The sequence below is a fragment of the Mycolicibacterium iranicum genome (assembly GCF_002101705.1).
Classification (GTDB): domain Bacteria; phylum Actinomycetota; class Actinomycetes; order Mycobacteriales; family Mycobacteriaceae; genus Mycobacterium; species Mycobacterium iranicum.
This window is the reverse complement of sequence record NZ_LQPC01000022.1, coordinates 1-55,982: the sequence shown is the minus strand read 5'-3', so window position 1 is coordinate 55,982 and position 55,982 is coordinate 1. Positions and strand designations below refer to the sequence as shown.

The following is a 55,982-nucleotide window of genomic DNA, read 5'->3' as shown; positions in this document are numbered from 1 at the left end:
GCCACCAATCGTCGGTGCCAGAGCAAGTGGAACAGCACAGGCAGCACCACCAGCGGATCGCCCAGGGCCTTCGCGCCCTCCAGAAGCGGCCGCTCGTGGGCGAAACAGCTCAACAGTTCGGCCGCCACGCCCGGTCGGAACACGCGCGGATGCCGGGACCCCGACAACCACCGCAGGTTCGCTGCCAACACAGGGTCCAAAACGCCGACGCGCTTGTACTGCCAGCCGGCCGCAGTGCACACGGCCTCCGAGCGGGCGAACAACTCCGCATCAGACTCCGGAATCCGGTCATCGGGACGGACGTCGACGATCACGACCGTGCCGTCGGATCTGCGAGCGTAGTAGTCGGGAACATGATGACGGCCATCAGACCATCGCAGCCGAAAAGGTTGGGAGGCAACGCCAACGGTGTCAGGATCAGCATCCAATGCCATCAGCTGATCCCGCTCAACCCACGATTCATAACCGATGTGCCTGCGCATCGTCGCGAACCACCACAATCCAGGAAAATTCCGTTGCCCACGAAACGACGGAAACGACCGCACCGGCTCGCAATCGACATCGAACCGGATCCCATGAGCCAACTCCAGCGGAAGACGTGAAGTCCCGTCGGCATCGGCTACCTCAAACACCGCATCGCACCGGCCCGCGGCAACAGCACCAGTGGCCAGCATCGACATGCCCAGAACGGTACCGGCTGTATCAGATCAAATGAGAAAGGCGCGCCGATGTGTCACATCAAATGAGAATGCTTCTGATCGGATGAGAACTGACATCAAGCCGACCCATGAACGGTGGAGCTAGTGCCAAAAGTCCCCCTGCACCCGAAGGTGATTTGTCACAGTGACGTATTGCTGCAGTGTGGCCGATGGTGGGGAGGGATGATGGATCGCCGGCTACGTGGGCGTGCCATGGGAGTTCGCACGCGGTTTCACCTGACGCGCGAATCGGCCATGAAGTGACTGAGCCAAGCGACAACTTCGGTCGACGTACAACGGATTCGGGGCGAACGGAATGGCGTCGAGTCGGCGGGTCTCAGCGGCGCAGAATCACTGAGGGGGTCAAGGGTGTCAGCTGCGCCGATGTTGTCATCACGCACAGGTGCGAGTCCTTGCACCTAATGCACCACGTATTTGGCTTTGTACCGATAAGCCACATTATGTCAACTTGCGGGTGCGTCGTATTGCCCTGCTTCTCAACGGTTCTCGCCTGACATGCGAGGCCGAGGAACGCCATCATCGCTCCTTCGACTTCGATGACTTGCTTTGCATTCAGTCGACCGATCTCCTGACAGTTGTGAGCTATCCGTCATCACGTCACTGTGGTGATCGAGTCCAGATAGCCCGACCGTCTCTACCGGGTATTCGAATGCGCATCTGCGGAGCGTCCAGTAATGCGCTGGTGATCGGCGCAACCGTGACCGACATGGTGGCACCGAACAGATCGTCCTGGACAATCACGACGGGACGCGGTTTTGCGGCGTAGAAGCCCCCGGTACGGTCCAGATCTTTGCTTGTCCCATGGCGTCGAGACAGCTGCGATGAAGTCCTGCTCGTCGGTGCTTTCATCCGCCCGCCGCGACCAGCGAGGATTGGCGATGAGCCTCGGCGCCAAAGCTCTCGGTGCGCATGTCAGGCACCCAGACCTGCAGCGGCTGCAGGCCCCGCTCCCGCATCCGCCGTCGATACTCGCCGACCCTTTCCCTCACGGCAATGGCTTCAAGTTACATAACGAGCAAACCGGACAGTTAGGTAGTCAGACTGGCCGAGACCACAAGCAGAACATCCAGCTACGGCCGATCTCGACGGTTCGCCTGAACTGCTTGAAGGTGATCCTCAGGCGGGACCAGTGAACCACCTCATTTTCATCTGTAGCCCAGGGGTTTTGAAGCCCGCTCGCCTGTCTGTCGCCGGTCGAGAATGAGGCGCAGCTCTCGGTCAATGGTCTGCATCGCGTCTGGCCATGCGTCAGTATCGTTTCATCGGATCCCGGCCATTCCAGGCGACGAGGCGGTCGATGGCGGGCGCGTCGTCAGAGATCGGCACCGCCTCGGCGAACCGGACGGCGACCTCGTCGAAGCCCCTCGCGGCCGAGATCTGCTCGTAAAGAGCTCTGCGATTGTCGGCCGGGAGGATTCGTCGTGCCCCGTCGAATGCTGCGGCGACGACGGCGTCGTCCCAGTCGGGTCGTTGACCCGTCGCCGTCGCAAGGTCCCATGTGTGGACGGTCAACTCGGAGAAGTAGGACGTGAGCACCACGGCGCCGCTTCCCTGGATCCACGGCAGTGCCATTGGTCGTTTCAGCACGGCGTCGCTGCTCCAGGCTTCAGCGGCTCGTCTCCCCGACTCCTGCCATGCTTGGAGCCAGCAATCCTCGGCAACACCAGTCTCGATGACGGCTAAGGGATCTCCCCCGTTGCCGTGCGCGGCGACTCGTTCAAGCACAGCGATGAGATGGGCAAGCAGGGCTCGCACGTCCATGTCTGCGCACGGCGTAGGGGCGGCGAGTTGCTCGGGCCGGACGCCCTTAATGACGGACCCTCCGGTGGCGATGGCACCGTCGAGAATCAGTCGAGGATCCCCGAGGTGGTCGGTGGTCGATGCGATCATGGCGCCATTGTGCCGATGTAAACCGGTCACCTAGTGGCCGCTTTGAGGTGGAAGTGGGTTCCCATGCGAGCCGACCGGCTGGTGGCCATCCTGCTCTTACTGCAACAGCGCAAGCAGGTCACCGCATCGGAGGTCGCGCTGGAGTTGGAGGTGTCCGAGCGCACCGCCCGCCGCGACCTCGACGCATTGAGTGGCGCCGGAGTGCCGGTGTACGCCGTACCGGGTAGAGGCGGCGGGTGGCGTCTCGTGGGCGGCGCTCGCACAGACCTCTCCGGGCTGACCGCGAGCGAGGCTCGTGCACTGTTCCTTGTCGCCGGACCCGCCTCGGCGGCAACCCCGAGCGTGAAGGCCGCTCTGCGTAAACTCGTTCGCGCGCTACCCGAACCTTTCCGGGAGCAGGCCCAGACAGCCGCGACGTCAGTCGTCGTCGACCCCCGGCACTGGGGATCTAGCCATGACGAGCCCCGTACGCCGCGGTTCCTTGACGAGCTTCAGGAGGCGGTGATCCGCGGTGTCCAGATACGGATCGGCTACGTCGACCGCGACGGCTCGGAGACCAAGCGAGCCGTGCACCCGTTGGGCATCGTCGCCAAAAGGCCGACGTGGTATCTGATCTCCGATACGACGGCCGGCCGACGGACATTCCGGGTTGACCGGGTCACCGCGGTTGAGTTGACCAACGATCCTGTTCAACGGCCCGAGGGATTCGACCTGGCCGAGAGTTGGCGCGAGATCGCCGACGAGGTCGATCGAAAACGCACTCCTATTGAAGCCCAGGGCTTCTGCGCTGCCGACGGGCTCGGCCTGCTCCGGAGGGCGTTCGGGGGTCGCGTCGAAGTCGGCGCTTCCGCGCCCGACGGGCGAATCGAGATCGTGATTCGCGGCCGCGACGAGTGCACCCTCGCAGGCGAACTTGCCTGGCTCACCAATTGTCTCGAAGTCACCGGCCCGCAGGGTGTGCGCGACCACCTCGCTTCGATCGGCACCGCGCTTGTAGCGCGATACAGCTGAGTTCACGGATATGCAGCAACCAAATATGCAAGATACTTAGCAGCAATCGGTCAATCGGACGGCGCGGGTTCGCGAGCTAGCGGAGGTTATCCAGACTGAGTCGGGAGGTTATCCCCCGTGACACTCGGATTTTCGCGCAGCATGCTGGTCACGAACTCGTTCACCGGACACTTCAAGGTCTCACCAAAGTTGTTCGCGAGCGAGAAGGCTGCACCAAAAGCCGGCCGACGCGAAATCGGAGCAGATCGATATGAAGAAGAGCGCAATACCCCTTGAGACACTGAGGATGGGACGCCGCAGCTTTCTCAGCGGCGCCACTGCTCTAGGTGTCGGTGCCGGATTATCCGCGTGTGGGAGTAATTCCGATGAGCCAGGGGCAGAAATTTCGGACATCTCGGTGCGAGATCAAGACCTCCGGTTTATCGCGACGGAAGAGACGTACAGCACCGATGAGCTTATTGCGCTCAACGCGATCAACGATGATCACGCGGACTACCTCAAGGAGACCGGACTCGCCGACCTCGGGCCCGGCCGCATCGCCGCAATGGATAAGGCGGGCATCAACGTTCAAATCCTCTCCGCACATACGCCGGGCGTGCAGGATCTCCTCGGTCAAGAGGGCAACGATTTTGCGTATCGTCTCAACAAGATGATCGCCGAGGGCCCGATGGCCACCTATCCGGGGCGTTACCGGGCCTACGCGACCCTGCCCCTGCGCGACCCCGTGGCATCTGCGGACGAACTGGAACGCGCTGTCCGCGAGGATGGTTTCGTCGGTGCCATGACCAATGGTTTCGTTGGCAGCAAGTTCCTCGACCATCCGGATTTCGAGCCCGTGCTGGCGCGTGCCGACGCGCTTGGCGTTCCGATATATCTACACCCGGGCTTCCCACCCAAGGAAGTCTTCAACACTTACTACAGCATTCAGCGTCCAGGCTATAACGATGATTATCAGGATTACATCCTCAGTGGTTCGGGATATGGCTGGCACCAGGAGGTCCTTACCCAATGCCTTCGACTGATCATGACAGGGGCGTTCGATAGATTTCCAAGGCTGCAAATGATCGTCGGACACATGGGAGAGGGCCTTCCGTTCTATTACGAGCGCATCGTGAACGACTTACAGGATCCGACGGAACGGTCGTTGACCAAGCCTATTGGTCAATACTTCAAGGACAACTTCTGGTTCACAACTAGCGCATTCTTCCAAGATGAGCTGCTCGAACTTCTACTGAGGCACATCAGCGTCGATCGAGTGATGTTTGCAATCGACTACCCATTTGCAGACATGAACGAGGGAACCGATTGGTTCCGGGCGATAGACCTGCCGCGCGAGACCAAGGAAAAGGTTGCCTTCCGAAATGCAGAGAAGTTACTCGGCATAAGCGTTTAACGCATCCGTCGGCGCGACGGGCACTCGAACGGCCGCTGTCCTACCGAATGTAATTGCGGTGCAGCCGTTCCGCGGCCCCCGCGTCGAACCTCCCCGGGAGGGTTCTACCGGCCGACCGAAAAGGATGCTACCCGCCCGTCAGCGAAGCGTCTGCTTGACCTAACGCGTCGTTGCTCGGTAGCCGGCGACGAAACGCCGAAGTGACGAGGTGTCGCCGCAATGGACCACTGGATTGCCGAAAGAGGCAGTTCATCGCGCTCATGATGCCGCGGATGTCGTCGCGAGCGGTCAGGTAGGTCCACCGGTGGGCGTCGGGTAAGGCAAAGAACTCTTCGAAAAATCCTGGTACGTCGTCCGGCGACATCCTCAGCAAGGCTTCCAGACCGATGCGCCGGAAGCGGTGCACCACCTGTGCCGACCGTGGCCAGACGACCTTCCTCGCTGCGGCCAGCGCCGCGTCGGGTCCGCTGGGCAGGTGGGCGGCGAGCGTCGCGGCGACTACCGGCGCGAGATGCAGCGACGCGGCCAGGCTGTACCCCGTCGCCGGATGGATCAGTGGGGCGGCCGCCCCGAAGCCGACCGTGCCGTCATCGAGGTGCCGAGCCTGATCGACCGGGAACCAAACCCTCTCGGTCGCAGCACTTTCCGGCGGTCGAATGCCGTGGTGGGCGAGCCGGGCGTAAAGCCGTCGACGCAACACCGACATCGGCAACCCCGGCCGGCGGGCCAGCGACGTTTCTTCCAACAGCACCTGCCCGCCGCCCAGCGGAATCGCATAGAGAAAGGTCGGCCAGCCAGCCTCGCCGTGATCGGCGCGCCAGTCCATGAACAACGCATCGCCGGTCGTCAACAGCGGTGCTGCGGCATCGGCATCGAGAATCAATCCGTATGCCGTCTGCTCGGCGGGTGTCTGCGGCGATGGGCGCGAATCGAGGGGACGCCAGCGCCCGCCGGCGTCAACGACGATCGCGGACCGCAGCTGGGTTCCGTCGGTCAACTCGACCACGCCGCGCGCCGGCGACCCGACCGCGCGTCCCGTCAAGACGCGCACACCGGTGAGCCTGTCGGCGAGGTGCGACTGTAGAGCAGGCACATCGAGGACGGCATAGTCCCAGCCCAGGTGGCGTTCGGTCAGCGCGATGACCCGGCCCGCGGCGCGGGCTGCGATCACGGACGGCGGCAGGTCGGCGGGAAGCTCGCGGCTCCACATCCCGTAGGTCGCTTTCCACGGCCGGTCCGGCGCAGGGTCCAACAGCGCGGTGTCTAGGCCGCGCCGACTACACGCTGCTGCAAGAGCCGACCCTGCGGGCCCGCCTCCGACGACGAGAACGTCCACATCTCTCATCGTGCCTTGTCCCCCATCAGCGCTTCACCGCACGGCTCCCGACGCGATCGTGGTCCGGGTCTGAACTGCCCGGTTCGTCACTGGGCCTGGCGACCCTGACCTGGGCAGCCGTGCCGCCGCCTCGGTACCGGCGTACTGGCCGGGTCCGCCGTTCAAGAGTTTAGGCAGGGCTAGCGGTTCAGGGCCGGCAGGGCGAACACATCTTGTCCGTCCCACAGCGATGCCTACTCTCTCTCGGCCACGAGCGTGGTCGCGATCGTCGCCAAGGCCTTCACGGCGGCCGCGGCGCCCTGGCTGTACTGAGCGTGCACCACAGCGCCATCGACGGCGATGCCGAGAGCCTGCGCGGTACGGGCACGACGAGGGCCCGGTGGCAGTGAGTCCTTGATGGCGGCGACCATGTCGGCTTTGTGCCGCGCCGCAATGTCGTGAACCTGAGGCAGCTCAGGCCCAAGTTCGTTGATGCTGTTGATAAATGCGCATCCACGGAACGAGGGCGCCGACACCCACTCTTCGACTGCGGAAACGACCGCCGGTCGGGCGCGCCTACCCGATGCCGCGTGCCGGCGGAGAGCATCGCGGAACCACTGCATCCAGCGGTCATGGCGCAGTTCCAGAAAGGCGACAACAAGCGCATCCTTGCTCGAGAAATGACGATAGAACGTCACCTTGGTGACACGTGCCTCGGCGATGACCTTGTCGATCCCGGTCGCGCGAATCCCGTCCCGATAGAAAAGCCGGTAGGCGGTGCCCAGAATCCGCTCGCGGGCAGCCAGGGTGTCCAGCTCGACCCGCGGGTCGAGGATGTCGGAAACGCTCACGGCCCCAATTGTAGACAAGTCTGTCTACATCGGCTAGATTTCTCCTTGTGTAGACAGACCTGTCTACACAAGCACACACGGCGGCTTTTCCATGAAATGAGATGAGAATGACGACCTCTACGCCCGCCGAAACAAGACCGCCCGTTCCGCCTTTCACCGATGAGTCCGCTGCCCTCAAGGCGCGGCGCGCAGAAGATGCGTGGAACACCTGCGATCCCCTCGTTGTGTCCCTGGGCTACTCCGTTGACAGCCAGTGGCGTAACCGCTCGGAGTTCGTCTCCGGCCGCGAAGGCATCGTGGAATTCCTTTCCGAGAAGTGGAACCGCGAGCACGAGTACAGGCTGATCAAAGAGCTGTGGGCGCACAGCGAAAACCGCATCGCGGTGCGCTTCGCCTACGAGTTCCACACCGCATCCGGCGAATGGTTCCGGGCGTACGGAAACGAGAACTGGTTGTTCGACAGTTCCGGATTGATGACCCACCGCCACGCCAGCATCAACGACGTGCCGATTCGAGAAAGCGACCGCAAGTTCTTCTGGGACCGCGGTGGTCCACGCCCAGGCGATCACCCCGGACTGTCAGACCTCGGCTTGTAAGAGCTGCCGCGAACCGCCCTCGCGGCTGGGCTGGCCTACGAATCCTGAAGGAATGCAACGGGATTACCACGTAGTCCACCTTCGCCGCAGGGCCAGACGCCCTCATTCAACGATCCCAGCCCAGGTTCGCGATGGACGACCAACTGGCTGTTCAACGTGAACGCCACGTGGCCGTCGCCGAGTAGCAGCACCCTGCCCGGGATCGCATTCGCGCCACGCCCCCACACCGAGAGCTCACGCATCTGCATGTCCGCGTCGACGGCACACAGAGCACCATCCCGCCAGAACACCGCCGTCCCGTTGTCGTCCAAGGCCGGATACGCGGTGTGGTAGCCGCTCAGCGCCGGGCCGCGCCGTAGAGCGCTGTCGGAACCGAATCGAACGAAATGCGATCGCGACGGCGATATGTTCTCCGATTCCGGACCCGATATCGTGCCGTGCGCATCGATGAGCATCTGAGCGTGAGTGGGCCATTCGCGCGTCACCGCACCGGTCGCATCGTGGTGCGCAGTACGGAAGTCCCCGTAGCCCTGGTAGCCGAGTAGAAACTCGCCGGGCCGGGCGATCGCCTTCAGGTATGACGGCCCCGGCGCAGTAGTGCCAAGTAATCGACCGGTCGCGAGCGCGACGAAGAACGTGACCGCCAGGCCGCTGTCGGAGCACGCGACCGTGGCAGCGACTCGCGAAGCGGATATCAGAAGCGGATCTCTGCCGCTCTCCACCTTCGTAGGGGTCAACGGCCTGGGTTCGACATGCCCTTTGTTCTTGCCGACGAGCGTCTCGGATTTGAAGAATGTCAGGTCGGTCAGCGGCAGCGATGTCGACCAACGGGTTGCTCCGTCCTTGTCGTGGCGGGCAAGACGAGCATGACGACCTCGCCGATCGGTACGCCCTCGTTCAGTCGATAACCACCGCGCCAGACGATCCCGCCGATTCGGCGAGGGGACACGACCAGGTGCAGCGGGCAGCCACAGGGCCACGATGCCATCGGGGAGTACTACGTAGGCCCCCAACGCCTCTATCGGATCGCTCTCGAGTCTGATCGAATCGACTTTGTCACCTGCGGAGTTCAGCTCCATCATCACCACGCCCCTGGGGCTGCAGTTCGCGATCCACAGCGTCCCCGCGGCAGTGAGTCGTGGCGGATACGGGCGCCCGAGCACCCGTCGCTGCCACACGACGTCCCTGCGCCTCCAGTCGACGGCGTGAACGAGCGTCACACCGGCTTCGCGGTTGTCGAATGAGGTCATCACGATCGGGCTGTCGGCGTCCCATGCCGCCAGACCGCAGTTGGGCGTAGGAACGCATATGAAGGCAACCTGACCCATTGTCACGTGCCTAGTCTCAGGGGCGCTGCGCCCCGGCGAGGGGGCAATTCGTGCAAGACGACCGCCGACCAGGACTGCCGTCGCCGTCGTGTCGTTGGGTACCGGCGCGGATGCCGCGCCAAGGAGGACAATTGTCGTATGTCGACAGCGCTCTGGATTCTGATCGTGATCGTTGCCGTTGGTATCACCGCCGGCGGCTTGTTGCGGATACGGGCCTGGCTACAAAGGCCCGCCCCGCCCGAGATCGTCGAGGCCGCGCGACGTCGAAACGAGGAGGATGAGCGCTCGCCGGATTGACAGATCCGGGCCGAGGCGGCGAGTTGCGCGCAGGTGGGCGCCAATATGACAGGCCCTCAACCCATTTCGCGTTTGCGCAGTGTCGGCTCGGGTGCGCCGAAGTTTAAAGGAGTTCTTGCTCGCACGGTGGCGCGACCTCGAGCATGGGAATTCGGAGCGGTCAGGCACACTGGGAAATTCCACCCACGTCATGGAGGAAGATTGACCCCTGCGGCCGAATTCGATTTCATCATCGTGGGGGCAGGTAGTGCGGGCTGCCTGCTCGCCAATCGCCTCAGCGCCAATCCTGATCACCGTGTGCTGTTGATCGAGGCAGGCGGTAACGACAACTGGTTCTGGATCAAGGTGCCAGTGGGCTACCTCTACACGATTGCCAACCCCCGCACCGACTGGTGCTTCACGACCGAACCGGACCCCGGTCTGGCCGGGCGCAGCATTCACTACGCGCGGGGGCGTGTGATCGGTGGCTGTTCATCGATCAACGCCATGATCCACATGCGCGGACAAGCCTCCGATTACGAGCTCTGGGCGCAGGCCACCGGCGACCAGCGATGGCTCTGGGGTGGTTCGGATGGTCCCGGCGAGACGTTGTCGATCTACAGGCAGCTCGAGGATTACTTCGGCGGAGCCGACGAATGGCACGGCGCCGGGGGCGAGATCCCGGTCCAGCGGCCGCGGGTGCGCTGGAAAATTCTGGATGCCTGGCAGGCCGCCGCGGCCGAGTTGGGCATCTCCCCTATTGACGAATTCAACCGAGGAGACAACGCCGGCAGCGCATACTTCCACGTCAATCAGCGGCGCGGCCGGCGCTGGTCGATGGCCGACGCCTTCCTGCACCCCGTCGCCCATCGGCCCAATCTCACCGTCTGGACCCACACGCATGCGGTGAAGCTGCTGATGGATGACCAGGTACACGATGTTCACCGTCGTGGCGCCTGGACGTCGGCGCAGCACCGCGCGACCGGTGTGCGACTGCTCAAGGACGGCCAGATGATCGACGTCCGGGCTCACCGGGAGGTGATCCTCAGCGCCGGGGCGATCGGGTCACCGCATCTCATGCAGGCCTCGGGTCTCGGCCCGGCAGCGCTACTGACCCAGCATCAGGTGCCGGTGGCCGTGGATCTGCCGGGCGTGGGCGAGAATCTCCAGGATCATCTGCAGCTGCGGACGGTCTATCGGATTCAGGGCGCCCGGACCGTCAACACGCTGTACCGCAACTGGATAACGCGCGCCGGCATGGGAATTCAGTATCTGTTGATGAGGTCGGGCCCGATGACCATGCCGCCCTCCACCCTGGGTGCTTTCGCCAAGAGCGACCCCGCGTCGGCCAGCGCCGATCTGGAGTGGCACGTGCAGCCGTTGTCTCTGAAGAAGTTCGGCGAGCCTCTGCACCGGTTCGGGGCGATCACACCCTCGGTGTGCAATCTGCGACCCACCTCGCGCGGGCATGTGCGCTTGGCCAGCGCAGACCCGTTTACCCATCCGAAAATCGACTGCAACTACCTGTCGACCGACAGCGATCGCGAGATCGCGGTCCGCGGCTTGCGGATGACACGGCAGATCATGGCAGCGTCCGCTCTGGCGCGCTACCACCCCGAGGAGGTGCTCCCCGGCCCGGCGGTGGTGAGCGACGACGACCTGCAAGCGGCAGCGAGTGAGCTCGGTACCACCATCTTCCATCCGGTCGGCACCTGCGCGATGGGAGCTTTCGACACACACGGTCTGCCGCGTTCGCGTGCGACGGTTCTCGACACGGACTGTCGTGTGTACCAGGTCGCCGGCCTCCGAGTGGTGGACGCGTCAGCGATGCCGACCATCACCTCCGGCAACACCAACGCCCCGGTGATGCTCATCGCCGAGCGCGCGGCGCGGGCAATCCTGAGCTGACTTCAGCAGCGCTACATAGGGTTTCGCGTCAGCTCGACGGGGGCAGAGTACCGCTGCGTCACCACGGAAGCGGACCGTGTCGATCGGAGAGGGTTCCGGTGGGCCCGTCCGGGCCGATCGTCGCGAGTCGGACAATCGCATCGGTGCCCTCGGTGACGGTCTGGTGGCCGCTGTTGCCGTTGATATCGGTCGCGGTGTAACCGGGATCGACCACGTTGATGCGAAAATCAGGCAGCGCCTTGGCGTACTGCACCGTGAGCATGCCGACCGCTGCCTTGGACGAGCCGTAAACCACGGTAGCGAAACCGGATTCGAAGCGGTCGGGGTTTGTCACCACGCCGAAGGAACCCAACCCGCTACTGACGTTCACAATGACGGGAGACGGTGCGGCGCGCAGCATCGGCAGGAAGGCGTGCGTCACGCGGACGATGCCGAAGACGTTGACATCGTAGACAGCGTGCATGGCGGACGCGGTGACGTCCTCCGGAGGCAGCATCGGATCCGTGATGCCGGCATTGTTGATCAAAACGTCGACGTGGCCTTCACGGCTTCCGACCTCGGCCGCCGCGGCCGCCACCGACGCGTCGTCGGTGACGTCCAGTTGCACGAACTGCGCGCCCAGCGCGTGCGCGGCGTTCCTCCCGCGCTGTTCATCCCGTGCCCCGAAATAGACGGTGTGGCCCAGCTCGATGAGGCGGCGCCCCGCTTCGTAGCCGAGGCCCTTGTTGCCGCCCGTGATAACCGTGATGGTCATCCGACCACCGTAGCCGGGCTTGTCGCACCAAGGACGCCCGCGCGCGTCAGCGTTGCTCGTTGGCGTCTCCGGGGTGGGGAACATTTTCCTCGTCGACGTAGGCGGAATGCTCTGTGTCGACACCCTGGTGGTCGCGGGGCCCTTCGTTGGATCCTTCTGATTCGATTGCGTCCGCAGCGTCACTGGGCATCGTCATAACAAGGTCCTCCGATTTGATGAGTAAGTCCGATCCGGTGCAGGGTGCCCGGTCTGCGGGTCGCTGAATCGGCGCGGAGGGGGCCCTATCCGGAATAAAGCGGGCGCCAAACGAACTTGGCTCAAACGTCGCCTCTTCGCAGACTCGGGAGCATCCATGACTCGTCCCCTTCGCGTCGCCGTTCAGATCCAGCCCGGCGGCGCGCCGGATTACGCCACGTGGCGCGATGCCGTCCTCGCCGCCGACGACCTCGGCGTCGACGTCATCTTCGGTTATGACCACTTCCATCGGCCCGCGATGGAGGCCATTGTCGACGGCAAGCCCATCCTGACCGCGGAGCAACCCGACGTCACAAATTTCGAAGGCTGGACCGCCCTCGCGTCGTGGGGTGAGATCACCTCGCACGCCGAGATCGGACTTCTGGTCACCGGCGTCGGCTACCGCAACCCCGACCTCCTCGCCGATATGGCGCGCACTGTGGACCACATCAGCGGCGGCCGCCTCATCCTTGGCCTCGGCGCTGGATGGTACGAAAAGGACTACACCACCTACGGATACGAGTTCGGAACCTTCAAGTCCCGCTTTGATCTCTTCGACCAGAGGCTGGTTCGGATCGAGAGTCGACTCGCTGCCCTGAACCCGCCGCCCATGCGGAAACTACCAATCCTCATCGGCGGCACGGGGCCCAAACGATCGTTGCCCGCCATCGCCCGGCATGCCGACATCTGGCATGCGTTCCAAGGGCTCGACGCTTTCCGCAAGTCCAGCGACCTTGTCGATGAATTGGCATCGACCTTTGGCCGCAAAGGCACCGACATCGAGCGTTCGACGCTGTGGGAGAACGCCGACAGCGCAGATGCTTTCCGTGAGGTGGGTGTGACTCTCTTCCAGACGGAGCTGACCGCCGACAACGGTTACGACCTGACGTCGCTCAAGGAGATACTGGCCTGGCGCGACAACGGGTGACCTAAGGATTTCGGAAACTCAGGTCGACGCTTCCTCGGCGAGCCTCGCCAGCGTGTCGGCGAGCTGGTCCTCGGTCACCAGCGGGAACTTCACCTTTTCGAGCAACTTTTTGTCGGTCACCTTCGACCAGTCGTAAGTGTGACGAACGAGGGTGCTGTCAGGACCCTGAGCCTCTAACTCCCACAACCATTCCCACCCGGGCGGCTCCGTGCCCGCGGGTGCCGTTTTCCAGGCGAGCAGCTTGTCCTTCGCATAGCCGGACACCTGGTTGTCAGTCTTATATTCGCCGCCCATGTGGTCGCCCTGCATGTTCATCGTGAAAACTTGGCCGACCTCGGTGATCCGATCGGCATGATCGACGCTGCGGATGAACCCTGACCCGTCGAGGGCTTGGTGGCGGTGCGGATTCGACAGCACATCGAATACCGCATCGACAGGTGCTGCGATGGTTCGTTCGACTGTGACCTTCTCGTCTTCGCTCATGTGTGCCCTGTACCCAGCCGAGGCCGATTTGGCACCTCACCCGCTGCGCGATGACTTTGGGCCACCGGTGCAGTCTGATGTGCATGGGCACACTCATCTATGGCTTCAACGTGTCGGTGGACGGATACATCGCCGATGCTCAGGGCGACATCGACTGGAGCGACCCGAGTGAGGAACTGCACCAGTACTGGAACGACTTCGAGCGCAATACCGCCTTGTCGTTCTACGGGCGGCGACTCTACGAGCTGATGGCGGCGTTCTGGCCGACTGCCGACCAGCAACCGGAGACCAACCCCATGATCGCCGACTATGCCCGTGTCTGGCGCGCCATGCCCAAGGTCGTCTTCTCACACACACTGGAGTCCGTCGACTGGAACGCCCGACTCGAACGCGGCGACCCCGTCGACGTGGTCACGAAGCTCAAGGCCGAGACCGAGGGACAGCTGGAAATCGCAGGCGCGACTCTTGCCGCGCCGGTCGTGCGGGCGGGTCTGGTGGACGAGTACCGAATCGTGCTGGTGCCCACCGCCGTGGGTGGAGGCATACCGTACTTCCCTCCCCTGCCGTCGCGGATCCCCCTACGGCTCGTGGAGAACCGCACGTTCCCGTGCGGGACGATCCTGCTGCGCTATGAAGTCAAACGCGACTGACAGGTCCGGGATGGGCCTTGTTGCGATGTTTCTTCGGCGAGACCCCCGACGGATTTAGAAGGCGTGGACGTCGTCGATGCTGACGAACATCCCGTGTCCGGTGCGGTCGTTGGTGAACGTGGTCCCTGTGATGTCCGGATAGATGGTCCAGTTCCCCCGGTGGTAGGTGGTGCCGTACACCATCGTGGTGGTGGGGTTGTCGACGGCGAGGTTCGCATCCTGCCATGCGATGTTTCCGTCGCCGGTGGTCACGGCCTGAAATTTTGCACCCGGTTGGGTGAATGCACCCTGGCAGACGACCACATCCTCCCCCAGCTCGGCGATCGTGGAATCCGGCGTCACCGCACACAGCACCCGACCGGACTGCGTCACATAGTTGTCGGCCGCCGCGACCGGAGCGCCGACCAGCGCGACTGCAGCAAGGGCGGGTACCAGCAAGTACTTCACGGTGTCTCCTCAATTCGGCTACGGGCTGTGATGTAGCGACTCTCCAGGTCGGGTCTTGTCGATTTCTTGCCGGATTGTTGATGAACGTCAGAACGCACTCGTTGCTCGGACCCACGCGCAGGCGTTGACCGGACCGTGCGACCCCTTTCCTGAAGCGCCGGCGGGCGGCCGGTAGCGTGGCGGCGGTGAAAACATCCCGCCCGCATCCCGTCGTTGCGCTCGCCGCGTTCGCGTGGGCGTTGACCGCCTGCGGTTCCGGGGTTGTTCCCTCTTCGGGCGCACAAGCGCCGGTCCCCGCCGCGGGGTGCCCGACCGCAGCGCCGGCAAGCGATACCGCTGCGGAGTGGACGCTACCGGGAGCCACCGGCAGCGTTGCGGTGACCGGCTCCTCGGACACCACGGCGCCGCTCGTGACCGTGACCCCGCCGTTCAGCGTCGCCGAGACTCAGGTACGCACGCTGCAGGCGGGAAGCGGTCCGATCGTCTCCCCCACGGCGACCGTCTCGGTCTGCTACCTGGGAGTCAACGGACGCGATGGATCTGTGTTCGACAGCAGCTACCAGCGCGACGCGCCCGTGGACTTCCCGCTCGATGGCGTCGTGCCGGGGTTCCAGAAGGCCATCGCCGGACAGACCGTCGGATCGACCGTCGCAGTCGCCATGACGTCTGCCGACGGTTACCCCCAGGGCCAGCCTGGCGCCGGGATCCTGCCTGGCGACTCATTGATCTTCGCGATAAAGATCCTCGGCGCGTCGGACTAAGTTCCCACGCGCAGCCGGGACATCGGCAGCGCTTCGAATGTCGGATTCGTGCAACAAGTTTCAGCATCTTCGGGTATCGCACCGCGCTGGGCGTGTCCGCTTTCGTGCCCAGCTCTGGGGATCGAGACTGACGACTGCCGACATCGACGTGGTCGACATCAGCAACAGCTGCCACGCCCGTGTCTCAAGCCCTCCATGGTTCTTCGCAGCTGGAACCATCGCTATAAGTGCCTCATTCGGAGCTAGCAACAGCTAGTGTTCGGCGCATACTCCTGCCAGGAGCAAACGAGGGGAATCGCATGCAGTTGTCGGGGACAGGTCCAATTCGCCGCACCTGGGACGTCGAATACCAATACTGCTGACCAACTCTTCAGCCCTACCGAGAACACGAATGAATCCGGCGGAGACCCGCTCCGGGGTCTTGATGGCCATTGCCGCCCAGATCTGCATCCAGCTGGGTTTGGTGGTTGCCGTCGGGCTGATCGACGTCATCGGCTCGGACGGGACCGCTTGGCTGCGACTGTCGTTGGCAGGAATCCTGCTCCTGGTGGCGGTACGACCGCGGCCATCGGCGTTCACCTGGCGCACGTTCGGCATGTGCGTGATCCTCGGCGCCGTTTCCGCGGCCATCTCGTTGTTCTTCATGGCCTCACTGGACCGGCTTGCCCTGGGCACAGCGACCGCACTTGAATTTCTAGGGCCGCTTGCGATCGCCGTGATCCACGGGAAAGGTCGACATCGACTGCTGTGGCCCGGCCTGGCCGCGATCGGCGTCGTGCTGCTGAGCCAACCCTTCAGTGGTGGCATCGATCCCAAGGGGACGATTCTCGCCGTGTCGGCCGGCGTGTGCTGGGCGATCTACATCCTTCTCACCCAACGCGTCGGAGACCAGGTTGCGGGGGTCAATGGGCTCGCTGTGTCGATGCCCATCGCCGGCGTGGTGGCCACGTTCTTCGTTGACAGCAAAGCCTTCTCGCTGCTCACGCCTCAGATCATCCTTATCGGCCTAGCCATGGCCATGCTGCTGCCCGTGATTCCCTACGTTCTCGAGCTGCTTGCGCTGCGCCGTCTGACGACCGCGACCTTCGGCATCTTGATGAGCTTGGAACCCGCGTTCGCGGTGATCGTCGGCTTTCTCCTTCTCGACCAGAACCCTGGGTGGCCGGGCCTTTTCGGCATCGCCGCGGTCGTGGCCGCCGGCATCGGGGTATCGCGTGCCGGCGGCCGGGAGATGGCCGTGCCTCTGGAAGTCGGCTGACGTCAGCGCAGCGAACCTGGGGGCCAATCGATACCGATTTCATCGCAGATCGGCGGAATGATGATCAGCGACCCGCGCGGACTGCAGAACGGCATCGGCGGCGGTGGAGTCGCCGGCGGGGCGGGAGCCAACGGCGGCGGTGGAGTCGCCGGCCTGGGCGCACCCGACCACGGATACATGGTGTTGGTGGTGACGTCGGTGATGCCGAACGAGTCCCAATACCAGTCGTGGCAGACGTTCCAGTCCCACGAAAGCACCTGTCCGCCAGGAGGGGCCGGGTCGCCGGGGCACCAGTGGGTACACGTCATGCCCGCAGGGCAGTTGCCGCCCTGGTAGCTCGGTCCTTGCGCCGAGGCCGTCGGGAGCGCCGCGCCTGTGAGCGCGACACCGCCGGCGAAGGCCACCGACGCGGCGAACCGCAAAGTCCGGTTCATGATGGATCCTCTCCGAAAGTCGATGTTCGAACATTCATCACATCTGCTGACACCGCTTACCGATCCCAACAACGCGGTCCGTGATCTCAAGGCCGCCATCTGAGGGGTGAAGCGATTACGACGTCGCGCGGTCGCGCGCCTTCTCAAGTTCGGCGATGAGGGCGTCGACTTCGGCTCGGCGTTCCGCTGGCACCTTCAGTGAGTAGAAAGTTCCGACGCTGACGATGACCTGGAGCAAATGCTCCTTCTCGCCCCCGAAGATCTTCTTGCGCCGGGTGAACTCCTCGACCTTCGTGCCGGAATACTGGTCGGCCGGATTGCGCCCGCGCGACGACCCGGCCCGGAGCTTCTCCACCCAGTTGCCGTCGACCACAATGCTCTCACCGTCGATGCCATCGATCCGGAACACGCGGCGATCGTAACGGGCGGGGACCGGTTGTACCGGGTCATCGGTGAATTGGCGGCCGGGGTAGGCCCCCCCACGGATCGCGGCGGCGATAGGACTGCACCTCAGAAGTGGGCCCGCATCCACGGGTCGAGCAGCCTAGGATCCGGTCGGTGTGGAGAAGTGGACGATGACGGCTGCGCCGCCCCGGCGGGCGTTTCTCAAAACAGGCCTCGGTGTCCTCGCCGGGCTGGCGGGCGGCGCAGCGTGCTCGACGCCCGACCTCACGGCGCGTCCGTCTGAGCGCGAGCCACACCTCACCGAGAATTATCTTGTCCACACCAACCTCGGCTACGCGGCCCCTGCCGAGCGCAGTCACCTCCTCGATCTGTATCTCCCGCTGGCCGCCGATGATCCGGTGCCCGTGGTCATCTTCCAGATGGGTTCCGCGTTCAGAGGGGGCGACACCAAAGGCAAGGCGCTCGCCGAAGGCGACGATGCAAAGGTCGGCGCTCTGCCGGCCCCGGGCAGCATGCTGTCCGCACCTGAGTTGGCGGCGCTCTGGGTGCCGCACGGGTACGCGGTCGTCGGGCTGAACGTGCGGAGCAGCAGCCAAGCCAAGTTTCCTGCTCAGATTCACGACGTCAAGGCAGCCATCCGCTTTTTGCGGGCGCACGCGCCGACCTATGGTCTCGATCCCGACCGTTTCGCCACCATGGGCAACAGCAGCGGTGGCTGGATCGCCACGATGGCGGCCCTGACCTCCGGAAGAGCCGACCTGGAGGGAGATCTCGGGAATCCGGCGCATTCCAGCTCGGTCCGCGCCGCGATCGACCTCTTCGGCCCGACCGATTTTCTCGCGATGGATGCCCACCGGCTGCCCGACGGTCAGGTGCACGATGCACCCGACTCCCCGGAATCCGAGCTCATGGGATTCCCTATCCAGGCCGACCCGTCTACCGTCAAAAAGGCCAGTCCGGCAACATATGTGACAGCAGACAGTCCACCTGTGTTCATCGCTCACGGAACCGCGGATCCGCTGGTGCCGGCCAACCAGTCGGAGATCCTGTTCGACGCCTATGTCGACGCAGGCGCTACGGCGACACTCGCCCTGCTGCCTGATGTCGGCCACACCGACGCCTACCTGTATGCGCCGAACTATTCACCGGGGCGGGTCGTGAAGCACACCGAAGGCGGCACCACAACCACGGGTTCGGACCCTGCGCCCACATTCGATGCGCTGTTGGCCTTTCTCGACGCCCACCTCAATGGTGAGGGCGCGGGCAGGTGATGATGGGACGCATGGAGTCCACCCGCGTCGATCGATGGCTCTGGGCGGTCCGCCTGACGAAAACCCGTCCCGACGCCGCCTCGGCATGTCGTGGCGGACAGGTAAAGGTCAACGGGCGCCAAGCCAAGCCGTCGACCATGGTGTCCCCCGGCGACGAGGTGCGGGCCCGCGTCGGTGATACCACCAGGATCGTCCAGGTGTCGCGGATCATCCAAAAGAGGGTCGGCGCAGCCGATGCCGTCACCTGCTATCTCGACCGGACACCGCCGCCACCGCCCACCGTGTCGATGCCCGTCGCGATCCGTGACCGCGGCGCAGGGCGCCCGACCAAACGAGACCGGCGGATGCTCGACAAGTGGCGCGCACGCCAGAACTGACCGCGACACCGTGATTCGCACCGCCCATGTGCTGGCCGTGCTGGCCATCACCGCCATTCCGTTGCTCGGCTGGTTCGTCGAAGGCTGGTCGGGCGCGACGACGCTGGTGGTGTACTGGTTCGAGACGCTGGCGGGATCGCTGATCACCGCGGCCCGGATCATGGTCCACCGTCGATGGTCGCCCAGACGCGGGCATTATCGGTACGAGGCCGCGACGACGAATCGCCACAGCCCGTCGAGTTCATCCTTCGTTGCGGGCTTTCTCATGACAAGTCTGATCTTCACCGCTGCGCACGGACTGTTTCTCGCCGTCATGATCTTTCTAATCGGCCGCAACGCCGATCCCGAACTAGCCGAAATCAATTGGCGCAGAGTGGGATATGCATGCCTCGCCGTGCTCATCTTTCTGTGCGCCGATTTCGCCGTCGACCTGGTGACACTGCGTCGGTGGTCCTTCTGGCAGATCGAGCAGACGGCGCAGCGCGGACTCAGTCGCATCGTGGTCGTCCACCTGACGTTGATCTTCGGACTGCTCGGCGTCGCGATCACGGGCGCGTCGGATGCGCTGTTCGGGATCTTCGTCGTGTTGAAAAGCATGGCGTCACTGAGTTTTGTTCTGCCGCAATGGGAACCGTCGCAACCTCCGCCGTGGCTCAGTCGTGTCATGAATCGCGTGCCGAACGTGCATGCGGGTGAACGGTTCGAGGATTTCTGGACCAAAGACCGCGCCGACGAGCGCGCGCGGCGCGAACGCAACGAGCAGCCCTGGGTGCCGCGGCGCTGACGGTTTCAGCCCGGCGGCGGCTCGTCACAGTCGGCCCACGTGTAGCGCTGCTCGGCCGGAGTCGAACCACCCAGCATGAAGGCCCGGTGGTAACGGCTCGCGCGGGCGATGGTCACCAGCCACGTGGTCACCGTGCTGATCCGATTGCTCACTCCGGTCAGGAACGCGATGTGCAGCAGCCCCCACGCGACCCAGCCGAACAATCCCGACAGCTTCACCGGCCCAACCTGGAGCAGCGCGTGACCGCGGCTGATGTAGGCCGCCGAGCCCAGGTCACGGTAGCGGTAATTGCGACGCCCCTTGCCGCCGAGCTCGCGCCGGATGCACGACGCGACGTGAAGACCGCCCTGCATGGCATTCTCGGCAACGCCTGGCAGCTTGTCGCGGCCGACCAGATCTCCGATGACGAACACCTCCGGATGGCCCGGAACGGACAGGTCGGGTGCCACGGCGATGCGTCCCGCCCGATCGGTCTGGGCGCCCAGCACCTCCGCGAGATGCCGCGCGAACGGCACCGCCTCGACCCCGGCAGTCCACATCACGGTGCGCGCGGCATAGTGCTGCTGCGGTCCGCCGGACTTCGGCGTCACCGTGACGCCCTCGCGGCCGACATCGGTGACGTGCACCCCGAGCTGGATGTCGACACCGAGCTTCTCCAGCGTCCTGGTCGCCCTGGTGGTCAGAGCGGGGGCAAAGCTCTTCAACAGGCGATCGCCACCGTCGAACAGCAACACACGAGCCTCCTCCGGCTCGATGCTGTGGAATTCGTTGGCCAGTGTCCGCGTTGCCACCTCACGGATCTGGCCTGCGAGCTCGACGCCCGTCGGACCGCCACCTGCGACGGCAAAGGTGAGCCAGGAGTCGCGCTCGGGCCCCGGCGGCAGGGTCTCGGCGATCTCGAAGGCGGTGAACAGCCGCTGCCGGATGCACAGCGCGTCGTCGAGGGTCTTCATGCCGGGCGCCCACTCCGCGAAATGCGAGTTGCCGAAGTAGGACTGCTGCATCCCCGCCGCGACGACCAGTACGTCGTAATCGACCGTGAAGTGGGTGTCGTCGGGGCGTAGCGCGGTGACTGTGCGAGCTTCGGGATTCAGTGCCACCGCCTCCCCCAGGAGCGTCGTCACATTGCGGTGTCGGGCGAACTCCTCGCGCAACGACCGGCTGATGTGCGCCATGCTCAGTGTCCCGGTCGCGCACTGATACAACAGCGGCTGGAACAGGTGGCCGGCCGCACGATCCATCAGCGTCACATCGACATCGGCACCGGCCAGCCTGCGTGCGCAGAACAGCCCCCCGAACCCACCACCGATGATCAGGACCCTGAGTCGACCTTGGCTCATCACGCCGAGGCTAGTCCCCGGAAGAAGTGCGACGAAGCCCTGTGGACGTAACGGCGAATCGTCACATGACGAAGTAACCGATGCGGCACAGCGGCTGCGGGGGGTTGATGTGCAGCAACCAGGCACGCGCGTCTTCGGGCGCGCTCTAGAGGACAGGCTGTTCACATGAATCTGATGCGAGGCGTGTTTCGACGACTCTCTGTTGGCGCTCTGGTGGCGCTCTTGCTGTCAGGGCTCATCGCGGTCGCGGGCGGATCGGCCACCGCGGGCGCATACTCCCGACCGGGACTGCCGGTCGAGACCCTGATGGTGCCCTCGGCGGCGATGGGCCGCGACATTCCGGTCAAGTTCCAGGGCGGTGGTCCGCGAGCGGTCTATCTGCTGGACGGTCTGCGGGCTCGTGACGACAACAGCGGTTGGGATATCGAGACGGCCGCATTCGAGACCTTCTTCGAATCAGGCGTTTCGGTGGTGATGCCGGTCGGCGGAATGTCGAGCTTCTACACCAACTGGCAGGGCCCGGCGGTCGGCAACGGCACCACGTACAACTACCAGTGGGAGACCTTCCTGACCTCGGAACTGCCGGCCTACCTGGCAGCCAACAAGGGCATCTCGCCGAGTGGCAACGCCGTGGTGGGCCTCTCGATGTCCGGGAGTGCGGCGCTCATCCTGGCCGCCTACCACCCCGGCCAGTTCAGCTATGCGGGGTCGCTCTCGGGTTACCTCAACCTCTCCGACGGCGTGTGGCCACTGCTGGTCAGCATCGCGATGCGAGACGCGGGTGGATTCAACTCCGTCGCCATGTGGGGTCTCGGCGGAAGCCCGGCGTGGCGACGCAACGACCCGACCGTCAACGTCGGCCGACTGGTCGCCAACGGCACCCGCATCTGGGTCTACTGCGGTACCGGGCGTCCCGGTGAACTGGGTGGTGGCGGGGACGTGCCCGGACAGGTGCTCGAGGCGATCACGCTGGACAGCAATAAAAACTTCCAGCGGGCCTACCAGTCCGCCGGAGGTGGCAACGGCGTGTTCAACTTCCCGTCCAACGGCACTCACGGCTGGGGATACTGGGGCGGCCAACTCGGCGCCATGAAACCCGACATTCAGCGGGTACTCGGCGCCTGACAGACCGAAGGCCACCGCAGACCCGGGTCTGCGGTGGCCTTCGCCGTTTCAGCCTCAGTACGTCGGGATGAACACGCCGTTCAGCCAAACGCCCCAGTGCTGCCAGCCCTCGTCCCACACCTGCGGCTGGCCGTTGGCCCACACCGGGTCGACGGGCTTCGGCGGCGCACCGGCCGGTGCCGTTCCGACGTTCGGGCCCGCGGGGGGAACCGGCGGCGGCGTCCAGCCGGGCTGCGCGGCAGCGGTGGACGCGACGCCCATCGCGCCTGCGGCGAGCCCGCCGAAGACGGCTGCACTGGCAAGAACTTTGCTCAACATCATCTTGAGTACTCCATTCCGGGTGATGACCCGCAGTTGACGAGAACGATTGAGGAACTATCCACAACCAGGTGGTGGTAAACCCGCCGCTTGCGGATTCCCAGGTCGACACCAGCTTGTGTGGGCTATTGCACACTGGGGGTATGGCTGGGCAGCTGCACACCGAGCTGACGCGCATCGCCGAAGGCGACGGACCCGGGGCTGCTGCGGCGCGCAGAGCACTGTGCAGCGGGCCGATGCGCCGCCGGTTGAAGGCGGCGATCTGCGCGCTCGCCGAACATCGCGGACCAGACAGCAGCACATGCCCTTCCGATGCCGCGCGTGCCGTCGGTGGCGCGGACTGGCGTGGATTGATGGAAGACGCTCGTGACCTCGCGCGTGAGCTCGCCGCGGCGGGCACCGTCGAGATCACTCAAGGCGGGAAAGTTGTTGACCCCGACAGTCAATGGCGAGGCCCCATCCGAATCCGCAAGCGCGCCTAAGCTTCACCTCATGGCCGACGCGGACAGGACGCGGTGGGACCGGCGCTACCGCGAACAAGGATCGACGCCGCCCGGAGATGTCGCTCTGCCCAGCGTGTTCCAGCCCTACGCCAGCCAGTTCCCCAGAGCGGGAAACGCTGTCGATCTGGCGTGTGGGGTCGGCGCGGCGGCGGTGTGGCTCGCGCGTCGGGGCCTTCACGTGTGGGGATGCGATGTGTCGCCGGTGGCGATCGCCCGGGCAGCCGAACTCGCCGCTCGGTGCGGGCAGGCCGAGCGCTGCACCTTCGTCGTCGCCGATCTCGATGACGGCCTTCCGCCGGGAGAGCCGGCAGACGTGCTGCTGTGCAACAAGTTCCGTGACCGCAAGCTCGACGATGCGATGATCGACCGGCTCGCGCCCGGGGGCATTCTCGCGATCAACGTGCTCAGCGAGGTTGGCGCGTCACCTGGACCTTTCCGGGCCCGTCCCGGCGAGCTGCTGCAGGCGTTCGCAGCACTGGAAGTGATCGCCGACGACGAAGCCGACGGCGAAGCATGGCTACTCGCCCGACTCGGGTGACGGTGTTTTTGTCGCTTTCCCTGGGCGCCTCGACGCACCCCAGAGGCCGACGCCGATGCCGACGACCGCGCCACCGAGCCCGATCATCTTCTGGGACTGGCCCAACTTGTCGTGCACACTCATGCCGCCCAAAAGATCGGCGGCGTCGGCGCCGCCCGAGGCCAGGAACCAGCCGCGCGTGTTGCGCCCCCGCAGAGCGGTGCTGACCAGCATTCCCCCGATCAGCGCGTCCCGATAGCCCATCGAGCGCAGGAGCAGGCGTGCCGTCGGTGGTGGCTCATCGGGATCGCCCCAGAGTTTGTTGGCCCGCAGTGGGTCGACGAGAAACTGGACGCCCGATGCCAGGCGAATGGCCCCGACGAGCAGGGCTGCGCGATCTACGGCCATGGCGCGAACCCTACGCAATACCGACACCCGCGGTAGCGATTTTGCGGACGTCAGACGCCCGTTGCTCCGTCGATGCGTTCGCGGAGCAGATCGGCGTGACCGCTGTGGCGGGCATATTCACCGATCATGTGGACATAGATCCACCTCAGCGACACCTCGGTGCCCATGAACGGGCTGACATCGTCGAGCGAGCGGCGAGCGCAGAGGGCACGGGCTTCTTCGACCTCGCGCTGCCAAATGGCCACCGCGTCGGCGAACTGGACGTCTTCGGCGAGATCGAATCCGCCGTCGTGGCCATGGGTGTCCACCGACGCGTCATAGATGGCTGGCGCGGACTCGCCGGCGAGGACGCGGCGAAACCAGTTCCGTTCCACTTCGGCGAGGTGCTGCACCAGACCCTGGAGCGTCAGCGCGGACGGCGGCGCCGACACCGCACGAACTTGAGCGTCGTCGAGGCCTTCGCATTTCCCCAGCAGCGTGGCTCTATAAAAGTCCAGCCACGCCTCGAGCGTCGTGCGTTCATCACCGTTCATCGGAGGCGTCGTGCGTTCGCGTGCGGTCACGGCTGACGATCCTGCCATCGGAAACCGACACCGACGCCGCGATGTTGGAGAAGATCGGCCGGTGGACCACGAACCCCTGACCGTGCCGGCCCTGTTGTCCCGCGCCGTGCGCGACTTCGGAGCCCGCACCTATCTGGTGACTCCGACCGAGCGGCTCACCTACGCCGACGCCGACCGGCGGTCCGCAGAGCTGGCCCGTCGGCTCCTCGCTTGCGGCGCCGGGAAGGGTTCGAGGATTGGGCTGTTCTTCGCCAACGGCGCGGAGTGGGTGACGTGGTGGCTGGCCGCCTCCCGCATCGGCGCGGTGGCGGTGCCGTTGAGCACGCTGTACCGGCCCGCTGAGATCGCCAAGGTGTTGCGGCTGGCCGACGTCGGCCTGCTCGTTGCTCCGTCCCGAGTGCTCAACACCGACGTTATCGAGACGCTGGAAGCCGCCTTCCCCGAGCTGAGCCAGCACCGCAGTAAGCGGCTGGAAATGGTCGCCGCGCCGCATCTGAGGACGATCATCATGACGGGCGACGAAAAGCCGCGGTGGGCCGTGCGGCCCGATGGCGACGCGGTCTCCAGCGATATCCAGGTGGCTGCGGAAGCCGAGGTCTCCCCCGCCGATCTGGCGATCATGGTGCACACGTCGGGATCCACCGCCGACCCGAAAGGGGTGCTGCACACCCACGGGACCCTTGTCAGGCAGACGTCGACGTGGCCCGACGCGATCCGCGCCGTCACGGGATCCGCCGCCGATCCGGTCATTCTGGCCGCGATGCCGTTCTTCTGGGTCGGTGGAGTGCTCGCGGCGATGGGCGCCCTGCACGCGCCGGTCACGCTACTGGTGATGGCGCGCCTGGACGCGGAGGTCGCGCTCGACCTCGCGGAGTCCGAGAGGGCCACCGGGATCGTCGGCTGGCCGGCCTTCACGCAGCGCATGCGCGAGCACCCCAGCTTCGGCGAACGTGACCTGTCGTCAGCGCCGATGCTGCGCGATGGACCACTTGATATCGCCATGACCAAGGTTCCCGACGGATTCCCGGTGCACCGCACCATGTCCGAGACTGCGGGTGGATTCGCCTTCACCGAGATGAAGATCGTCGACGATGCGGGCGCGCCCGTGGCCGACGGCACGGTCGGAGAACTTCTGGTGCGCGGCGTCGGCGTGATGGCGGGCTACAACAAACGCGAACGCGGCGAGACCTTCGATGCCGACGGCTGGTACCACACCGGCGACCGCGTCTACCGCAGAGCCGACGACCCGCGACTGTTCTACGTCGGCCGCACCGGCGACATGATCAAGACCTCCGGGGCGAACGTCTCGCCGCTGGAGGTCGAGGCGGTGATCGAAAGCTTCGATGACGTCGCCCAGTGCGTGGTGGTGGGGCTCGACCACGCCGAGCGCGGCGAGGAGGTGTGCGCGGTGCTGGTCTCCTCGGCGGACATCGTCGATGTCGACTCGGTGGCTCGGCGGACGCGCGAGGCGCTGTCGGCGTACAAGGTGCCGACGCGCTGGATCATCGTGACGAGCGACCAGATACCCACCCTGCCTAGCGGCAAGTTGAACCGAAAAGCGTTGCGTGAGTGGGTCATTTCTCGCGAGGCAGGAGCTCGGTGACGAAGCTGTCCACGAAGCGCTGCGTGGCGCTGCTGCCCGCTGGCCGGATCACGAACTCGGTGAACTCCGCGTCGAGATACGTGACCTGGGGCGCGATTCGAATCGTGCGATGACAGGATGTGTACGTGGCAGAACGAGTCACCTTTCCCAGCAGCAGTGGGCCGACACTCGCCGGTCTGATCGACCTACCCGACGGCGATGTCCGCGGGTGGGGCGTCTTTGCGCACGGGTTCACGCTCGGTAAGGACAGCCCCGCGGCGAGCCGTATATGCAAACAGCTGGCCGGCGAAGGCATCGGCATGCTGCGGTTCGACAACCTCGGACTTGGTGATTCCGAGGGAGATTGGGGTGACGGCTCTTTCTCGCACAAGGTCGAGGACACCATTCGCGCCGTGGAATTCATGAACGGCCGAGGCTGCGAAGTGCGGCTTCTGGTAGGGCATTCCTTCGGCGGCGCGGCGGTCATGGCGGCGGCACACGGCTGCCCGTCGGTGGCTGCCGTGGCAAGTGTCGGCGCGCCGTTTCAGCCCGCACACGTCGAACACAACTACGACGCGTTACTGCACCGTATCGAAGCCGACGGTGAGGCGCTGTTCCTCGTCGGGGGCAAGGCGCTCACTCTGCGACGGCACTTCATCGAGGACGTGCGGTCGGCGGACCTGAGGGAGCGGATCAAGACACTGCGCCGCGCCCTGCTGGTGATGCATTCGCCGACGGACAACACAGTTGGCATCGCCAATGCCAGCGACATCTTTCGCGCGGCACGCCACCCCAGGAACTTCATCTCGCTCGAGGGCGCCGACCACCTGCTGACGGGCAAGAATCAGGCGGCCAGAGCGGCGCGCATCATCAGTGCCTGGGCCGACCCTTACCTGTGAGCTCAGGTAAGGGTCGGCGCTGACCGGTCCTGGCTCAGTTGTCGGAGTCGTTGCCCTTGGAGTCCTGGTTCGCGCCGGAGTCCGAGGTCTTGTCCGAGCTGTGGGACGGTGCCTTCTTGAAGCTGTCCGTCACCTTGGAGACGGTCGAGGTGATGGAATCCCTGACATTCTTGACCGCTTCGCTGGTGGCGGTGGGCTTGCGATGCTTGGGACCTGTGGGCGCCTTCTCTTCGGGCAGCCGCAACGTCTCTTCGGGCACCTCATCGGCCGCGCTGATCGACTCGGCGGTATCGGGGTCTTCGAAAACCGGTCCCGGGATGGGCTTGTTCTCCGGATTGGGAACGAACGGCGCACAGATCGCGCACTGCGTTCCGAGCACGAACGGGTTGAAGGCCGTGTTGACGCCGTTGGCCAGGCTCAGCACGTTCTCAGTCGCGAACTCAGGAGTCACCGGCTTGATGTCGTTGACGTCCGGAGCCTCGGTGAGACTGTCGTAGAAGTTGGTGAACGGCGCCGCCGGATCCAGCTTCACCGTCTCGCCCGACCACGGCACCTCAGGGCCTTCGTCGTCCTTGACGTAGCACTGTCCGTCCTCGCTGCACGTGATCGGGGCGCGCGTAGTCGGGAATGTGTAGCCCTCCGGCGAAAACATCGCCGCGACGTGTCGAAGGTCGAACATTTTGCTGAGGATTCCGCCGACGTTGTCGCAAGCGCCGGGGCCGGTTCCGGAGCAGCCGACGTCCATTGGTAGCTGAGATGCGGCGATGGCGGCGAACATGTTGCCAAGCGGCACCGAGAGCGCCGGGAACGGAACGAGAATGTTGGTGATCGCCTGGTAGCGGGAGGGGTCGGCGGGGTCGGTGCCAAGAATGTTGGTCTGGCTGTAGAGCCACCAGTTGCCGGTGTACCGCAGGTTCCGGCCCAGGCCCACGATATTGCCGTCCGGCTGGGTCAGTGTGACGCCCTCGTACGTCGGCTGGAAACTGAAGTCGCCCTCGGGGTCCGATCCCAGTTGCACATTGCCCTCGCCCATCGCGAACAACACGTTGTAAGGGACGTTTGCGAGCGCAATGAAGAGGTTGGCGGGGATGTTCAGCACGTTCGTGCTGTCTGCGGTCGGGGTGAACGTGGAGGTGGACGAGGCGGGCGATGAAACGTCGGTCGGGCCGCACAGCGCGCCGGCCTCGCCGGGTCCGCAGGCCAGCGTTGCCGCGACCAGTGCGACGTCGATATTGAACTGGTGCTGGAGAAGTTGTGGATTGGTGACAGGGTTCGCGGAGATGACTCCGGCCCCCACCAGTGCGACTCCCGCGGTGACATAGGTACGTGCTGCTGAACGCATGACGTGACCCCTCCAAGTTGCTATAGGTGGCCCCGACCGCTGGAAACGTATCCGCGATCGAACCCGTTGTCCACCTGAATGAGGCACTTTCTCGCAAAATGTCTCTTTGCTGACGGCGGCGTCAGTTCGCGTCTCTAATTGACTGCAGCAAAAGAATTCGGATGCTCGCCGAGGAATTCGCGACGTTTCTCTGTCTGCACTGCCGCATTCATCACGAAAACGGCGTTCCGGCCGGTACCCGACATCGAGGCCGAATTTCGCGCGGACCTAGACTTGCGCCCCGTGCAGGTTCTCGCCATCCACATCGCGCCGGGCCGGAAGGTGCCGGCGCGCTCCGTCGAGTCGGTTGAAGCCGAAGCCGGCGCGGGGCTGGTCGGCGACCGCTATCACGGCACCAAACACCGGCACGTGACCATCCAGTCGCAGGAGATGTTGAACCTGGCGGCCGACGAGCTCGGCCAGCCCATCGACCCCGGAGCCACCCGCCGCAACCTGACCGTCGACACAGGGCACATTCCGACACGTCCCGGCAGCCGGCTGCGGATCGGTGACGTCGAATTGGAGGTAGTGCGTCAAGCCGCACCTTGCCGATTGCTCGACGACTGGATCGCCCCCGGCGCGGCGAGAGCGATGAGCCAGCGCGGAGGTTCGGTCTGCCGGATCCTGACGTCGGGATCAATCAGTGTCGGCGCGAGGGTGCACCTTCCTGCCCAGTGAGGTCAGCCGCCGTCGCCGCCACCGACTTCGGCGGGAAGTGGAGGCGGCAGAGGTGTTGCCGGCGTCGAGGTCGTCTCTTCCGCGGTGGCCGGTTCTTGAGACGACGTACCCGACCTCGCCTCGTGGAAATCCACCATCGGTTCGTCGCGGATCACCTTCTCCCCCACGCTGACCACAAGCGCACTCGACGTCACCAGGTATTCGATACCGTCGTTGGTTGCGACAAACGCACCGTCGGAAGATCGCGACGCCGGCACGATCAGCCGTGCGCCGTCGCGAACCCTCACCCCGCGGTATTCGTACTCGCCATCGGTATCGCGGCAGATCGCCACCCGGGAGCTCTCGGTGCTACCGAAGACGACCATCACGTCCGGTGCCGAGCACCGCGCGGTCGAATCGATGTACCCCTGACTGTCGGAGGCGGGCGCCGACGACGCGCTCGGTGCCGCCACGAGGAAGAGCGGGACCGACGCAATTGCGGCGACCCCGGCGAGGGCCAGGGGGTGACGGGGTGGGCGGTGGGAAGACATCGCCTTCCACCAGACCACGTACCGGCCGATCCTTCCAATGTCAGTCCACGATGATCACGCATCGTTGGCTCTTCGAGACCGGACCGTAATGACTTCGGCTCGCACGGCGATGAACCGGTTGATGACTCATCGGTCTGTAGTGGCGCTGCGCCGTGCGGCGGCCCGAAGTAGGGCGGTGATCGCCGCCCTGGCGATGGCTCTCGCGGTCGTCGCCGGCGGCATGACCGGGGGCACGGCGCACGCGGCGCCGCCCATCGTGGCCAAGGACTTCTCCAAGCCCGCCATCGTCATCCTCGGCTACGGACTCAAGCCCAACGGCACCATGCGGCTCATCCTGCACACTCGTGTGCTGGCTGGAATGGCCGTCGGCCATATGTTCCCGCAGTCGCCGATCATCGTCACGGGCGGCAACCCGCGCAACGGCAACACCGAGGCCGGTCAGATGCGCAAGATGCTGCGCCTCTACGGCATCCCCGAAGAGCGAATCATCGTCGAGGACCGGGCCAACAGCACCGTGCAGAACGCGGCCTTCTCGGTGCCGTTGGCCAAGCAGGCGGACGCATCAGGGATCATCCTGGTGACGTCGTCGTCGCATCAGGACCGTGCTGACGGGAATTTTGCCGACGCCGGCGGCAACATCTTGGCGACCGTGAGTTTCCCCGACAACAACCCGTCGATCAACGTCGCGCAATTCGTCAAGGACGTACTCAGCCCCTTCATCAACGTCAGCTAGCGCTAGCGTTCTGCTGTGGTCGTTCATCCGCGGCAAACTCGCCGCCACCGTTGGGGATTGGGCGCCTTCGTCCTCGTCGAGGCGATCTACCTGCTCACCTCGGTGCTTGTGGCGCTTCCGTTCGCCGCCTCGGATCCCGCGCACGTTTCGGTGCTCCTCTTGGTCGTCGGCGTGCCGAGCGTTCTGGCGGCTGCGCTGGCGATCGTCATCACACACCTGCGCGGCAATGGGCCGCGAATCGATCTGCGTCTCCAATGGTCCTGGCGTGCAGCGGGACTCGGCGTGATCTTTGGGGTCGCGGGTCTTTTCGTGACGATCCCGGCATCGCTGCTGTGGACCCAGATCGTCGGGGAGGGCGCCAATTCCGCCGCGGGCGAGGTATTCGGCGCAACGCGAGGAGCCTGGGGTTGGGCCGTCGCGGTGTTCGTGCTCATCGCGATCGTTGCGCCGGTCTGCGAGGAGATCCTCTACCGCGGTCTGCTGTGGGATGCGGTGGACCAACGCTGGGGACGGTGGGTCGCGTTCGGGGTCACCACCGTCGTGTTCTCGATCGCCCATCTCGAACTGACCAGAACCCCGCTGCTACTGGTAGTGGCGATCCCGATCGGGTTGGCGCGCTTGTACACCGACAACCTGTCGGCCAGCATCGCCGCCCATCAGGTCACGAACCTGCTGCCGGCCCTGGTGCTGATGTTCACCGTCGCAGGCGCCATGCCTGCGTTGTGAGGATCGGCTATTCGGTCGAAGCGCCGGAGTCGCCGTCCGCGTCGGATTCCGACTCGGTCTGGGTGTCGGTGTCGGCTCGGGAGCCCGCGGATTTCGTGGACTTCCGGGCATCACGGGTCGATTCCGCGACCCCGGCACCGCGCTCGTCGTCGTCCGCGGCGGCATCCGGCTCATCGGCTTCGTCGTCCGGCTCCGCGGCTTCGTCGTCATCGGAGTCCGGCTCCGCGGCTTCGTCGTCACCGGAGTCCGGCGTGGCCGACGTTGTGTCGGGCGCCTCGTCCTCGTCTCCGTCCTCATCGACCGTGCCCTGGCCGAGGTCACTCGGCGAAAGGGCGGAGGCCGCCTCGGCTTCCCGCTCGTCGTGCGCGTCGTCCGGCGTTGCCGTAGCGAACGTGCGCGAGAGGTATCTCACCGCGGTGCGCTCGATGTCAGCGGTCGCGCCGCCGGGCAACACCTCACCCAGCACTTCGTCATGCCTTTCCGGATCGATGAGACCCGGATAGTCGCGATCGTAGGCCTCGTCGATCGCCTCTTTCAGCGGGCCGTTGAGAGCATCGGCGAGCTCGTCGAGGCCCAGCATGCGCAGCGGCTCCAGTAGCGGAAGGTTCTCGCGCCGGATCAGCACGTAGGTGGTGTTTCCCTCCTTCCACACCAGCTTGTCGGCGGTCTCGAGGTCGATGTTGTTGTAGCCGGGGATGTGAAAGTAGGCGAATCCGGCCAACGCGTTGGCGAGCGCGAGCAGGTTGCGCGGGTCGGTCGGGAAGTCGGCGGCACCGTCGTACTCGATGGCGATGTCGACCACGTCGTATTCGGTGTGTGGCGTGGGCTCGGCGAAGCCGCTGCGGACGCCGCCGTACTTGCGCTTCGGATTTGCGGCCAGCACGAACGACAGGTCCTCAGGGGCGGGCGCGTCTGCGCTACCCGCGGTCTCCTGGAGCCAGTGCGTGGCGATCGTCGCGCCCTGTGAAAAGCCGACGACCACCGTTGGCGGCGCGGTCACGCCGAATGCGGCTCGCAGGGCCCTCAGCCCATCCTCCTCGGCGCCTTCGGAAACCCCGGAGTTGTAGTCGACCGAGGTGCAGGAGTTACCCGATGCCTCTGAGCAGAAGGACCCACGAAAGATCTCGTCCATCTCCCAGTCGATCTTGCCGCCGAACGTGTAGCCCGTGACGGTAAGCACATTTGCTGCGAGCGTGTACGGCGTGGGAGCCGCGATGCTTGCTGCAGCAACTGTTGCAGCGCCGGTCGCAGCGAGTATTCCGCGCACGTGAAATCCTTACGTGGGACTTCCAGCAACGCTGGAGAGTGGGTGATCCAGGCCAGATGAGATTAATCGACACCCGTAAATCCCACAATATTTACGGCAGATTCGTGGGCAGCGCCAGGCCGTACTCGCAGACCTCCGCAATGACGGGTCACTGCGACGCGGTCTTCGTGGCAGTATCGCGCCGCAGGCGGGCGGGGTTACTTTGTCCATCCAGCGAACCCATGGTGGTCAGCTGGCCGATTCCTGCTGAACGAAGTATTCCGTTTGCTGTCAATGAGGTGAACGGTACAAAAAGGGCATTCGACAGAGCGTGTCAAAGCTCTTGTGCACGAATCGCTTTCGCGTCGGGTTCGGCCGATGGTCTGCTCGATGACGCGGCCCCGCGCCACGCTGGCCTGTCACGCGCGCCAGCGCCCACGAGGCCCGGCAGGAGGCCGGCGCCGGAGGCGGGGCATCAGGCAATGATGCGCACCAGGTAGGGGGTCATGTCCTTGGTGCGGACCGGCGACACGGCGACGCCGGCGTCGGTCGTCTCCACCATCTGCCCGTTGCCAACGAACAGCGCAACACTCTGCGTGCCCTCGGGGCCGTAGAAGATGAGGTCACCCGGCAGTGCCAAGGACGGCATGACCTTCTGGCCGACCTTGTACATCTCACCCGAGGAACGCGGCAGCTTCACCCCGACGCCGGCGTAGGCGTAGACCATCAGACCCGACGCATCGAATCCGACAACTTCCCTGCGCGGGGCGGGTGCCGTTGCGCCGGGAAGTGCCGGCACCGTCGCATTGGGGGTGACGCTCGGGAGGTTGAGGCCCGGTGTCACGTCCAGTGACTGGGCATCGACCTCCGCCTGGTCGGGAATGGCAGGGTCAGCGTCGGGCACCGCGACGGTCCCCTTGCTGGGTCCCGACGCGCCGCCGCCGCCGTAGGCGAACGGAACGCCGCGCTGAGAGAGCGCCCGTGCGATGACGGCCTCGACCGCCTTCTGGTTGGCCGCCGACCGCGTGGGTTGAGCCGTCGCCAAGCCCGGCGTCGCCAGCAAGAGGGCGAGACCGATGACCAAGACCAAGACGCGTCGCATTGCACTTCCCGCTTTCCGCAAGCCAGCGCCTTTGATCGACACTGGACTCATTGATTAACAACAGTCACTATGACCACTTCTACACCACCTACAAGGGTGTAATTCCGTCGTCGCAGGACGCTGAATCAAGGAGATGCGGTACCGGAATCGAACAGTGACCTATACCGGCGCGTCGCCCTCTAGGGTGTGTCGCGCGTCACGAACCGATCGCGGCCAGTGCGGCGTCGTAGTCGGGCTCTTGGCCGATCTCAGGCACCAGTTCGGTGTAGGCGACCTTGCCGTCGGCGTCCACCACGACCACCGCGCGACCGAGCAGTCCGGCCATCGGACCGTCGACGATCTTGATTCCGAAATCGTCGCCGAAGCTGTCTCGGAAGCCCGAACCCGATGTCACGTTCTCGATGCCCTCGGCTCCGCAAAAACGCTTCTGCGCGAACGGCAGATCGTTGGAGACGTTGAGCACCGTGACGCCGTTGGACGCTGCGGCTTCGTTGAACTTGCGCACGCTGGCAGAGCAAACAGGCGTGTCTACCGACGGAAAGATGTTGAGCAGCAGGGGCTTGCCGCGGAACTGCTCGTCGGAGATCGTGCCGAGATCGGTGCCTGTCAGTGTGAATCCGGGCGCCGCGGATCCGACGGCGGGCAGCTCACCAACGGTGTTGATCGGGTTTCCACGCAACGTTATCTGTGCCATGGCCACAGTCTGCCAAGTGCGCCGCGTGCCGTCGCGGCGGGGTTAGGGGCCGTACAGTCGCGCGACGTCTGGAGCGTCCAGCCACTTCGAATACGTCGGACTCTTGGGCCAGCCGTCAGGTGAGTCCTGCCACTCCTCCTGACGGCCCCACGGAAGGAGGTCGATCAACGCGAACGTGTGGCTGAGCTGTTCGGTGCCCCGACCGTTCGTGTGCCACGTCCGGTAGACGTTCTCGCCGTCTCGCAAGAACACGTTGACCCCGAATCCGGTTCCCGGCGCAGCGTCCACATCGGCCGCGAACGGACTCTCCGACGACGAATACCACTCCATCTTGTTGCCGACCCTGTCCCGGTAGGCGAGTGCTTCATCGATGGGGCCCGAGGTGACGATCACGAATTTCGCGTCGTAGTTGTCAAGGAACTCCAGCCGGGTGAATTGCGAGGTGTAACCGGTGCATCCGCCGCACTGCCACTCCGCGCCGTTGTCCCACATGTGGTTGTAGACGATCAGCTGCGAACGGCCGTCGAAGATGTCGGCCAACCGGATGGGCCCGTTGGCGCCGATCAGCGTGTAGTCCGGCATTTCAACCATGGGCAGTCGCCTCCGCTGCGCGGCGATCGCGTCGAGTTCACGGGTCGCGGCCTTCTCGCGCTTGCGGAGCTCGTCAAGAGCCGCCCGCCAGGTCGTCGCATCGACCACAGGCGGCAGCGCTGTCGAATCACTCATTACAGTCACCCTCCGGCAGGTTCGTTCGGTTGCAGATCGTTTCCGACATCGGTATCGACCGACCGGCCGCCTGAAACTCATCGCTGGAAGGAATACCCACATGCCCGTGGCGCCGCGCATCGGCCGCAACGAACCCGGCACCTGGACGGCGTCGCTGTGGTTGCAGATCACCCCGATCTACGACGCGATCCTGGACCACCCGTTCATCGGCGGCCTCACCGACGGCAGCCTCCCTGCGGACGTGTTCGCCGGCTACGTCGCCCAGGACGTGCACTACCTGCGCACCTACTCCCGCGCTCTTGCCGGCGTTGCGGCGAAGGCGCCCACGCTGGCCGACACCGCGATGTTCTCCCGGCATGCCGCGGAGGTGTTCGATGTCGAGTTGTCGCTGCACGGTGAGCTTCTGCCCGCACTCGGCCTCTCGGCCGACGCGGTCGATGCGGCTCCGGTGGCCCCGACAACGTTGGCCTACAACAGCTATCTGCTCGCAACCGTCTATGGCGGAAGCTTCGCCGACGGTCTGGCCGCGGTACTCCCCTGCTACTGGATCTATGCCGAAGTAGGGGCCGAGCTCCTGACCCGAGGGTCGACCGACGCGCGCTACCAGCGCTGGATCGACAGCTACGGCGGCGACGAGTTCGCCGCCACCGTCAGCGAGGTTCTTGCCCTGGCCGACCGCATCGGCCCCGAGCTCGCCGCGGCCGACGAATCGGCTGCCCGGGCTCATTTCGTCACGACGTCACGCTATGAGTGGATGTTTTTCGACGCGGCCTACCGTCAGGAGTCCTGGCCCGTGTGAGTGATCGATCGCGCCGAACGCCTGTGCTCCCCGAGGCGCGGAGCCCAGGCGTCGAGGTCTCGCACTGACTATGCTTGCGGATTCCCGACGAGCGAGCAGTAGCGAGGAGGTCGATGTCTCCCGGCGACGCGTCACCACCCGGTAGATCCTCTGGCGGGCACATCAGATTGACGTCGCACAGCGGAGGCAGCGACGCACCCGGCCTTCGTTGGGGTGCGCCGAGCGCGCAGGAGCGCGGACCGGTTGTCGGAACCACCACCACGCGCGCGCACCGCAACGTCGTCGGTACCCACAGCGGCGCCTACGGGGTCTATCGCGCCCTCGCCGTCGCGGCGGGCAAGCTCTCGCGGGAGCACCGCGCCGATCTCACCAACACCTCGCCGACCGACATCATCGGCCCACACCCGCAGTGGACGGACCTGGAGACGATCGTCAGCCTGGATCCGTGGGGCGCCATGGTCGCCGACGTGTTCGCCGGCCAGATCGCCGCCGGTCTCGACATCCGCCCGACCATTGCCGTCACGAAGGCGCAGGTGATCCTGCCCGAGGTCCACGACGCTATCGCGAAGGCCCGGTTGACCCCCGACGGGCGGGTGCTGCTGCCGACGGGGGCGGCGCAGGTGACGAAAGCGGCTATCGAGCCGGTCTGGTATCTGCCGGGTGTTGCGCAGCGATTCGGCTGCAGCGAGACCGATTTGCGCCGAGTCCTTTTCGAAGAAACAGGCGGCATGTACCCCGAACTGGTGACGCGCTCGGATCTCGACGTCTTCCTTCCCCCCATCGGAGGGCAGACCATCTATATCTTCGGTGACCCACGCGCTCTCGCCGACCCATCCGTCGAGTTGACGGCACGAGTGCACGACGAATGCAATGGGTCCGACGTGTTCGGCTCCGACATCTGCACGTGCCGCCCGTATCTGACCCACGCCATCGAGGAGTGCATTCAGGGTGCCCAGCGCGGCGGCGTCGGCCTGGTCGCCTACTCGCGCAAGGAGGGCCGGGCTCTGGGCGAGGTGACAAAGTTTCTCGTCTACAACGCACGCAAACGCCAGGTCGGCGGAGACACAGCCGACCAGTACTTCGCCCGCACCGAATGTGTGGCAGGCGTTCAGGACATGCGGTTCCAGGAGTTGATGCCTGATGTTCTGCACTGGCTCGGCATCCGCAAGATCCACCGCCTGGTGTCGATGAGCAACATGAAGTATGACGCCATCACCGGGTCGGGAATTGAGGTCGGCGAACGGGTTTCGATTCCCGACGAGCTGATCCCGGCCGACGCCCAGGTCGAGATCGACGCGAAGACGGCGGCCGGGTACTACACGCCAGGCGCGGTGCCCGATGTCGAGGAGTTGAAGAAGGCCAAGGGCCGGGGGTTATGAAGGCAGCCGATGAGCGCTTGCGCGAAGAGCAGAAGGCAGCCGATGAGCGGATGCGCGAAGAGCAGGAGGCAGCAGCAGCCCTGCGGACGACGGCTGCGGTGCGGCAGCGGTCTGCGCAGTTGTTGGAGCGTGCGCGCGGCGGCGAATCGCGCTGGTTCACCGTCGACGACGCCGCACTCGGCAGCGTCGCTGAGGAGGTCGCCGCTCTGACGCGCGAACGGTTCCCGGATCTCGACATTCCCTATCACAGCCGGTGGCGGCATTTCGAAGTCGGCGGGGTCGACCGTAAGGCTGACCTTGACCTATTGCTTGACGGCGCCGGGGCGCAGGAGCGGGCGCGGGCGATGATCGACCTCACGGTGGTGAGCGTGTTGCTGGACGCCGGCGCAGGAGCCGACTGGGGATACCACGAGACGCGGGGCGGATCGACCTCTCGGTACAGCCGCTCCGAGGGACTGGGGATAGCGACGTGGCACGGCTTCCTCTCGGGAGCGTTTTCGAGCGACCCCTCCCGGCCACTGCAGGTCGACGCGAATGGTCTGCGTGCGTTGACCGAGGCGAGGCTCGCCGAGATATTTCAGGTCACGCCCGACAACCCGCTGGTGGGTTTGGGGGGCCGACTGGCCTTGATGCGCAGGCTCGGCGATGCGCTGTCAGCCCAGCCCGACCGGTTCGGCGAGCACGGCAGACCCGGCGGTCTGTTCGATGCGCTGGCGACCTCCGGTGAGGTACACGCACACGACATCCTTATGGGTCTGTTGTCCTCCCTGTCCTCGATCTGGTTGTCGCGCAACACTATCGGAGACTTCGCACTCGGCGACTGCTGGCGACACGATGCGGTTCAGGGGCCTGGGCTCGCCGCGGGCTGGATGCCGTTTCACAAGCTGACACAGTGGCTGACGTACTCGTTGATCGAGCCGTTCGAATGGGCCGGAGTCGACGTACTGGAGGTGGATGCACTGACGGGATTGCCGGAGTATCGCAACGGGGGGCTGCTCCTCGATGGCGGCGTGCTGGAGCTGCGCGATAGTGCGGCTTTACGCCAGAGGTGGCAGCCCGGGCACGAGCTGGTGGTCGAGTGGCGGGCGTTGACGGTGGCACTGCTCGACGAGTTGGCGCCGCTGGTGCGCAGCGTGCTCGGTGTCGACGCCCAGCGGATGCCTCTGGCGTGTGTTCTCGAAGGTGGCACCTGGGCGGCGGGGCGCGCTTCGGCGCAGCGTCTACGAAACGGCCTTCCGCCGCTGATGGTCGACAGTGATGGGACGGTGTTCTAGTGGCGCTGCACGTCGTGGATCATCCGCTGGTGCAGCACAAGCTCACCCTCATGCGCCGGAAAGAAGCGTCCACCAACAGCTTCAGGCGACTGGTGCGTGAGGTGTCGGCAATGATGGCCTACGAGGTGCTGCGCGATGTCGCGTTACACGAGGTGGAGGTCGAGACGCCACTGGAACGCACGGCGGGTCACGCGATCGACGGCAAGAAGCTGGTCTTCATCTCGATTCTGCGTGCCGGCACCGGCATTCTCGACGGCATGCTCGAGGTGGTCCCGTCGGCGCGAGTGGGCCACATCGGTCTGTATCGCGATCCGAAAACCCTTATCGCGGTGGAGTATTACTTCAAAATGCCCGGAGATCTACACGAGCGCGATCTGATCGTGGTGGATCCGCTTCTGGCTACCGGCAACTCCGCGATCGCCGCCGTGGAACGCCTTCGGGAATATGGCCCGAAGTCGATCAAGTTCGTCTGCCTGCTCACGTGCCCGGAAGGCGTCGCAGCGATGACGGAGGCACATCCGGAGGTGCCGATCTACACGGCGGCCGTCGATCGCGAGCTCGACGATCGCGGATACATCCTGCCCGGCCTCGGTGATGTGGGTGATCGGATCTTCGGTACGAAATAGCTCCCAACTGCCCAAGTAACCCCGAGGAGCCCGTCGGCGGTCGTAGGGTGGGTTATGGCCATCATCGAGGCTGACCTCCAGCCGCAGACACCCTTCGAGCGCGATGTCGCCGAGACGCAAAGCTACTTCGACAGCCCCCGCTTCGAAGGCATCATCCGGCTGTACACGGCGCGGCAGGTCGCCGAGCAGCGCGGCACCATTCCCGCCGACTATCCGGTTGCCCGCGAGGCGGCGACCGCGTTCTATCCGCATCTGCGTGAGCTGTTCGCCAACGGCAAGAGCATCACGACGTTCGGTCCCTACTCTCCCGGCCAAGCCGTGGTGATGAAGCGAATGGGGATCGAGGGCATCTACCTGGGCGGGTGGGCGACGTCGGCGAAGGGATCCATCAGCGAGGACCCGGGCCCCGACCTCGCGAGCTATCCGCTGAGCCAGGTGCCCGAAGAGGCGGCGGGCATCGTGCGTGCTCTGTTGACCGCAGACCGCAACCAGCAATACCTGCGGTTGCAAATGACCGACGAGCAGAGGAAGACGACCCCCGAATACGACTACCGCCCGTTCATCATCGCCGACGCCGACACCGGCCACGGCGGTGATCCGCACGTGCGCAACCTGATCCGGCGTTTTGTCGAGAACGGCGTTCCCGGCTATCACATCGAGGACCAGCGCCCGGGCACCAAGAAATGCGGACATCAGGGCGGCAAGGTGTTGGTGCCCTCCGACGAGCAGATCAAGCGCCTCAACACTGCGCGCTTCCAGCTCGACATCATGCGGGTGCCCGGCATCATTGTCGCGAGGACCGATGCCGAGGCGGCCAACCTGATCGACAGCAAGGCCGACGAGCGCGATCAGCCCTTCCTGCTCGGTGCCACCAACCTGAAGATCCCGTCCTACAAGTCGTGTTTCCTGGCGATGGTGCGCCGTTTCTACGACAAGGGCGTCACCGAGCTGAACGGACACCTGCTTTACGCCCTGCCGGACGGGGAGTACGCGAACGCCGAGGCGTGGCTGGAGCGGCAGGGCGTGCTGGCGCTGATCGACCAGACCGCAGCGGCGTGGCAGGACGGCACCGAAGCGTCCCTCGACGCCGCCTTCGACACCGTGGAGTCGCGGTTCGTCGAGGCGTGGCAGGACGACGCCGGCCTCAACACCTACGGCGAGGCCGTCGCAGAGCTGCTGGAATTCCGTGAGCGCGAAGGAGAGCCGGCCGTGATGAGCGTGGCGGAGTGGCGCACCTTTGCCGAGCGGGCACCTCTCTACACCGCGCGGGAGAAGGCCAAGGAGCTCGGTGCGGACGTCGCCTGGGATTGCGAGCGGGTGAAGACCCCCGAGGGCTACTACCAGGTGCGTGGCGGCATCCCCTACGCGATCGCCAAATCTTTGGCGGCGGCGCCGTTCGCCGACATCCTCTGGATGGAGACCAAGACCGCGGACCTGGCCGATGCGAAGGAATTCGCCGACGCCATCCACGCCGTCTATCCGGACAAGATGCTGGCCTACAACCTGTCGCCGTCGTTCAACTGGGACACGACCGGGATGTCCGACGAGCAGATGCGGGCATTCCCGGAGGAGATCGGCAAGCTGGGCTTCGTCTTCAACTTCATCACCTACGGCGGGCATCAGGTCGATGGTGTGGCGTCCGAGGAGTTCGCGACCTCGCTTCGCCAGGAAGGCATGCTGGCGCTGGCCCGACTGCAACGCAAGATGCGACTCGTCGAATCTCCTTACCGCACACCGCAAACCCTCGTCGGCGGGCCACGCAGCGATGCCGCGCTCGCTGCTTCGTCGGGCCGCACGGCGACGACCAAATCGATGGGCAAGGGCTCGACCCAGCATCAGCACCTGGTACAGACCGAGGTGCCCAAGAAGCTGCTGGAGGAATGGCTGGCGCTGTGGGGCGAGCACTACCAGCTGTCCGAGCGGCTGCGTGTACAGCTACGCCCGCGTCGAGCCGGTTCGGACATCCTGGATCTGCAGATACTCAGCGACGGTGCCGAAGAGGGCGCGGCGCCACTGGCCAACGTCGTTGTCGACCCGATCAAGGATCGGCACGGACGCAGCATCCTGACGATCCGAGACCAGAACACGTTCGCCGAGCACCTGCGACAGAAACGGCTGATGGACATCATCCATCTGTGGCTGATCCACCGCTTCAAGGCCGAGATTGTCTACTACGTGACGCCGACCGAGGACAACATCTATCAGACCGACAAGATGAAGGCGCACGGCATCTTCAGCGACGTTTATCAGGAGGTCGGCGAGATCATCGTCGCCGACGTCAACCAGCCGCGGATCGACGAGCTCCTGGCCCCCGACCGGGAGGCTTTGATCCGCCTGATCAGCAAGCAGGACTGACGCCGCGCGGCCGTCACATCTCGGTCGCGGCCGAACGCGCCACCAATAGCGTTCTGCCGCAACCGATCCCACTGTGCTCTTGACAGGTGCATGCCACCAGTCAACGCCGCTCGGGTATGGCGGTGCAACCGATTTTCCGGCGATGCTACGTCAGCGTCTGGTCGGCCTCTGAGTCTTCGCGCCGGTCAGCGTCCGGTGAACGCTGCAGCGTGGTCGAGGGGCTCTCGCCGAAGCGCTCGCGGTAGCGCACGGCGAAACGGCCGGAATGGCCGAACCCCCACCGCATCGACACCGCCGACACCGAAGTGGAGTACGGATCGGCGGCAACCAGGTCGGCGTGTGCGCGCTGCATCCGCAGGTCGCGGAGGTGCTGCATGGGGGTGCAGCCGTAGTGCTTGCGAAACATCAGCTGTAGTGAGCGCGTCGAGGTGTGAACGGCTTTGGCGACAGACGTGAGGGTGACGTCAGCGTCGACGTGTTGCTCGATGTAGGCGATCGCTTCGGCGAGGGGCGGCGGCGTCTCCTCGCGGTTGTGGGCCTCGTGTATTCCCTTGAGTGGAAACGTCGTCAACACCATCGCGGCGAGGTGTCGCTGCAGCGAGCTGGCCACGAGAGGGTCAGTGGTTGCCGCTGGATCGGCGACTGCCAGTGCGGTTGCGTAATCGATGGCCTTGACCATCCGGCGTCCGGCTTCTTCTGAAACAGGTGCCTGCCCTAGTAGTTCCACCCGCTGCAGCCCTTTCGCCGGCGACCACGCCGCGGCGTCGAGGACGCTCCGGTCGATAGACACCACCGTGTAGTGCTGTGCGCGACCCCAACTCGCCCCCGTCACGGGATGATTGCTGACGGCTCCTAGGGCTGCCACGTCCCCTTCGGTGAAGACATCGGACGAGGAGTCGCCCTGGGCGGCTTGCATGACCCCCGAGTGAATTCGGGTCAGCAGTATGCGGTCGGACGGACGACGTTGAAAGCCGATATCGGCACCGATGACAACGTCGTCGATGGTGAGTGAACCAACCTGCGAGCGCTGTAACCGACCGTGGAAGTCGGCTTGTCCGCAATCGAGCGGGGAAACCTGCAGTGCGTAGGTGTCGGTGAACACCTCCTTGGCTTTGCGAGGGTCTTCCGTGTCCACCAGGATCGCCGCCACTCGTCCCTCCTCACACCCTTGTGTAGGCACCCCGCCGTCGATAATCCGCGGATCGAAGCTGATTGGAAGCGTTGTGGCAAACTTCGAGAATTTCGGTACGCAACTTGGTGAAGCCGCTGACGCACGAGCTTTTGACTGCAATTGATTGCAGTATCGGAGACCTTTGGGTGCGTTGGTGCGGGCAGCGAAATGTCGAGGACTTCTTGATAACTCAAATTCGATGTGGTGATCTGCACTGCTAGGACGTAATTGACGCGGTCTCACTCCTTCTGCAAGCAAGTGTTACTGCTTGCCACGATAGGGCGCGGTCTGCACGGGCGCATTGGGCGCGCAACCGTCTCCCGTTGCAAAGGCAACGACTCCGCGGGAGGTGGTGGTTTCGAAGTTGGCAAAGGCCTGCTCTTGTTTGCGGAACGCGTCGAGGTGTCCCGATCGCGACTAGATGAGTGCGGCTGCCCGGTTCAGGATTGTGCGCCAGTGGTCGACGCGCGCGGGGTCGGTGACCCGGAAGCGTTCGAGCCGTTCGGGACTGGGAGCGGCCGGCATTGGCGCCGCGGGAAGGAATCCGTCCGCGGGCACCAGCGAGCGCGTGGCCGAGACGATGTCGGACTCACCGAGCCAGCCGGGAACGGGGCCACAGGCGAACGGAAGGTCCGGCAGTGCTGCTGCCAGTGCGATGTCCGCGGCCACGCCGATGCTCGTGGTCCCGGTGAAGTTCACCATGGCAGGGAGGCCGAGCTTCTCGAAGCGGCGCAGAGCGCGTCGTACTCCCCCGAGTTCGCCGCACCGCAAGACTGCGACATCGGCACATTCCGGATCCGCCGCGAGCACCGTTAGGTCGACGGCGATCGGCACGTCGACGCGCTTGCGGACCGAGCGTACGTCGGCCGGGTTCCGGCAGACCAGTTCGACGATCTCCGATACTGACTCGACCCGTCGCACCTGGGCGACCGCGTCGTCGACGTCGCGCACGATGACGACGGCGCGCGTCGCGGCGTCAGCTACCGGCACTCGGCCCCTGACCGCGTCGGGCCAGCCCACTGTGCTTGGTTCCATGGCCGCGGTCAGCCAGCGCGCTGCCAGCACGTCGTCGGCTCCGGCGGGCGGACTGAACTCACCCCAGCCCTGCGGACCGTCGAGCAGCACGCCCTCCCGGGTGCCGTCGGCGGTCGGGACGGCGAACACCGGGGCGTCGTCGAATTCGATGAGCGTTCTCACTGTCGGACAAAGTTAGCCCGTCGCTAGTCTTACGCCGTGGCCGACGCCCCTTTTCTGCTGTTGTCCATCCGTGGTGAGGACGAAGCAGCCGACGACGAGTACCGGGCGGTGAGGCGATTCGGCGGGCTCGACGAGGCCGGCATGCGCAGGATTCGGTTGACGCACCGCGAGCTCGGTGACATCGATCTGAGGCAGTGGTCGGGGATCGTCCTCGGGGGTGGGCCGTACACGGTCAGTGACGACCCCGAGAGCAAGACGCCGACGCAGCGCCGCGTCGAGGCTGAGCTGGCTGCGCTGCTCGCCGACGTCATCGCCGAGGACTTCCCGTTCCTGGGATGTTGTTACGGCGTCGGCACGCTGGGGACGGCTGTGGGGGCCGTGATCGACCGGTCGCACAGCGAGCCGGTCGGCGGGGTGACCGTCGATCTGACCGACGAGGGCCGCCGGGACCCGCTGTTCGCGGGTCTTCCCGACACTTTCGACGCGTTCGGCGGTCACAAGGAGGCGGCATCTCTGCTACCCGCCGGTGTCGTCAGCCTGGCCACCTCTGCCGCCTGTCCAGTGCAGGCGTTCCGGGTCGGCGCCAACGTGTATGCGACGCAGTTTCATCCCGAGCTCGACCTCGACGGGGTCTGCACCCGCATCGACGTGTACAAGAACCACGGGTATTTCGCGCCGGAAACCGCCGAATCTTTGAAAGACGCTGCGCGCCAACGTCAGGTCACCTATCCCATGGAGATTCTGCGCAGATTTGTCCAGCGCTACTCCCGGCGGTTGTAATGCTCAGCTGGCTTGCGCCGTCGTGTCCGGCGCCACGACCTCGACTTTGAGCGGGGCCAGATTGATGCCGATCTGGTCGATGATGGCACCGCTCACTGCGAGATCGCTGAGCGTCTCAACCAGGTGATCAACCACCCTGTCGAAGTGTGCGGCCTGAATCTTCAACTGCGCATGGCTTTCTCGCATCGATCGCCCGAGATGGGGCTCAGGGTCACCGATGGCCGCGGCGATGAACGAACGCTGATGTGCCTTGAGCTGTCTCATGTCGACGCCGTCGAAGTATGGTGTCAGCGCGGGATCGGAGATCAGCCTCCGGCAGAAATCATCGACAGCCGCCGTGACGGCGGAGGGCCCACCGATCTGATCGAAGAGGCTCATCCCGAGAGAGTGGGCGCCTCCCGTAACGCCCGGCTGAGCGCAGGTTTCCGAATGCGTTAACTTGTCCTCACCACCGCGACCGGTGCGCGGTGAGGACGCACGCTCAACTCGTGGGAATCTCAAGCTGCGCGCGGGCGATCTGGTCGACGAATGGCGCGAGTCGGGCGCGCAATTCGTTGTGTGCGACGTCCTCGTCGTAGGCGCGGTAGGCGGCGGCATCCTCGAAGTCCGCCACGATGACGAAGTCCCAGTTGCCCTCTCGCAGGCCGGCGTCCGTGCCGACGGTGTACCGGATCGTTCCCGGGACATTCAGATGACGCAGACCGTCCTGAATACGCCCGATCTCGGCGGCGTCATGACCGGTCTTAAGCTTTGCGAGAACCACATTTCGGATCACCCGGGCACCGTATCAGGGCACGATAAGCGGGCCGGTTAGTTTCTTGACTCAGTCCAGAAACCGGCGTAGAACATCTCATGTGACTTCGGACTACGCGGAGCTTCTGCGCGATGCAGATCTGCGCGTGACCCGCCCGAGGCTCGCAGTCCTCGAGGCGGTCTCCGCGCACCCCCACGCCGACACGGACACGATCTTCGGTGCCGTGCGCTCCGCGCTACCCGACGTGTCGCGGCAGGCCGTCTACGACGTGCTGGCAGCCCTGACCACCGTCGGACTCGTCCGCAAGATCCAGCCGTCAGGATCGGTGGCCCGCTACGAATCCCGGGTCGGTGACAACCACCACCACGTGGTGTGCCGGTCCTGTGGCGTCATCGCCGACGTCGACTGCGCAGTCGGTGAGGCGCCCTGTCTCGTCCCGTTCGACCCCGTCGGCAGCCTCGACGGTTTCGTCGTCGACGAGGCGGAGGTCGTGTACTGGGGGCTTTGCCCGCAGTGTTGCACCGAGGAGATTTCGCGATCACAACCGTGATCACAGCCCAACGCACCATTCACGGAAGGAAACGCAGTGCCCGAGACAAGTCCCCCCATCGGTGAGGCGCAGACCGAGCCCACCGAGGCCCAGTGTCCGATGGTGATCAAGCCTCCCGTCGAGGGGGGAAGCAACCGCGACTGGTGGCCCAATGCGGTGAATCTGAAGATCCTGCAGAAGGATCCGGAAGCCATCAACCCGCTCGATCCCGACTTCGACTATCGCGAGGCCGTTCAGACCCTCGATGTCGACGCGCTGAGCGCCGACGTCGACGCGGTGATGACGAATTCGCAGGACTGGTGGCCCGCCGACTTCGGGCACTACGGGCCCTTCTTCATCCGGATGACCTGGCACGCTGCAGGCACCTATCGGGTGGCCGACGGCCGCGGCGGCGGCGGAAAGGGCATGCAGCGCTTTGCGCCGTTGAACAGCTGGCCCGACAACGTCAGCCTGGACAAGGCCCGCCGCCTGCTGTGGCCGGTCAAGAAGAAGTACGGCAAGAAGCTTTCCTGGTCGGACTTGCTGGTGTTCGCCGGCAACCGCGCGCTGGAGCACATGGGCTTCAAGACCGCGGGCTTCGCCTTCGGCCGTCCCGACTACTGGGAGCCCGAGGAAGACGTCTACTGGGGCGCCGAGCACGAATGGCTCGGTTCCCAGGAGCGCTACGCGGGCGCCAACGGCGACCGCACCAAGCTGGAGAATCCGCTTGGCGCCAGCCACATGGGCCTGATCTACGTCAATCCCGAAGGCCCCGAGGGTGTTCCGGACCCGCTTGCCGCAGCCACCGACATTCGCGAGACGTTCGGCCGGATGGCGATGAACGACGTGGAGACCGCGGCGCTGATCGTCGGCGGGCACACGTTCGGTAAGGCGCACGGTGGCACCGAGGTCGAGAACGGTCCCGAGCCCGAGGCTGCCGCGCTGGAGATGCAGGGCCTGGGCTGGGCGAATTCCGGTGTCGGCAACGAGACCGTCAGCAGCGGCCTCGAGGTGACCTGGACGCACACTCCGACCAAGTGGGACAACAGCTTCCTCGAGATCCTGTACGGCAACGAGTGGGAGCTGACGAAGAGCCCGTCAGGGGCCTACCAGTGGAAGCCCAAGGACGGCGGCTGGGCCAACTCGGTGCCGATGGCACAGGGTGAGGGCAAGACACATCCCAGCATGCTGACCACCGACCTGACGATGCGGATGGATCCGGGCTTCGAGAAGATCACCCGGCGCTGGCTGGACCATCCCGAAGAACTCGCCGAGGAGTTCGCCAAGGCCTGGTTCAAGCTGCTGCACCGCGACATGGGCCCGGTGGCCCGCTACCTCGGGCCGCTGGTGCCCCAGCAGACCTGGCTCTGGCAGGACATCGTCCCGGCGGGCGCGCCGCTGTCGGACGCCGACGTGGCGACGCTCAAGAGTGCGATCGCCGATTCTGGTCTGACTGTGTCCCAACTGGTTTCGACCGCATGGAAGTCGGCCTCGTCCTACCGCCACAGCGACATGCGTGGTGGCGCCAACGGCGGCCGGATCCGGTTGCAGCCACAGCTCGGCTGGGAAGCCAACGAGACCGATGAGCTGACCCAGGTGATTGCCAAGCTGGAAGCGATCCAGAGCTCGGCCGGTGTTGCGGTGTCCTTCGCCGACCTTGTCGTCCTCGGCGGCGTTGTGGGCCTCGAAAAGGCGATCAAGGCAGCCGGATTCGACGTCGAGGTGCCCTTCACCTCGGGACGAGGCGATGCCACCCAGGAGCAGACCGATGTCGACTCTTTCGCGTACCTGGAGCCCAAGGCCGACGGCTTCCGCAACTACGTCGGCAAAGGTCTGCCGCTGCCGGCGGAGTACGAGCTCATCGATCGGGCCAACCTGCTGAATCTGACCGCACCGGAGATGACGGTGCTCATCGGCGGCCTTCGAGTGCTCGACACCAACTACGGTGGCACCAAGCTCGGCGTGCTCACCGACAAGCCGGGACAGTTGACCAACGACTTCTTCGTCAATCTGCTCGACATGTCGACCAAGTGGGGACCGTCTTCGGCTGACGACGGCACCTACGTCGGCAAGGATCGCGCCACCGGCGCGGACAGGTACACGGCCAGCCGGGTCGATCTGCTGTTCGGGTCGAACTCGCAGCTGCGCGCGTTGGCCGAGGTGTACGCCGAGGACGACGCGAAGGAGAAGTTCGTCAAGGACTTCGTCGCCGCGTGGACCAAGGTGATGAACGCCGACCGGTACGACCTCGACTAGAGAAACTCGCTCGGCAGCCCGCAGAGAGGGGGCGCTCAGCCAGAGAAATTCGGCTGGGTGCCCCCTTTTCTGTGCGATCGAGCTTACGCAGCGTTTAAGCGAATTTTCGTCTCAACAGGCGGTCGCGGCGTGACGGGCCCGCTGAATCACGGTGGAACGTAATGCAGACATCCACTCGCACTTTCGCTGCGAAACGTCGGAGTGTCAGGACCCGGATCGCCGCGAATCGTCAGAGATTGGCTCAGAAGGGGTGCAGCTTGGAACTGATCAGCGGCGCAATCCTCTCCGCCATATACGCGTGTCCCGCGTCGGTGGGGTGGACACCGTCCTTGCCGATCAGCTCGGGCCTGCCGGCGAACCAGCGGGCGGCGATCGGATCGACGAACGTGGCGCCGGCCAGGTCCGCCTGATAGCTGAGCACATCGCGAATCCTGAGGACCTCTGGCGGCGGATCGGCGGTGGGCCACGGCGGACCGATGACGAGCAGCTCGGCGGAGCGAGCGATCTGGCGGGCCAGCCGCAGTGTGCCGTACATCGCGACCGACAGCCTGGTGGGCTCCACCTGCATGTCGTTGCGCGACCCGAAGAACACCACGAGCACATCGTCGGGTTTGACGGCGCGGACGGTGAGATCTTCGAAGACCCCGCCACGATTGCCGCGGGTGCAGTATCCGGCGCCACCTTCGGCGGCAACCGTCGGCGACACGGCGATCCCGTGCTCGGTGAGATCCCTCCACACGCGCGGCGTCCAGCCCTCCGGACCGTTACCGCCCTCGTCGCTTCCCGCGGTATAGGAATCGCCGATCACGGCAACGCGATTCCGCGCGAAGTCGGTGTAACGCACCTCTCGCTGTTGAGGTTCAGGTACCGGCGCATACGCGGTACCGAAGAGCACCGCGAGGGAAAGCACAACTGTCAGAAGGCGACTCACTTCACCAGCCTAGGGTTGGTGGACTCTTATTGCCCCGACGACTCGCCGCATGCCGGTGACCGTCAGCCGGCGCGGGCAGCGACGGATTGCAGCCTACCGGCGGGCGCCTCTGTGGGCTCGGAGGCGCGCGGCTTCCCGGGTTCGATCATGCGCCTCATCCAGCGCCGCGCCGGTTCTTCGACCACGTGATACAGCAGCGCCGCCGCGAACCCCGCGAACAGGATGAGGCCCAGGACGACGATCTTGGACCACCAGCTCGGCGTCAGATCGATCGAGAATTGCAGCACGGCCCAGTTCCACGCCGTGTGCACGATCTCGTGGACCATGTAGAGGCCGAAGGAGATATGCCCGAGGTACACCATCACCCGCGTCGACAGCAGCGCGGGCAGTGTGCCCGCGCCCACCGACAGCGTGATGACCAGCGGGACGAAGAGCACGTCGACGAGACCGCCTGCATCGATCATCTCTCCTGGCGGCCATGTGTCGAGGAGGTAGAGCCCGCCCACAATCGCGGCGCCGAGGAGCAGCGACACCACTCCGGCCGACTTCCTGGCACGGTCGGAGAGCACCAGCTTGCGGACCGCCGCGCAGGCCAGCGCGCCGGCGGTGAACTGCATGACGATGCGTGGCAGCCAACTCCACGGCGTGTAGAAGACGCCGTGTGCAAGCAGCAGCAATGTCGGGGCCATCGCCGCCGCGATCGCGAGCCAGAAAAGGCCACGTGCGCGCGTTGCCGCAGCGATCCGGAAGATGACCAGCACCAGCCCGCCGAACAACAGGTAGGCCAACCACTCCGCGCTGATCGACCAGGCGGGCCCGTTCCAGCTCGACCCGTCGAAGTACGGCTGGAACCACAGCTGCACGAGGAAGAACTGCTTGAGCCAGCTCAGCGCGTTCAGCGATTCGATGACCGGCGGCGGCAGCGGGAACGCGCCGACGTACAGCGTGAAGATCGCAAAGGCCGCGGCCAGGTGCATCGTCACCAGGTACACCGGCCACACCCGCGCCAGCCGCAGCCACAAAAAGCGCAGCGTGTCCCTGGTGTTCCAGCCGCCGCCCATCCGGTCGAGATAATTCCACGTCAGGACGAAGCCACTCAGGATGAAGAACAGATCGACGCCCTGTGCCCCGGCGTTGAGAACCGGTGCCAACGCCTCGCTGAACCCGGGTGCGGCCTCGGCGACGATCGGACGGAAGTGGAAGAGCACGACCCACAGCGCGGCCACGATGCGCAGGCCCGACAGGGCTCGGATCTCTCCGTTGCGCACACCACTCATTTCGTCAAGATTTCGATCGGCTTCCAGGCGGCATCGTTGTCGGCAAGTGACAGGCCGATCCCTGAAGGAACCAACGTCCACGGCAGGGCGGCCACGGCCTCCCCCTCGGAAAACCGAGTGGCGCCCCGTCGGAACCGGCGACCGGTCGCAGATTACCAGCGCCCGTCCCAGCGGGCCGCTCGCAACGCCGTGCGAGGTGTTGTCCAAGTCGGATGGGGCCCAGGTATTCTCCTCAGAATTGTCGATCGAACATATTGGCCCGCGCAGTGCGCGCGCGCCTGCAAAGATGCCGGGGATCATGTTTGCCCCGAATGACGGCGAGGCGTTGTCGCTGCTCCTGGTGGAAGACGACCGCGCCGACGCGATACTCGTCGAAGAGCTGATCGCCGACGCCGGCCTCAGCATCGACGTGGTATGGGCCGAATCGATGGCCAGGGCCGAGCAGGAGATCGCGATAGCCCGCCCCGACTGCATCCTGCTCGACCTGCATCTGCACGACACCGACGGAATCGACGGCCTGAACCGGATCGGCAAACAGGACGCGACGATCCCCGTCGTTGTCCTCACGGGTCTCAACGATGAGCACGTCGGAGTGTCGGCGGTCTCTGCCGGAGCGCAGGACTACCTCGTCAAGGATCGCGTCGACCCCGAGGTGCTGCGCCGGGCCGTGCTGTATGCGATCGAGCGAAAGCGCGCCGAGTTGACCGCCGTCGACCTACACGCCAGCCAGTTGCGGGCGCGCGAGAACGCCCGGCTCGAACGCGGCCTGCTCCCCTCGCCTCTGCTGCTGGACGACCCGGGCGTCGAGATCGTCAGCCAGTACCGTCCCAGCCGGGAGAACGCTCTGCTCGGCGGCGACTTCTACGACTTCGTGCAGACGCCCGACCGCACCGTGCATGTGATGATCGGCGACGTCGCGGGGCACGGACCCGACGAAGCCGCGCTCGGGGTGGCGCTGCGCATCGCGTGGCGGGCCCTGACTCTCGCGGGGCTGCAGGGCGCCGACCGGATGAATCAGCTGGAGCGGATCCTGCGTGCCGAGCGTGCAGGCAGAGGCATCTTCGCCACCGTCCTGAGCCTGAGGATTCCACCGACCGGTTCCATGATCACCGCGGTGCGTGCCGGGCATCCGGGAATGCTGCTGCACGGTGGCGGAACGGTGGAGTGGGTCGAACCGCCCGGAGGACCCGCGTTAGGCCTGCACGGCCGCGACTGGGTGCCGCAGCAGGTCGAGCTCCCCAAGGGCAAAGGGCTGGTGCTGCTCACCGACGGCCTCTTCGAGGGACACATCGGCCGTGGCAACGAACGGCTCGGCGAAGACGGCCTGCTCGAATTGGCTCGTTCGCTGGCGCACCTCCCGGGCCGTGCGTTCGTCGATGCGCTCATCAATGCCGTCGAGGAGCGCGCCGCGTCCCACGGCGGCATCAGCGACGACATCGCCGTCGTCCGGGTAGAACGGACCTCGTGACCGCTCCGCAACGGCGGCGCCGCGACGCGGCGGCCAGCCTGACCGTGCAGGGCTGGCAGTACGTCGTGCTGTCAGTGATGGGATTGGTGGTTCTGATCGGCGGGGTCGCCGTCGCGGTCCTACTCAATCGCACCGACCAGGTGTCGACCCAGTTGATCGAGAACATCCAGCCGGCGAGGGTATCTGCCTATCAGCTGCAGGCGGCGTTGCGGGATCAGGAGACCGCGGTGCGCGGATACCTCATCACCGCCGATCCCCAATTCCTCGCCCCGTATGACGAGGGCCGCTTGACCGAACAGCAGGCGTCGGCCGACATCAGGATCCTGGAGCAGAACCGTCCTGACCTGCTGGAAGACCTGGACCGAATCGAACAGGCCTCGGGGACGTGGCGCGAGAACTACGCCGAACCGCTCATCGCCAGCGTTCGGGAGGGGAGCCCCCAGGCGGTCGACACCGCTGGCCTCGGCAAGCGTGAATTCGACCGTTTGCGAATGCTTTTCGACACCCAGAACGAACATCTGGCGGCGGCCAGGAACGACGGCATCGTCGAACTCGACCAGATTCGCGGCTGGCGAAACGGTCTGCTGGTCTCGATGCTCATCTCGTTCGCGGTGACGATCGTCATCTTGGCCCTGCTGACGCGACGCGCGTTGGTCCGTCCCCTGGCCGCCCTGGCCGCATCGTGCCGACGCATCGCCGAGGGGAGCTTCGCCGAACGCATCGTCGCCCAGGGACCCAAGGACATTCGTGGGATCGCCAACGACGTCGAGTACATGCGTCAGCGCATCGTCGAGGAACTCGACGCGTCCCGGGCCGCGACGGAGTCGCTCGACGCCCACGCCGAAGAGCTGCGCCGCTCCAACGCCGAGCTGGAACAGTTCGCCTACGTCGCCTCCCACGACCTGCAGGAGCCGCTGCGCAAAGTCGCTTCGTTCTGCCAGCTCATCGAAAAGCGCTACGGCGACAAGCTCGACGAACGCGGCGTCGAGTACATCGGCTTCGCCGTCGACGGCGCCAAGCGTATGCAGGTGCTCATCAACGATCTGCTCACCTTCTCCCGGGTGGGCCGGCTGAATGCGACCGAAACCGAAGTCGACCTCGACGATGCCCTCGACAACGCGCTCGGAAACCTCGCTACCGCTGTGGAGGAGTCGGGTGCGGTGATCGAGCGACCGGCCGACGGGCTGCCCGCCGTCAAGGGCGACCCGACGCTACTGGTGATGTTGTGGCAGAACCTGATCGGCAACGCGGTGAAGTTCCGGCGCGACGGTGTCCAACCGCGGATCGTCATCGACTGCGTGCCCAGCAGCGATACCGACGAACAGAGTTGGTCTTTTTCGTTGACCGACAACGGGATCGGAATCGCCCCCGAATTCGCCGATAAGGTGTTCATCATTTTCCAGCGTCTGCACGGGCGTGATGCCTACACGGGAACCGGGATCGGCCTGGCGCTGTGCAAAAAGATCGTCGAGCACCACGGTGGAAACATCTGGATCGACACGACGTACACGGCGGGCACCCGCTTCCGGTTCACGCTGCCGGTCACGGCGGATGACACCGCGCGGACAACATCTGAGGAAGGATCACGATCATGACACCGGCTGAACGCGCCATCGACGTTCTGCTCATCGAGGATGACCCCGGGGACGAGTTGATCACGCGGGAAGCGTTCGAGCACAACAAGATCAAGAACACCCTGCACGTCGCCCACGACGGTGAAGAGGGGCTTGACTTCCTCTACAAGCGCGGACGTTTCGAGGGTGCGCCCACGCCGGACCTGATTCTGCTCGATCTCAATCTCCCGAAGTACGACGGTCGGCAACTGCTCGAGCAGATCAAGTCCGACGCTGGGCTCAGCCACATCCCGGTGGTCGTGCTCACCACGTCCTCGGCCGAAGAAGACATCCTGCGGAGCTACAAGCTGCACGCCAACGCCTATGTCACGAAGCCGGTCGACCTCGACCAGTTCATGAACGCTGTCCGGCAGATCGACGAGTTCTTCGTGCAGGTGGTCCGGCTTCCCCATTTCTGACGTGGAACCGCTCCCCAGGCCCGATCAGGCCGTACCGCACCTGGCCGACGTGGCGCCGTCGGTGCTTGCCGCCATGGGAGTGGGGGGCTTCGAGGCACGCATTCCGCTGCCCTACGACGTCGCGGGTGCCTGCGTGCTTCTCGTCGATGGGCTGGGCGCAGAACTGCTGGACTCATACGCCGACGATGCCCCGGTGCTCGCGGGGATGCGTAGCGCCACCTTGCAGGTCGGATTCCCGGCCACGACAGCGGCCGGACTGGCCGCGGTCGGTACCGGGTGCCGGTCCGGGGAACACGGCATGGTCGGCATGACCTTCCGACTGCCCGACGTCGGGGTGATCAACGCGCTGCGGTGGCGGCCGCATCCGTGGGGCGACGATCTGCGGGACCGCGCGATACCGGAGACTGTGCAGCCCAGACCGACGGTGTTCGAGAGGGCGTCGTCAGCCGGCGTCGCCGTCAGTGTCATCTCCGGCGCGCAGTTCGCCGGCTCAGGGCTGACGAGGGCGGCGCTGCGAGGTGGCACTTTTGTCGGCGTGCACACGATGGGCGATCTGGCGGCCACCATCCGCTCCGTCGTCGGCGACAAGGGCTTCTGCTACGGCTACCACGCTGACCTCGACCTGGTAGGTCACCTGCACGGCCCCGGTTCGGAGGCGTGGCGGCTGCAGCTGAGACAGGTCGACAAGCTCGTGGAGTCGATCGTCGAGGGTCTGCCTGCCGGTGGGCTCCTCGCCGTGGTCGCCGACCACGGCATGGTCGCGCTCGACACGAACGTGGTCGACCTGGACGCCAGCGAGGACCTCGCGGCCGGTACCGAGGCGATCGGCGGCGAAGTGAGGGCACGCCACGTCTACGTTCGCGAGGGTGCGCGCGAGGACGTGCTGGCCGCCTGGCGCGCGACGCTGGGCGATCGCGCGTGGGTGGTGACGGGTGACGAGGCGATCGAGTCGGGGTGGTTCGGCGAACACGTGACCGCCGATGTGCGCTTGCGGATCGGGGACGTCGTGGCCGCCGCGACAGGCTCGGCGGGGATGCTGCGCAAGACCGTCGAACCGGTCGAATCTTCGCTGGTAGGGCAGCACGGATCTCTGACGTCCGCCGAACAACGGATTCCCCTCCTTCTTGCCCATCACTAGGCAGTGTGTTGGGGCGGTGTCGCTTCGCTGCCGGCAAAGGCTTCTCATGCAGCTTTCTTCGCGTTTTCGCGCGCCCGTCAACGGTTCGGATCAAGTCGAAACATGCTGCTAGAAAACAATTTTGACGATTTGCAAGTGTTATCCATAGGCATTAGCCAATAGTGGCTTCGCGGAACGCTTTTCGTGATCAATCTGAAGTCGCAGCGCGGATTGTGCCCGCCATCACAGATTTTGGCTGATTTAGAGACCCTCTGTTAATGTCCGGCCGCATGTTTGCTATCGCAACGCTCTTGACGCTTGTCAATCAGGTGTCGGGCACCCCATACGTGGCCGGCGGTGATTCTCCCGCCGGCACAGACTGCTCCGGTCTCGTGTCGTGGGTGACCAACGCCGCGACGGGAAGGCCGGTCTACGGCGACAGGTTCCACACCGGAAACATCGAAAGCGAGCTCCTCGCGCGCGGCTTCCAGTACGGCACGCAGCCCGGTGCCCTGGTGGTCGGCTGGAACAGCGGCCACACCGCGGTGACCCTGCCCGACGGCACGCCGGTGTCCTCAGGCGAGGGGGGCGGCGTCAAGGTCGGTGGCGGCGGCGCCTACCAGGACCAGTTCACCAACCACATGTTCCTGCCGATGCCCGCCAACGTCCCTCCCGTGCCGGACCCGCTGCTCGCACCGCCCATCAACCAGCTCCCGCCGCCCCCACCGGGCGCTCCCATTGTCCTGGCGGGCCAGGAAGCCCCGCTGCCGCCCGGCGGTCCGCTGCCTCCGCCGCCGATCGGCGCCCCGATCCCGCCTCCGCCCCCGGGCATGCCGTCGGGCAGGGTCACCGCGGTGTGGCCGCTGTTCCAGCCGACCACCAGGGCACCGGGC

The 55,982-nt window shown here is 65.2% G+C and carries 61 protein-coding genes and 1 pseudogene (1 of these 62 running past the window's edge); 33 read left to right on the top strand and 29 right to left on the bottom strand.

All coding sequences use genetic code 11. The features are described from left to right. The 4 genes and pseudogenes from AWC12_RS07410 to AWC12_RS07395 all read right to left on the bottom strand — a co-directional run. Positions 1–680, bottom strand: the 5' portion of a protein-coding gene (locus AWC12_RS07410; protein WP_234813869.1) for a TnsA-like heteromeric transposase endonuclease subunit. It extends 58 nt beyond the left edge of the window; 680 of the gene's 738 nt are visible here — the first part of the coding sequence; it begins with the start codon at positions 678–680; its stop codon lies off the left edge, out of view. A gap of 636 nt (positions 681–1,316) precedes the next feature. Then, positions 1,317–1,568 carry a type II toxin-antitoxin system PemK/MazF family toxin gene (locus AWC12_RS31530; RefSeq protein WP_234813868.1) on the bottom strand — a complete coding sequence of 84 codons (252 nt, stop codon included), beginning with the start codon at positions 1,566–1,568 and terminating at the stop codon, positions 1,317–1,319. After that, positions 1,516–1,675 (bottom strand): annotated as a pseudogene (locus AWC12_RS31525) (antitoxin MazE family protein); the annotation flags it as partial. The pseudogene AWC12_RS31525 and the gene AWC12_RS31530, both read right to left, overlap by 53 nt. Before the next feature lie 292 nt (positions 1,676–1,967). Then, positions 1,968–2,609, bottom strand: a complete 642-nt coding sequence (locus tag AWC12_RS07395; RefSeq protein WP_165762781.1) for a TIGR03086 family metal-binding protein — start codon at positions 2,607–2,609, stop codon at positions 1,968–1,970. Between the two features lie 63 nt (positions 2,610–2,672). On the opposite strand from AWC12_RS07395, the gene AWC12_RS07390 reads away from it, so the two are divergent. Then, a complete protein-coding gene (locus tag AWC12_RS07390) occupies positions 2,673–3,620 on the top strand; it encodes a helix-turn-helix transcriptional regulator (RefSeq protein WP_024444942.1) in 948 nt (315 codons plus the stop codon). Between the two features lie 250 nt (positions 3,621–3,870). After that, positions 3,871–5,013, top strand: coding sequence for an amidohydrolase family protein (locus tag AWC12_RS07385; protein ID WP_085173300.1), 1,143 nt, complete (start codon positions 3,871–3,873; stop codon positions 5,011–5,013). Positions 5,014–5,140: 127 nt separating this feature from the next. Here AWC12_RS07385 and AWC12_RS07380 read toward each other — a convergent pair whose 3' ends face one another. Continuing rightward, a complete protein-coding gene (locus AWC12_RS07380) occupies positions 5,141–6,358 on the bottom strand; it encodes a lycopene cyclase family protein (protein WP_024444944.1) in 1,218 nt (405 codons plus the stop codon). 224 nt (positions 6,359–6,582) lie between these two features. Beyond that, positions 6,583–7,179: a TetR/AcrR family transcriptional regulator gene (locus tag AWC12_RS07375; RefSeq protein WP_085173298.1), complete on the bottom strand. Its 597-nt coding sequence runs from the start codon at positions 7,177–7,179 to the stop codon at positions 6,583–6,585. Positions 7,180–7,286: 107 nt separating this feature from the next. Between AWC12_RS07375 and AWC12_RS07370 the strand changes: the two genes are divergently transcribed. Continuing rightward, positions 7,287–7,775, top strand: coding sequence for a nuclear transport factor 2 family protein (locus AWC12_RS07370; protein ID WP_024444946.1), 489 nt, complete (start codon positions 7,287–7,289; stop codon positions 7,773–7,775). Between the two features lie 35 nt (positions 7,776–7,810). Here AWC12_RS07370 and AWC12_RS07365 read toward each other — a convergent pair whose 3' ends face one another. Next, the gene (locus AWC12_RS07365; protein ID WP_133057316.1) at positions 7,811–9,109 is read right to left on the bottom strand and encodes a hypothetical protein; all 1,299 of its coding nucleotides are present in this window, start codon (positions 9,107–9,109) and stop codon (positions 7,811–7,813) included. 132 nt (positions 9,110–9,241) lie between these two features. Between AWC12_RS07365 and AWC12_RS31020 the strand changes: the two genes are divergently transcribed. Together AWC12_RS31020 and AWC12_RS07360 are read left to right on the top strand one after the other, a co-directional pair. Beyond that, complete coding sequence (locus AWC12_RS31020) at positions 9,242–9,400, top strand: hypothetical protein (RefSeq protein ID WP_162834973.1); 159 nt, start codon at positions 9,242–9,244, stop codon at positions 9,398–9,400. Between the two features lie 201 nt (positions 9,401–9,601). Further along, the gene (locus tag AWC12_RS07360) at positions 9,602–11,287 is read left to right on the top strand and encodes a GMC family oxidoreductase (RefSeq protein ID WP_207576391.1); all 1,686 of its coding nucleotides are present in this window, start codon (positions 9,602–9,604) and stop codon (positions 11,285–11,287) included. Between the two features lie 58 nt (positions 11,288–11,345). Here AWC12_RS07360 and AWC12_RS07355 read toward each other — a convergent pair whose 3' ends face one another. Together AWC12_RS07355 and AWC12_RS31015 are read right to left on the bottom strand one after the other, a co-directional pair. Beyond that, the gene (locus AWC12_RS07355; RefSeq protein WP_085173294.1) at positions 11,346–12,041 is read right to left on the bottom strand and encodes an SDR family NAD(P)-dependent oxidoreductase; all 696 of its coding nucleotides are present in this window, start codon (positions 12,039–12,041) and stop codon (positions 11,346–11,348) included. A gap of 46 nt (positions 12,042–12,087) precedes the next feature. Then, on the bottom strand, positions 12,088–12,237 hold the full coding sequence (locus AWC12_RS31015; RefSeq protein ID WP_165762780.1) for a hypothetical protein: 150 nt from the start codon (positions 12,235–12,237) through the stop codon (positions 12,088–12,090). A gap of 156 nt (positions 12,238–12,393) precedes the next feature. On the opposite strand from AWC12_RS31015, the gene AWC12_RS07350 reads away from it, so the two are divergent. After that, positions 12,394–13,203: an LLM class F420-dependent oxidoreductase gene (locus AWC12_RS07350; protein ID WP_085173292.1), complete on the top strand. Its 810-nt coding sequence runs from the start codon at positions 12,394–12,396 to the stop codon at positions 13,201–13,203. Positions 13,204–13,221: 18 nt separating this feature from the next. Here the strand turns inward: AWC12_RS07350 and AWC12_RS07345 are convergent, their stop codons facing one another. Further along, positions 13,222–13,686: an SRPBCC family protein gene (locus AWC12_RS07345; protein ID WP_024444951.1), complete on the bottom strand. Its 465-nt coding sequence runs from the start codon at positions 13,684–13,686 to the stop codon at positions 13,222–13,224. A gap of 83 nt (positions 13,687–13,769) precedes the next feature. Between AWC12_RS07345 and AWC12_RS07340 the strand changes: the two genes are divergently transcribed. Further along, positions 13,770–14,336 carry a dihydrofolate reductase family protein gene (locus tag AWC12_RS07340; protein ID WP_085173290.1) on the top strand — a complete coding sequence of 189 codons (567 nt, stop codon included), beginning with the start codon at positions 13,770–13,772 and terminating at the stop codon, positions 14,334–14,336. Positions 14,337–14,390: 54 nt separating this feature from the next. On the opposite strand, the gene AWC12_RS07335 is transcribed toward AWC12_RS07340, so the two are convergent. Beyond that, on the bottom strand, positions 14,391–14,783 hold the full coding sequence (locus AWC12_RS07335) for a hypothetical protein (protein WP_024444953.1): 393 nt from the start codon (positions 14,781–14,783) through the stop codon (positions 14,391–14,393). 185 nt (positions 14,784–14,968) lie between these two features. On the opposite strand from AWC12_RS07335, the gene AWC12_RS07330 reads away from it, so the two are divergent. Both AWC12_RS07330 and AWC12_RS07325 read left to right on the top strand, forming a co-directional pair. Beyond that, the gene (locus AWC12_RS07330; RefSeq protein WP_085173314.1) at positions 14,969–15,544 is read left to right on the top strand and encodes an FKBP-type peptidyl-prolyl cis-trans isomerase; all 576 of its coding nucleotides are present in this window, start codon (positions 14,969–14,971) and stop codon (positions 15,542–15,544) included. A 391-nt stretch (positions 15,545–15,935) separates the two neighbouring features. Beyond that, positions 15,936–16,802: an EamA family transporter gene (locus AWC12_RS07325; RefSeq protein WP_085173288.1), complete on the top strand. Its 867-nt coding sequence runs from the start codon at positions 15,936–15,938 to the stop codon at positions 16,800–16,802. Between the two features lie 2 nt (positions 16,803–16,804). Here AWC12_RS07325 and AWC12_RS07320 read toward each other — a convergent pair whose 3' ends face one another. Both AWC12_RS07320 and AWC12_RS07315 read right to left on the bottom strand, forming a co-directional pair. Beyond that, complete coding sequence (locus AWC12_RS07320; protein ID WP_081659921.1) at positions 16,805–17,236, bottom strand: hypothetical protein; 432 nt, start codon at positions 17,234–17,236, stop codon at positions 16,805–16,807. Positions 17,237–17,351: 115 nt separating this feature from the next. After that, positions 17,352–17,645, bottom strand: coding sequence for a hypothetical protein (locus tag AWC12_RS07315; RefSeq protein WP_024444957.1), 294 nt, complete (start codon positions 17,643–17,645; stop codon positions 17,352–17,354). A 166-nt stretch (positions 17,646–17,811) separates the two neighbouring features. On the opposite strand from AWC12_RS07315, the gene AWC12_RS07310 reads away from it, so the two are divergent. The 3 genes from AWC12_RS07310 to AWC12_RS07300 are packed head-to-tail and all read left to right on the top strand — an operon-like array spanning position 17,812 to position 20,073. After that, positions 17,812–18,912, top strand: a complete 1,101-nt coding sequence (locus AWC12_RS07310; RefSeq protein WP_165762779.1) for an alpha/beta hydrolase — start codon at positions 17,812–17,814, stop codon at positions 18,910–18,912. Between the two features lie 11 nt (positions 18,913–18,923). Continuing rightward, positions 18,924–19,289: an Hsp15 family ribosome-associated heat shock protein gene (locus AWC12_RS07305; protein ID WP_024444959.1), complete on the top strand. Its 366-nt coding sequence runs from the start codon at positions 18,924–18,926 to the stop codon at positions 19,287–19,289. Positions 19,290–19,299: 10 nt separating this feature from the next. Then, the gene (locus AWC12_RS07300; protein WP_085173284.1) at positions 19,300–20,073 is read left to right on the top strand and encodes a DUF6498-containing protein; all 774 of its coding nucleotides are present in this window, start codon (positions 19,300–19,302) and stop codon (positions 20,071–20,073) included. Positions 20,074–20,078: 5 nt separating this feature from the next. Here AWC12_RS07300 and AWC12_RS07295 read toward each other — a convergent pair whose 3' ends face one another. Then, positions 20,079–21,413 (bottom strand): NAD(P)/FAD-dependent oxidoreductase, encoded by a 1,335-nt coding sequence (locus tag AWC12_RS07295; protein WP_024444961.1) that lies wholly within the window; start codon positions 21,411–21,413, stop codon positions 20,079–20,081. Positions 21,414–21,578: 165 nt separating this feature from the next. Here AWC12_RS07295 and AWC12_RS07290 point away from each other — a divergent pair, with 165 nt between their 5' ends. Further along, on the top strand, positions 21,579–22,538 hold the full coding sequence (locus AWC12_RS07290) for an alpha/beta hydrolase (RefSeq protein WP_024444962.1): 960 nt from the start codon (positions 21,579–21,581) through the stop codon (positions 22,536–22,538). A 54-nt stretch (positions 22,539–22,592) separates the two neighbouring features. On the opposite strand, the gene AWC12_RS07285 is transcribed toward AWC12_RS07290, so the two are convergent. Then, complete coding sequence (locus AWC12_RS07285) at positions 22,593–22,859, bottom strand: hypothetical protein (protein ID WP_024444963.1); 267 nt, start codon at positions 22,857–22,859, stop codon at positions 22,593–22,595. A gap of 140 nt (positions 22,860–22,999) precedes the next feature. On the opposite strand from AWC12_RS07285, the gene AWC12_RS07280 reads away from it, so the two are divergent. Next, entirely contained in the window at positions 23,000–23,338 is a 339-nt protein-coding gene (locus tag AWC12_RS07280) for a DUF3253 domain-containing protein (protein ID WP_085173282.1), read from the top strand. Between the two features lie 10 nt (positions 23,339–23,348). Next, on the top strand, positions 23,349–23,897 hold the full coding sequence (locus tag AWC12_RS07275; RefSeq protein ID WP_024444965.1) for a class I SAM-dependent methyltransferase: 549 nt from the start codon (positions 23,349–23,351) through the stop codon (positions 23,895–23,897). Here AWC12_RS07275 and AWC12_RS07270 read toward each other — a convergent pair. Together AWC12_RS07270 and AWC12_RS07265 are read right to left on the bottom strand one after the other, a co-directional pair. Next, positions 23,877–24,284: a DUF4267 domain-containing protein gene (locus tag AWC12_RS07270; RefSeq protein ID WP_085173280.1), complete on the bottom strand. Its 408-nt coding sequence runs from the start codon at positions 24,282–24,284 to the stop codon at positions 23,877–23,879. The two genes, AWC12_RS07275 and AWC12_RS07270, sit on opposite strands and share 21 nt — an antisense overlap. Positions 24,285–24,334: 50 nt before the next feature. Beyond that, positions 24,335–24,847: a DinB family protein gene (locus AWC12_RS07265; protein WP_024444967.1), complete on the bottom strand. Its 513-nt coding sequence runs from the start codon at positions 24,845–24,847 to the stop codon at positions 24,335–24,337. A 61-nt stretch (positions 24,848–24,908) separates the two neighbouring features. On the opposite strand from AWC12_RS07265, the gene AWC12_RS07260 reads away from it, so the two are divergent. Together AWC12_RS07260 and AWC12_RS07255 are read left to right on the top strand one after the other, a co-directional pair. Continuing rightward, a complete protein-coding gene (locus AWC12_RS07260; RefSeq protein ID WP_085173278.1) occupies positions 24,909–26,450 on the top strand; it encodes a class I adenylate-forming enzyme family protein in 1,542 nt (513 codons plus the stop codon). 125 nt (positions 26,451–26,575) lie between these two features. Continuing rightward, positions 26,576–27,328, top strand: a complete 753-nt coding sequence (locus tag AWC12_RS07255) for an alpha/beta hydrolase family protein (RefSeq protein WP_024444969.1) — start codon at positions 26,576–26,578, stop codon at positions 27,326–27,328. Between the two features lie 34 nt (positions 27,329–27,362). On the opposite strand, the gene AWC12_RS07250 is transcribed toward AWC12_RS07255, so the two are convergent. Then, on the bottom strand, positions 27,363–28,670 hold the full coding sequence (locus AWC12_RS07250) for a hypothetical protein (RefSeq protein WP_085173276.1): 1,308 nt from the start codon (positions 28,668–28,670) through the stop codon (positions 27,363–27,365). A 282-nt stretch (positions 28,671–28,952) separates the two neighbouring features. Between AWC12_RS07250 and AWC12_RS07245 the strand changes: the two genes are divergently transcribed. Further along, positions 28,953–29,387 carry an MOSC domain-containing protein gene (locus tag AWC12_RS07245; protein WP_085173274.1) on the top strand — a complete coding sequence of 145 codons (435 nt, stop codon included), beginning with the start codon at positions 28,953–28,955 and terminating at the stop codon, positions 29,385–29,387. 2 nt (positions 29,388–29,389) lie between these two features. Here the strand turns inward: AWC12_RS07245 and AWC12_RS07240 are convergent, their stop codons facing one another. After that, a complete protein-coding gene (locus AWC12_RS07240; protein WP_085173312.1) occupies positions 29,390–29,917 on the bottom strand; it encodes a hypothetical protein in 528 nt (175 codons plus the stop codon). A 121-nt stretch (positions 29,918–30,038) separates the two neighbouring features. Between AWC12_RS07240 and AWC12_RS07235 the strand changes: the two genes are divergently transcribed. Further along, positions 30,039–30,650: a YdcF family protein gene (locus tag AWC12_RS07235; RefSeq protein ID WP_085173310.1), complete on the top strand. Its 612-nt coding sequence runs from the start codon at positions 30,039–30,041 to the stop codon at positions 30,648–30,650. Between the two features lie 15 nt (positions 30,651–30,665). Next, positions 30,666–31,376, top strand: coding sequence for a CPBP family intramembrane glutamic endopeptidase (locus AWC12_RS07230; protein WP_085173272.1), 711 nt, complete (start codon positions 30,666–30,668; stop codon positions 31,374–31,376). Between the two features lie 7 nt (positions 31,377–31,383). Here the strand turns inward: AWC12_RS07230 and AWC12_RS07225 are convergent, their stop codons facing one another. The 4 genes from AWC12_RS07225 to AWC12_RS07210 all read right to left on the bottom strand — a co-directional run bounded on the left by AWC12_RS07225 (position 31,384) and on the right by AWC12_RS07210 (position 35,144). Further along, on the bottom strand, positions 31,384–32,643 hold the full coding sequence (locus AWC12_RS07225; protein WP_085173269.1) for a PE-PPE domain-containing protein: 1,260 nt from the start codon (positions 32,641–32,643) through the stop codon (positions 31,384–31,386). Positions 32,644–33,097: 454 nt separating this feature from the next. Then, a complete protein-coding gene (ripD, locus tag AWC12_RS07220; RefSeq protein WP_085173267.1) occupies positions 33,098–33,724 on the bottom strand; it encodes an NlpC/P60 family peptidoglycan-binding protein RipD in 627 nt (208 codons plus the stop codon). A gap of 196 nt (positions 33,725–33,920) precedes the next feature. Further along, a complete protein-coding gene (tpx, locus tag AWC12_RS07215) occupies positions 33,921–34,418 on the bottom strand; it encodes a thiol peroxidase (protein WP_024444246.1) in 498 nt (165 codons plus the stop codon). 42 nt (positions 34,419–34,460) lie between these two features. Then, positions 34,461–35,144 carry a DUF899 domain-containing protein gene (locus AWC12_RS07210; RefSeq protein WP_085173265.1) on the bottom strand — a complete coding sequence of 228 codons (684 nt, stop codon included), beginning with the start codon at positions 35,142–35,144 and terminating at the stop codon, positions 34,461–34,463. Positions 35,145–35,244: 100 nt separating this feature from the next. On the opposite strand from AWC12_RS07210, the gene tenA reads away from it, so the two are divergent. The 5 genes from tenA (at position 35,245) to aceA (ending at position 41,577) form a co-directional block, all read left to right on the top strand. Next, positions 35,245–35,943 carry a thiaminase II gene (gene tenA / locus AWC12_RS07205; protein ID WP_024444248.1) on the top strand — a complete coding sequence of 233 codons (699 nt, stop codon included), beginning with the start codon at positions 35,245–35,247 and terminating at the stop codon, positions 35,941–35,943. Between the two features lie 113 nt (positions 35,944–36,056). Continuing rightward, positions 36,057–37,322: a GTP cyclohydrolase II gene (locus AWC12_RS07200; protein WP_024444249.1), complete on the top strand. Its 1,266-nt coding sequence runs from the start codon at positions 36,057–36,059 to the stop codon at positions 37,320–37,322. Positions 37,323–37,372: 50 nt separating this feature from the next. Then, a complete protein-coding gene (locus tag AWC12_RS07195) occupies positions 37,373–38,596 on the top strand; it encodes a DUF1688 family protein (protein WP_085173308.1) in 1,224 nt (407 codons plus the stop codon). After that, complete coding sequence (upp, locus tag AWC12_RS07190; protein ID WP_268787600.1) at positions 38,596–39,222, top strand: uracil phosphoribosyltransferase; 627 nt, start codon at positions 38,596–38,598, stop codon at positions 39,220–39,222. The genes AWC12_RS07195 and upp overlap by 1 nt, the downstream gene beginning before the upstream one ends. Before the next feature lie 54 nt (positions 39,223–39,276). Then, complete coding sequence (gene aceA, locus AWC12_RS07185) at positions 39,277–41,577, top strand: isocitrate lyase ICL2 (protein WP_085173263.1); 2,301 nt, start codon at positions 39,277–39,279, stop codon at positions 41,575–41,577. Positions 41,578–41,722: 145 nt separating this feature from the next. Here aceA and AWC12_RS07180 read toward each other — a convergent pair whose 3' ends face one another. Together AWC12_RS07180 and AWC12_RS07175 are read right to left on the bottom strand one after the other, a co-directional pair. After that, on the bottom strand, positions 41,723–42,727 hold the full coding sequence (locus AWC12_RS07180) for a helix-turn-helix transcriptional regulator (RefSeq protein ID WP_165762778.1): 1,005 nt from the start codon (positions 42,725–42,727) through the stop codon (positions 41,723–41,725). A gap of 438 nt (positions 42,728–43,165) precedes the next feature. Continuing rightward, positions 43,166–43,945, bottom strand: coding sequence for an O-succinylbenzoate-CoA synthase (locus tag AWC12_RS07175; RefSeq protein ID WP_085173258.1), 780 nt, complete (start codon positions 43,943–43,945; stop codon positions 43,166–43,168). A gap of 36 nt (positions 43,946–43,981) precedes the next feature. Between AWC12_RS07175 and AWC12_RS07170 the strand changes: the two genes are divergently transcribed. After that, positions 43,982–44,725 (top strand): glutamine amidotransferase, encoded by a 744-nt coding sequence (locus tag AWC12_RS07170; protein WP_024444255.1) that lies wholly within the window; start codon positions 43,982–43,984, stop codon positions 44,723–44,725. A gap of 3 nt (positions 44,726–44,728) precedes the next feature. Here the strand turns inward: AWC12_RS07170 and AWC12_RS07165 are convergent, their stop codons facing one another. After that, positions 44,729–45,103 carry a group I truncated hemoglobin gene (locus tag AWC12_RS07165; protein WP_024444256.1) on the bottom strand — a complete coding sequence of 125 codons (375 nt, stop codon included), beginning with the start codon at positions 45,101–45,103 and terminating at the stop codon, positions 44,729–44,731. A 103-nt stretch (positions 45,104–45,206) separates the two neighbouring features. Next, complete coding sequence (locus AWC12_RS07160; protein WP_024444257.1) at positions 45,207–45,500, bottom strand: Dabb family protein; 294 nt, start codon at positions 45,498–45,500, stop codon at positions 45,207–45,209. Between the two features lie 79 nt (positions 45,501–45,579). Here AWC12_RS07160 and AWC12_RS07155 point away from each other — a divergent pair, with 79 nt between their 5' ends. Then, positions 45,580–46,029 (top strand): Fur family transcriptional regulator, encoded by a 450-nt coding sequence (locus AWC12_RS07155; RefSeq protein WP_024444258.1) that lies wholly within the window; start codon positions 45,580–45,582, stop codon positions 46,027–46,029. Positions 46,030–46,065: 36 nt separating this feature from the next. Then, complete coding sequence (gene katG, locus AWC12_RS07150; RefSeq protein WP_085173257.1) at positions 46,066–48,264, top strand: catalase/peroxidase HPI; 2,199 nt, start codon at positions 46,066–46,068, stop codon at positions 48,262–48,264. A gap of 241 nt (positions 48,265–48,505) precedes the next feature. Here the strand turns inward: katG and AWC12_RS07145 are convergent, their stop codons facing one another. Continuing rightward, positions 48,506–49,195: an Rv0518 family GDSL lipase gene (locus tag AWC12_RS07145; protein WP_024444260.1), complete on the bottom strand. Its 690-nt coding sequence runs from the start codon at positions 49,193–49,195 to the stop codon at positions 48,506–48,508. Between the two features lie 62 nt (positions 49,196–49,257). Next, positions 49,258–50,472, bottom strand: coding sequence for an acyltransferase family protein (locus AWC12_RS07140; RefSeq protein ID WP_085173255.1), 1,215 nt, complete (start codon positions 50,470–50,472; stop codon positions 49,258–49,260). Positions 50,473–50,770: 298 nt separating this feature from the next. Here AWC12_RS07140 and AWC12_RS07135 point away from each other — a divergent pair, with 298 nt between their 5' ends. The 5 genes from AWC12_RS07135 to AWC12_RS31520 form a co-directional block, all read left to right on the top strand. Further along, positions 50,771–51,940 carry a PP2C family protein-serine/threonine phosphatase gene (locus AWC12_RS07135; protein ID WP_024444262.1) on the top strand — a complete coding sequence of 390 codons (1,170 nt, stop codon included), beginning with the start codon at positions 50,771–50,773 and terminating at the stop codon, positions 51,938–51,940. 77 nt (positions 51,941–52,017) lie between these two features. After that, positions 52,018–53,535 carry a sensor histidine kinase gene (locus AWC12_RS07130; protein ID WP_081659879.1) on the top strand — a complete coding sequence of 506 codons (1,518 nt, stop codon included), beginning with the start codon at positions 52,018–52,020 and terminating at the stop codon, positions 53,533–53,535. Further along, positions 53,532–53,972 carry a response regulator gene (locus AWC12_RS07125; RefSeq protein WP_085173253.1) on the top strand — a complete coding sequence of 147 codons (441 nt, stop codon included), beginning with the start codon at positions 53,532–53,534 and terminating at the stop codon, positions 53,970–53,972. Before AWC12_RS07130 ends, AWC12_RS07125 begins: the two co-directional genes overlap by 4 nt. A 1-nt stretch (position 53,973) precedes the next feature. Next, on the top strand, positions 53,974–55,110 hold the full coding sequence (locus AWC12_RS07120) for an alkaline phosphatase family protein (protein ID WP_085173251.1): 1,137 nt from the start codon (positions 53,974–53,976) through the stop codon (positions 55,108–55,110). Positions 55,111–55,379: 269 nt separating this feature from the next. After that, positions 55,380–55,982: NlpC/P60 family protein (locus AWC12_RS31520; RefSeq protein WP_110808591.1), on the top strand; the 603-nt coding region annotated here is incomplete at its 3' end.

Coding starts and splice junctions, on each gene's coding strand:
- AWC12_RS31530 (WP_234813868.1), bottom strand. CDS start 1,568: ATGAAAGCACCGACGAGCAGGACTTCATCGCAGCTGTCTCGACGCCAT.
- AWC12_RS07395 (WP_165762781.1), bottom strand. CDS start 2,609: ATGATCGCATCGACCACCGACCACCTCGGGGATCCTCGACTGATTCTC.
- AWC12_RS07390 (WP_024444942.1), top strand. CDS start 2,673: ATGCGAGCCGACCGGCTGGTGGCCATCCTGCTCTTACTGCAACAGCGC.
- AWC12_RS07385 (WP_085173300.1), top strand. CDS start 3,871: ATGAAGAAGAGCGCAATACCCCTTGAGACACTGAGGATGGGACGCCGC.
- AWC12_RS07380 (WP_024444944.1), bottom strand. CDS start 6,358: ATGAGAGATGTGGACGTTCTCGTCGTCGGAGGCGGGCCCGCAGGGTCG.
- AWC12_RS07370 (WP_024444946.1), top strand. CDS start 7,287: ATGACGACCTCTACGCCCGCCGAAACAAGACCGCCCGTTCCGCCTTTC.
- AWC12_RS31020 (WP_162834973.1), top strand. CDS start 9,242: ATGTCGACAGCGCTCTGGATTCTGATCGTGATCGTTGCCGTTGGTATC.
- AWC12_RS07355 (WP_085173294.1), bottom strand. CDS start 12,041: ATGACCATCACGGTTATCACGGGCGGCAACAAGGGCCTCGGCTACGAA.
- AWC12_RS31015 (WP_165762780.1), bottom strand. CDS start 12,237: ATGACGATGCCCAGTGACGCTGCGGACGCAATCGAATCAGAAGGATCC.
- AWC12_RS07350 (WP_085173292.1), top strand. CDS start 12,394: ATGACTCGTCCCCTTCGCGTCGCCGTTCAGATCCAGCCCGGCGGCGCG.
- AWC12_RS07345 (WP_024444951.1), bottom strand. CDS start 13,686: ATGAGCGAAGACGAGAAGGTCACAGTCGAACGAACCATCGCAGCACCT.
- AWC12_RS07340 (WP_085173290.1), top strand. CDS start 13,770: ATGGGCACACTCATCTATGGCTTCAACGTGTCGGTGGACGGATACATC.
- AWC12_RS07325 (WP_085173288.1), top strand. CDS start 15,936: ATGAATCCGGCGGAGACCCGCTCCGGGGTCTTGATGGCCATTGCCGCC.
- AWC12_RS07320 (WP_081659921.1), bottom strand. CDS start 17,236: ATGAACCGGACTTTGCGGTTCGCCGCGTCGGTGGCCTTCGCCGGCGGT.
- AWC12_RS07310 (WP_165762779.1), top strand. CDS start 17,812: ATGACGGCTGCGCCGCCCCGGCGGGCGTTTCTCAAAACAGGCCTCGGT.
- AWC12_RS07305 (WP_024444959.1), top strand. CDS start 18,924: ATGGAGTCCACCCGCGTCGATCGATGGCTCTGGGCGGTCCGCCTGACG.
- AWC12_RS07295 (WP_024444961.1), bottom strand. CDS start 21,413: ATGAGCCAAGGTCGACTCAGGGTCCTGATCATCGGTGGTGGGTTCGGG.
- AWC12_RS07290 (WP_024444962.1), top strand. CDS start 21,579: ATGAATCTGATGCGAGGCGTGTTTCGACGACTCTCTGTTGGCGCTCTG.
- AWC12_RS07285 (WP_024444963.1), bottom strand. CDS start 22,859: ATGATGTTGAGCAAAGTTCTTGCCAGTGCAGCCGTCTTCGGCGGGCTC.
- AWC12_RS07280 (WP_085173282.1), top strand. CDS start 23,000: ATGGCTGGGCAGCTGCACACCGAGCTGACGCGCATCGCCGAAGGCGAC.
- AWC12_RS07275 (WP_024444965.1), top strand. CDS start 23,349: ATGGCCGACGCGGACAGGACGCGGTGGGACCGGCGCTACCGCGAACAA.
- AWC12_RS07270 (WP_085173280.1), bottom strand. CDS start 24,284: ATGGCCGTAGATCGCGCAGCCCTGCTCGTCGGGGCCATTCGCCTGGCA.
- AWC12_RS07250 (WP_085173276.1), bottom strand. CDS start 28,670: ATGCGTTCAGCAGCACGTACCTATGTCACCGCGGGAGTCGCACTGGTG.
- AWC12_RS07240 (WP_085173312.1), bottom strand. CDS start 29,917: ATGTCTTCCCACCGCCCACCCCGTCACCCCCTGGCCCTCGCCGGGGTC.
- AWC12_RS07235 (WP_085173310.1), top strand. CDS start 30,039: ATGACTCATCGGTCTGTAGTGGCGCTGCGCCGTGCGGCGGCCCGAAGT.
- ripD (WP_085173267.1), bottom strand. CDS start 33,724: ATGCGACGCGTCTTGGTCTTGGTCATCGGTCTCGCCCTCTTGCTGGCG.
- tpx (WP_024444246.1), bottom strand. CDS start 34,418: ATGGCACAGATAACGTTGCGTGGAAACCCGATCAACACCGTTGGTGAG.
- AWC12_RS07210 (WP_085173265.1), bottom strand. CDS start 35,144: ATGAGTGATTCGACAGCGCTGCCGCCTGTGGTCGATGCGACGACCTGG.
- tenA (WP_024444248.1), top strand. CDS start 35,245: ATGCCCGTGGCGCCGCGCATCGGCCGCAACGAACCCGGCACCTGGACG.
- AWC12_RS07200 (WP_024444249.1), top strand. CDS start 36,057: ATGTCTCCCGGCGACGCGTCACCACCCGGTAGATCCTCTGGCGGGCAC.
- AWC12_RS07195 (WP_085173308.1), top strand. CDS start 37,373: ATGCGCGAAGAGCAGGAGGCAGCAGCAGCCCTGCGGACGACGGCTGCG.
- aceA (WP_085173263.1), top strand. CDS start 39,277: ATGGCCATCATCGAGGCTGACCTCCAGCCGCAGACACCCTTCGAGCGC.
- AWC12_RS07165 (WP_024444256.1), bottom strand. CDS start 45,103: ATGAGCCTCTTCGATCAGATCGGTGGGCCCTCCGCCGTCACGGCGGCT.
- AWC12_RS07140 (WP_085173255.1), bottom strand. CDS start 50,472: ATGAGTGGTGTGCGCAACGGAGAGATCCGAGCCCTGTCGGGCCTGCGC.
- AWC12_RS07135 (WP_024444262.1), top strand. CDS start 50,771: ATGTTTGCCCCGAATGACGGCGAGGCGTTGTCGCTGCTCCTGGTGGAA.
- AWC12_RS07130 (WP_081659879.1), top strand. CDS start 52,018: ATGGGATTGGTGGTTCTGATCGGCGGGGTCGCCGTCGCGGTCCTACTC.
- AWC12_RS07125 (WP_085173253.1), top strand. CDS start 53,532: ATGACACCGGCTGAACGCGCCATCGACGTTCTGCTCATCGAGGATGAC.